Raw genomic sequence first — 57,671 nt, 5'->3', positions numbered from 1 at the left:
TATGATCGTCATATAGGAGACCTATGCTCCAGACACTTCTTGCATCATCCGGATAGGAAGAGTGTGCCAGCTCGATACGGAGTCCCTTCACGCCTTCAAGGCTGACATAAATCTGCTCATTCTCCCCGTTGTAAGGTTTATAGACCAGCATATTTCTATTGACCGTAAATCTGTGTGCTCTCTGTTCGTGATCAGGTAAATCGGCAAAATGGAAATAGCGGATGTTCTTGGTCTTTACAATCATCTGTATCTGCCGACCTACCAATTCTCCCTGCGTTAAAGGCCGCTGTGAGTCGATGTCTCCAAAATTGACGCAGCCGGCAGCAAGTGTAGCCAACAGGAGAAACACAAAAGATGTTAGTAATTTTTTCATGATCATTTATTCTTTAAAGGTTTATAACGTGTTCACACTGTGTGTCTTCCTCTCAAAGGTAAAGCATTTCTTCTAAAAATCAAAATTCACAAAGGCTTCAAGCCCGGCTTCCTCCCCCTTCCTTTATTTCAGAGTATAAACAAAAGAAAAAATTATCTCCGGACAAAACGACAAATACCTTTAGTGCTTTTACCCAAAACCTTTAGTGCTTCTCCAAAAAAGATTAGGTACTTTTTCCAAAAAGATTAGGTACTTTTTTCCGAAACTCTTCTAACGATAATTGACAATGCAAGAAACGGCAATCAACCTCTCAAGAGAAGAGAAATAGAAATGAGACTAACTGATCTGCCCCCAGTCTCTGTTTTTCTCCATGTATTCGGAGAGTGTTTTATGCAACGGTGCATTGAGAGGATCAGCCGTCAGCGTCGGATCTTTACTCAAGATTTCATCTATCAGATTGGAGACGAACTGTACAATCCGTCCATCCTTTGCCAGATTTGCCATTTTGAGCACTCCACCCACACCACTCTGCTGCGTCCCTTCCAAATCTCCTTGCCCCCGAAGCTTGAGATCCTGCTCTGCGATAAAGAATCCATCGGTACTCTCCGTCATGATTTCCATACGCCTTTTTCCATTATCGGAAAGCTTGTAGTCCGTCATCAATATACAGTAGCTCTTTGCAGCTCCTCTGCCCACTCGTCCTCGTAGCTGATGAAGCTGGGAAAGTCCGAAGCGATTGGCATCTTCTATCAACATGATTGTGGCATTCGGGACATTCACTCCCACTTCTATTACCGTTGTGGAGACCAATATTTTGTCTTGGGCAGAAACAAATCTTTTCATCGCTTCCTCTTTATCTTTGGACTTCATCTTGCCGTGCACGAAACCAATGGGGATATTCGGGAAGCGACTCTTGAGCTCTTCATAACCGGTCTGAAGATTCTTCATATCTGTCTTCTCGCTCTCCTCAATAAGTGGAAAAACCACGTATGCCTGCCTTCCATTGGCAATCTCTTGCTCCATGAAGCGATACACTTCCGATTTGTGAGCAGGATAGCGATGGATTGTTTCTATGGGAGTCCGTCCGGGAGGAAGCTCATCAATGACCGAAACGTCAAGATCTCCATAAAGAGTCATTGCCAGAGTTCGAGGTATGGGCGTGGCACTCATGATGAGAACATGCGGAGGAATAATACGATTCTTGTCCCACAACTTGGAACGATGCTCCACGCCAAAACGGTGTTGCTCATCAATGACAGCCAAACCGAGCCGGTTTATCTGCACGTTCTCCTCTATGAGTGCGTGGGTTCCTATGATAATATGTACACTCCCATCTCGAAGACCTTGATGGATCTTTTCTCGCTCTTTCTTTCGAGTAGAGCCGGTAAGCAAAGCCACATTGATAGAAAGATCTCCCAAGAGAGAACGTATCGTTGCGGTGTGTTGGATTGCCAAAATCTCTGTCGGCGCCATCAGGCAAGATTGGTAACCATTATCTGCTACAATGAGCATGGAAAGAAGAGCCACCATAGTCTTTCCGCTCCCGACATCTCCTTGCAAAAGCCGGTTCATCTGACTTCCGCTCCTCATGTCGTCATATATCTCCCGAACAACCCTTTCTTGTGCTTTGGTCAAAGGAAAAGGAAGCTTTTCATTGAAAAATTGATTAAAAAAGTGTCCCACTCCATGTATCGGAAGACCTGCCTCTTCGGTATGACGTTTCTCTGCAATGTAACGCATTCTAAGCCGTATCCAAAAGATCTCTTCTGCTTTGAGTCGCATTATTGCGCGCCGAAGTCTGTCTTCATCAGTGGGAAAATGTACGGCTTCCAATGCTTCCCAACGAGAAAGCATATTATAACCTTTCGTGATATAATCCGGCAAAGTATCAGGTAAATGATTGGTACGCACAATATCTATAAGCCTTGAGATCGCATCCCTAAGAACCTTAATGCTTATCCCGACTTTCTTCATCTTCTCCGTAACAGAGTAAACCGGAAAAAGAGTTCCTGCCTTGAAACGTTGAGAAGTAGCATCGTCCAGTTCCGGGTGGACGATACTCCAACCTAAGCCAAAACGGGATGGCTTACCAAATATAATATACTCAACATTCGGCTTTATCTGTTTCTGGATAAACTTTATGCTGTTGAACCAAATGAGTTCAACCTCTCCCGATGAGTCTAAAAATCTTGCAACAAGCCTCTTCTTTCTTCCCTCTCCTTCTATGTGTGGGTCAATGATGCTTCCTTTGAGTTGGACATAAGGCATCTCTTCACGAATCTCTCCGGTAGAGTAAATGTGTGTCCTGTCTATATGACGGTAAGGATAGTACTCCAAAAGATCTCCAAACGTAGCAATTCCGAGCTCACTACGGAGAGTAGAAGCACGAACATCCCCCATTCCGGGAAGATACATAATAGAGGTTTGAAGTAGGTTTTCCATCTTGTACAAAGATAGTGAAAGTGGATATTTTATTATCTTTGTGCCTGTAACATAATACGTTTGTTTACCTCTTATGACTGCAGCTAATACCTCTGACCAGTACGATGAAATAGTGCGTCAGTGTCGTAGGATTTTTGAACTTAAACTATCTGACTACGGAGCTTCTTGGAGCATCATGCGTCCCACTGCTATTACGGACCAAATGTTCATCAAGCTCAATAGGATAAGAACAATAGAAGAAACGGGGACTAATCTTGTCAACGAAAGCTCTACCGGAGAGTTGATTGCTCTCGTAAACTATGGAGCCATTGGCCTCATTCTTTTAGAGCATGGCGTACGTGCCACTCCTGAAGAAGTCTCATCAGATCAGGCTCTCGAATGGTACGATGATTATCTGGGCAAAGCAAAGTCCTTGATGCAGAAAAAGAATCATGACTATGGTGAAGCATGGCGCAATATGCGCTTAAGCTCATTGACAGATTTGATGCTCACAAAAATTTTCAGAACCAAGCAGTTAGAAGATCATCCGGGGGTAGCCAAAATATCGGAAGGCATAGATGCCAACTATTATGACATTATCAACTATTCGATCTTTGCGCTCATCCGTATCATCTTAGAGGGAGAAGAACAGAAATGAGCCAACCCATAGATACCTTGGACAGGTATCGTAATCCTATACCTACTTTTGCTATACGAATCGCTCGCCTTGTGGTCGGAGTCTTGTTCCTTCTTTCAGGATTGATGAAAGGGATAGACCCACTGGGGACAGCATATAAAATAGAAGAGTATGGTAGTGCCTTTGGGATTCCGGTAGATGAAACGCTTTCTCTTATCGGCAGCATAGCTCTTTCCACGACAGAATTTACCATTGGAGCATGCCTGCTCACCGGGACATTTCTTTTTTTTACAGCATGGATAACGCTCATGCTGATGACTCTCTTTTCCCTCTTTGCCGCTTATATCAGCATAGCCAATCCGATAACCGATTGTGGATGCTTTGGAGACGTCATTCATGTACCCAACTCGGCAACTCTGGCAAAGAATCTTATCCTTCTCTTCCTTTCTGTCCTTATCTTTCTCGGAAGAGATCGCCCTCGTGTGCTAAGAGTAAAAAATTCAGATGTCATCAATCTTTTCTTATTTATTCTATTCTTTCTCTCCTTTGCTGACACTAACTATCGCAAACTTCCGGCATTGGACTTCAGACCCTACAAGGTAGGCAAGTCGCTCGCAAAACTGAAAGGATACGAAGTAGATTCTACCCTCAAGCAAGCGGAATACGACTACAAGTTTGTGTACAAAAAAGGAGAGGTTGAGATGACTTTTAACATTGATGAAATAGAACATCTCGATTCTACGTGGACCTATGTTCGAGATGCATCGAAACTAATATCTGCGGGAGACATTGCCCCGGCAACAGATTTTATGGTCATCAATAGAGATGGAGTAGAAATCACTCCCGATGTTCTCTCTCCGGATAATAAGGTGATACTTCTGATAACACCCGATATCAGAAAGATGCAGTTGAAAGAGACCTCTCTGCTAAACTCTCTTAACCGTATAGCTAGAGATCAGGGAGGAAGCCTGATGCTCCTTATGAGTAACGATATAGAGTCTGATGAGATAAAAAATATCATTGACAACCTAAATCCGGAATACTCTCTTGCCTACCTTGATGAGACCACAGCCAAGACAGTAATACGATCCAATCCCGGATTGGTTGTTTTGGATGGCAGCATCATTCGTCGCAAGGTAAGCTTTTCAGACCTCTATGATCTTATAGAAGATAAGGAGTTTTCAGAACATCCATTCGATCCTCTCCCAAAGAGTTACGCATGGAAAGAGTTCTTATTAACGTGGTGGAGAAGCATCATTACCTTTGTGATATTTCTCATTCTTCTCTTTGTGGATATAAAGAAAAGAGATAAAGAGAAGAAAGCCATATTACAACAAAAACAATAATTTAGATATGAGAAAAAACATTGTGGCAGGAAACTGGAAAATGAATACCAGCCTGCAAGAAGGTGTTAAGTTGGCAGAAGATGTAAAAAAGGCAATAGAAGGAAAAGACCTCAAGTGTGAGGTAATTCTTGGCGTTCCCTTTACACATTTGGCTTCTGTGGTTGAGGTGGTAAAAGGATCTGCAATAAAGGTCGCAGCAGAAAATTGTGCCGACCATACCTCCGGAGCTTACACTGGAGAAGTTTCTGTAGAAATGATTGCAAGTACCGGAGCAAGCCATGTTATCATTGGACACTCCGAGCGTCGCAGCTATTACCATGAAACAGAAGAGATCCTGAAGACAAAGGTCGATTTGGCACTTGCACAAGGTCTTACTCCAATCTTCTGCATTGGCGAAGTATTGGAAGAAAGAGAAGCCAACCGCCATTTTGAAGTCGTAGAAAAGCAAATTGTAGAAAGCCTTTTCCACCTTTGTGAAAAAGAGTTCGGTAAGATCGTTCTTGCTTACGAACCGGTTTGGGCTATCGGTACAGGTAAGACGGCTACAAGTGATCAGGCACAAGAGATACATGCCCATATTCGCAGCATTGTTGCTAAGAAGTATGGAGAAAGTGTAGCCAACGATCTCACCATTCTTTATGGCGGTAGCTGCAATGGAGGCAATGCTCCGGAGCTGTTTGCCAAGCCGGATGTTGACGGAGGTCTTATCGGAGGAGCTTCTCTCTCTGCCGAAAAGTTCCTTCCTATTATATTGGCATTCTAACACACTACAAATAGGAGTTCTGATAAGAGAGGTTTTCTCAGGCAGAACTCCTATTTTATATAATATCACACAATCCAACTTTTAATCCATTATGAAAAAAAGCAGAACTCGCTACGCACTCTATCGCGCTATACAGTATCCCTTAACTGTCTTGGGAGCGATTCTATTCACATTCATCTTTTCCGGAAGATTTATAGAACAGCTTAAAGAATCCTATATTTCTATTATCATCTGGACATTCGCTCTTTATCTGCTCAGCTTTATCTTCTTTTGGGTCGAGTACGGTATGTCTAAAAACAAATAAATGGAGTTGCCCCGATTTCTTCCCAAAGAGCATCAAAAAGTTTGCCCAAACATTAAAAAAATATTGCTACATTTGACACAAGGTGCAAGAAGGGCATCCGGAAGACTTTAAACATAAATACATACAAGAATGGATCAGCAAAGATTAGACTACTACATTTTAAGCATCTCTAAGTACATTGAGCCTTATGCTTTGAATGAACTTCGTGAACACCTATCATCAAGAGACGACTCTGTCCTATCTCGCCTGCAAGGAATTGAGCTCAGAGACCCGATGATTATGCTTGTAATCTCCATTTTGGGAGGTACTTTAGGTATCGACCGTTTTATGTTGGGACAAGTTGGTCTTGGAGTCCTCAAGCTCTTAACAGGTGGAGGTTGCGGCATCTGGACTATTATCGACTGGTTCCTTGTCTCTCAAAACACCAAGGAATATAATATGGCAAAAATTAGAGAAGCTCTTATGTATGCTTAGTCTTTTGGAGAGAAAAAGAAAAACCTCGGTTTGCTGTTGCGAACCGAGGTTTTTTCTTTGTGGGAATCTTCTATTATAATCTTAGAGAAACTCCAATGTTACCATAGCTTACACCATATCCAAGCTCCAAGAATGCACCAAACATCGGTGTAAAGAAGTACCTCGTACCGACATTGAAGCCGTAGTCAAAGGCATTTCTGTGTTTTGTTTCATTGGCTTCTGTTTTTATACTTTGGAATCTTACTCCGGCATATCCTGCAACATAGGTATCCAACTTCGGGATGAAGCTGTAATGAAGAGAGATACGAGGAGCAGCAAGAATACTTGTTGTGTAGGAGTTTCCGGCAATAGCAACTATACCTCCCATACCAAGGGCACTTCTACTGTCCCAGACATAGTCCGATATACTATATGCAAATGATGCGGAAAGAGGAGGAAGTGTAGAATAGGCATTATTTAATCCCACCCCCAAGTTCCAAATACCTGTTCCTTTCTTGAATGAAGTCTCTTGTGCATTAGACTCAAGAGCAAAAGGTAGCAACAAAAAACAAGCTGCAATGGTTAAGAATAATCTTTTCATGATACTGATTTTGTGTTATACGTTATTTCTCTACTGAATGAAAAAGAGCCTGTGAGCCCTTGCATTCTGCACAAAAGTAACTAAAAAGCTTGACTTGTCAGACAACTCCCCCTGTTTTGGAGGAGAAAAGAAGAGACCTACATCAAATCAGCCAAGCCGACAAGAGCGCCTATCAACCCACAGCAAAGCAGAATCAACCCAATACTTCTGTTGATCCCTCGTATGCTTTTGATGTTAAACCACTGCTTGGCTTTAGTGATTGTTCCGGTTATGAGCGTCCACCATAAAACAGCTCCTACGGCAATCCCTGCCACTCCGATCAACAAGGGCCAAAGATTTTCTGTATCTACATCTGTAAGAAAAGAAAACTGAGCAAACAGACCCACGTAGAGCAACACTATAAGGATATTCGGTAAAGTAAGAAAGAAGCCGGAAGTAAAATCTCTCCAGTAAGGATGCTCCGTCGGGACATCCTCTTCTTCAGATGTTCCCTCTTCTTCTATGGAAGAGCCCGAATTCATCACGTAGAAAGCAAATGCCACGATGAAGATAGAGCCGAAGAATCGAAGCTCTTGAGAGTACTGCTTAATAAAGAAAATAAAGCTACTTACCCCTATAAGCGTTACAACAGCATAAAAGATATCGCTTGCTGTGGCACCAAGACCTGTAAGCAGACCGCTTTGGCGACCTTTGGTAAGCGTACGACGAATACACTCCACTCCAACGGGACCCATGGGAGCAGAGACGATAACACCTATAATTAAGCCTTTTACAAATGTTGCAAGCATAACAAACAAGAGAGCAGAGCCTCACTTGTTTCTGTCTCTGTTCTCTTAAAAACGTTTTTACATCTGCAAAGATAGCTAAAAAGAAAAGTTTGGACAAAGCGACCCTCTCCAACAGAAACGACATAGCCACCGGGAAATCTTATCTCCCGATGGCTATGTTTGCTATTTTCACCTTCTCTCTATGCTTAGAAGAGAAGTCTGTCTGTTCTTCTTAAATCTCTGTCGGACCTGCTTCGTATTCAAAGTTTCCGTTACCGAGACCTTTGAACTGATAAGTAAAGTCTGCATTAGCTCTATTCACACGGATGTTTACCTTAATAATGTAACGTTGCTCTATACCATTTGTCAGAGCCGGCATTTCCGGATATTTATGAGCCAATACGAGTTTAAGACCATCCTTGATACGCTCATACTTCGCCTTTAGAAGAGCTGCCGGATCGAGACCTTTCTCTTCCGGTCTATCTCCTTGTGTCTCTCCGCCATCGAGGTTGAAGTTGTTATAATAGCTGCTTCCTCCGAACCAGAACTCTTCATTCGTCGGATACTTTTTGCTGATATAAGATGGCTTATTTGCTTTCACCCATTCAAAAAGATATTGGAAGTCTGCTTTTTCAAATGCAAACTTAATGGTTGGATCATATACCCATCCCTTACCATTTTGAATGAACTGGGATGTAACCGGAGTTGCTCTTTCTGTTACAGTCCACTTTGTTCCATTGAAGGTATAGTCTTCGTAGTGAACAGAAGTCTTCTTGTCCTTGTAGAACAACCATACCACCACCTTACTGTCGCCTGCTTGAGCATAAGGATACTTCACGGCCAATAGAGCAGGGATATAGTTTTCAGCCGGCATGGAAGAAGAGAAGTTACCATAGTTTGCTCCCATGCTCTTGTACTCTTCCATCGTGATTGCATGATACTTCTTTGCATCTGCAAGCTTGCCATTGATCACGAACCATGTAACATTATCGGAGTTGAGAGATCCTCTGATCACCAAAGAGCGAGGGTTGTTCTGTGCTTTGCTTTTAGCAAGCTCTATCACCTTGTTCAGCTCGTCTGCCTTAAGCTTTACGATAGAGGTTATACCCAATCCTTCAAAGTCTGCCTTCTTAAGTTCCACAAAAGCAGCAAAACCTATTGCTTTAAGATTTGAAGAAGCGGGAAGAAGTTCTTTATGTTCAATGGTGAGCCTGGAGTCCTTACCCCATTCCGGATTTGCCTTTGCGGCAAAAGGAGTAAGATGCTCTGCAGCTGTAAACTTATCACTGAAAGCAGAGTAAGTTCTCTCGTCTCTAAGATTTTTTTCGAGTTGAGCCTTGTAGGCTTTCTTCTCTTCGGGAGTTCCTTGGAATTTTGCAACCATAGAAGAGATATGTCCATCTATGATGCTCTTAAACTCTGCATCCGAAAGGACAATGCTCTTTGTCTTAGTCACATGCTTCTCTTCCTTGTCCAACTCTTCGTATATTCCCTTTGTAGGATTACACGCAACAAGCCCCAGAAGAGCCACGAATGCTAATATATATTGTACTCTTTTCATTGTTGTAATGACGTATTTATGTAAGACCTGTTTTTAGAAGTTGATGCGCAAACCTGTTGCCCAAGTACGACCGAAACCGAAGTAAACAAGCGATGTCTTCATGTCGTGCTTCTTTCCGTCGCGTGCATCTGCTATATACTCTACGTTTGTAGCGTTATCCACATTCATGTAGAGAGTAGCATTTAGAGAGCCGATGTTGAATTTGTAGTTTGCTCCGAGATCCAATGTGTAGTAGTTTGGAAGCTGCCAAGCATCTACCTTGTCGCTCTCCTTTGTTCTGTTTGTCGGATCAAAGTCTGCAAAGTTCTTTCCGGCATAGTTCAAGTTACCATATATACGGAAGTTCTTGAACACTTCATAAGAAGAGCTTAGAGAAGCCGTAACCTGTGCAGAGTTTCCTACGTGTACACCTGCGATGAAGGCTTGTATCTCAGCTATCTTTTGTTGGCTTTCATTAAAGATGGCTGCATTTACGTCATCTGTCCAGATCCAGTCTCCCACAGAAACCATACCTTTAAGTTCAAATCTCTTTGTCGGTTTGTAGGTAGCTTCAAGCTCTACCCCCATGTGTCTTGCATTAAGACCTGTAATGTTGGCAAGCTCATTGTTTCCGATTCTGCGAGTAATACCTTTATCCATCCACTTGGTGTAGTAAGCATTGACATCCACCTTCAATACTTCGCTGATGAAGCCGTAACCGACCTCGCCGGTAAGTACTCTTTCATACTTCGCTCCGGTGTTGATTTCTGTATTGTAGTTGAAGAATACACTGCGGAAATAAGGTGCACGGGTAAAGTAACCGGCATTCACGAAGAAGTTGTTTTGGTTGTTCAGCTTATAGCTCAAACCACTCTTCACGCTCCATGGAAGATAGCTTGCCCATTCGGAAACATATCTGCTCTGACCTTCAGCCAAAGGAGCTTTTTCGTTTGTACCGCCAAGGTTCACATATCTGTAGGCCTGGTTGGAAAGAGAAGCAGAGACAAAACCATTGAGTTTCTCGCTCTTTGCTTCTGCTTGAGCAAATATACCGTTCCAAAGAACCTCACCAATGTTATCGTACTCTATTCTATCGCCCACCTTCAAAGGTTGATTAGGCTTGTGATACATCAGCTTCTTCGCACTTGTTTGAGGCTCTACATAGTAGTCTCCACCAAGAAGATTTTCTATCTGTTCGTAGTGCAAACCTTGATAGAATCTGGCATCATATCCGGCTGTAAGAGATAGAGCATCCGAAAGTTTATGGTTAAAAGAAGATAGGATACCGTACCAGTTGTGAGAGTTCATTGCATTGGAGAAGATCGCTTTGGAACCATTGTCCGAAGCTCTGTTTTCTCTCATCACGGCATCGAAGTCCAATAGGCCTTCAGGTGTTTGCTTTATCGTAAGCGGATTGCTGGGCTTTCCTGTCGTATTATTTATACCCAACCAGTTTGTACCCTCTGCTCCACGAACACGGCGTCCGCCTCCACGAGCAAGAGAAGCATAGAGAGAAGTAGAGAGCTTGCTCTTAGGACTGATCTCCCAATAGTGGTTGAGCGACATTTGAGGCTTGTGGTAGAAGTTGCGACCATAAGCTCCGCCCACTTCTTGTCCGTTGATGTAGCCGTAACCGATGTTATGACGTGCGCCGAAGCCGCTTTCTCTTATATCTTCTATCGTGTACATCGTTCCTCTTTGGTTGTGCCACTGAGGAGCTCCGAATGCAGTAAACGAAAGACGGTGATCTTCGTTGATGATCTTCGAGATATTAACGAAGTAAGACCATCCTTGGAAAGCAGTACCTCTTACATATCCGTCGCCCGAAGTGCGAGCACCGGCAAGCGATACAGCCCAGCCGTTATCCATAAGACCTGTGGATACATTGAACGCCATCTTGTTGTATCCGTCGTTACCGATACCGGTATAGAAAGATCCGCCCTTCTTGGCATCCGTGCTCTTGGTAACCATGTTCATGGTACCTCCGACAGAGGAGAGACCGAGCTTGGAAGCACCAAGTCCGCGTTGAATCTGAATGAAGCTTGACACATCGGACAGACCTGCCCAGTTGGACCAGTACACTTTTCCGCTCTCCATATCGTTGATGGGCACACCATTGATAAGGATACCGAGGTTGTTACTATCGAAACCGCGCATATTGATACGAGAGTCTCCGAAACCGCCACCGCCTTTGGTTACATAAACAGAAGGAGTCTGCTTAAGAAGTTCAGGGAACTCGATGTTAGGAGCTTTCGTCTCAATCATATCAATACTAACGTTAGAAACCGGAACGGGAGTGATACGATCTTTAGGAATGATGGATGCGATAACCACAACATCCTCGATACCTCTAACGTCTTCTTCCATATAGACGGCACCAAGATCCACTGAAGGACCTCTGCCAATCTTTACTTTTTTGTCCAGGTAACCCATATATCTGAACAGAAGCGTACTGTTTTCAGGCACGCTTAGCGTAAACTCGCCTTGGCGATTGGAAATACTTCCTGTCGAACCGACAGATACTCTTACTCCTCCAAGAGGATTATCTGTCCCTTTCTCCAATACTTTCCCCTTCACGTTCACCTGCGCAGTGGCTGCCATAGTGCTCAAAGTGAAAAGAATAAGAGCAAATAGAAATGAGATTCTCAATTTCATAGGATTCAATGTTGTTTATAAAGTGATACTTATTTCTTCTTTTATGTACAGTTTAGCCTGATTTCAAACACATTCTCACCACAAATTTACAAAAACTTTACGAGGAAAAGATTAAGAACCGGTTAAGAAATAGACTTAAAACAAGGGAATTAACAGATGTAATGGTCTCGTTTGTATAGCTTTTATTCGGATTTCTCTTCCGGGTTCAATACCTGTTGCAGCTCTCGCCAAAAGAGAGGATAGCTTTTGTTTACCACCGAAGGATCGTCCACGGCAATCTCATAACCCATTGCGGAAGCCACTGTAAACGACATCGCTATGCGATGATCGTTGTGGCTGTTAAGGTTTAGAGTCTCTTGAGGAAGAGTAGGTTCTCCTCCTCGGAAAAGTATGGAAGAGGCTGTCAGTTCGACATCCAATCCAAAGAGACAAAGCCCCTCTTTCACTGCAACAAGCCGGTTGCTCTCCTTGAGAGGCAGGGTCTCCAGCCCGACCATTCTGTAAGGGATGCCTCTCAGAGCCAGAATAACAGCCATGGTAGGTGCGGCATCCGGCATGATGTGCATATTGAGTCCGTCAAAAGCGGTATGAAAATCCTCCACACAAGGCACTCGGACAATGGTTGTAGAGCCTGACACCTCATCCCTTTCGGCTTTGACGCCGATCAGGCGAAACAGAGCAGCTGCCGAAGCATCCCCTTGCAGAGATGGCAGTGTAAGGTCTTGCAGTTTGAGGTGCGCACCTAAAGGGGAGAGCGCAATGAAAGCAAACCAATAGAGTGCCGAGGACCAGTCCGCCTCTATATCCCTTATACTCACGGGAAGATACCTGCCGGGCAGCACCTTTATCTCTCTGTCCGTATAGCTGCACTCTATCCCGTAGCGTCGCATAAGGGACAAAGTCATGTAAACATAAGTCTTACTCACACTCGAAGCATTCCACTCCACTTCGAGCCCATCGGGCAGATAAGGAGAGATGAGCAGTAGTGCGGAGATAAACTGAGAGCTTCTGCTCTGCGTCAGATCTATCTTTCCGCTCTTGAGCGATGAGGGTCGTACTACGATCCGGTCTCTCTTGTCCTCGCCCTTTTCCCAGGCGACCTCTCCACCCAGCCGGTTCAGTGCCACCAGCAGTTCGTCCATAGGTCTCTGCATCAACCTCTCCGTGCCGGATATTACCACGCAACGCTTCGTTGCAAGAGCAGCATAAGCGACAACAAAACGGAGAGCAGAGCCACAGTCTTCCACATCCACATGGATCGTCTCTTCGGTCGATGGAGATGAAACGAGCGCAACAACTGCCCTGCTCAGCACCAGAATATCGTTCGGATAGTAGCTCCCTCTCTCCTGCAAAGCCTTGACAGAAAGAGGCAAGAGAGCGTCTTGCCTACTTCCCAATGCCTCTATGATCAGAAGACGATTGTAGATGCTTTTGGAAAGCGGAAGCTGTATGCTCTGTCCCGAAGCGGAAGAGAATGGAGGTGAGAGGATTATAGGTTGCATGCTATTACTTTTGTACTCAAAGATACGAGATAAATACGTATCTTTGTGATGTTTTATAAGATATTCCCAATATTTATGCAGAAACAATTCGGACTGCTTATACTCAACACCGGGACACCGGACAGCCATTCCACAAAAGATGTATCAAGGTTTCTGTACGAATTTCTTACCGATCCTCGCATCATCACTCTTGCTTCTCCCTGGCGAGAGATCATCGTTCGCTGTCTGATTGTCCCATTTCGAGGATACCGCTCCGCTCGCAAGTATCGTGCCATCTGGAGAGAAGAGGGATCGCCTCTTTTGGTGAACGCCAAGGCTTTGGCTCACTCCTTGGAAGCCTCTTTGGCTATTCCGGCAGAGGTCGGAATGCGGTATGGCAATCCGTCCATCCGCTCCGGCATAAAGACTCTGCTTGACAGAGGAGTGAATCACATCGTGGCTCTACCGCTTTTCCCTCACTATGCGATGAGCAGCTACGAGACAGCGGTAGAGTGTTTCAAACAGAATGCAAAGGATCTCGGCGTGGAGTGTTCGGTAATACCGCCCTACTACAACCATCCGGCATATCTTTCTGCCATGAGTGATCAGATCCATGCGCACCTTCCGAAAGATGCCCATCTGCTCATCTCATACCACGGCATACCGCTTGCCCATGTCGATATGTACAGAGGCATAAAGGAGAAAGACTATGAGTACCAGTGCAAAGAGCAGCACAGACTTCTGCTCGAACACACTTCGCTCCCGGCTTCTCAGGTAGAAGTGAGCTTCCAAAGCAGGCTCGGACACACACGCTGGCTCTCTCCTTACACGGCAGAAAGGCTGAAGCAGCTTCCTGCGGAAGGCATAAAGAAGGTTGCCGTAATCTGTCCGTCTTTCGTGCAAGACTGCCTGGAAACGCTCGAAGAGATCGAAGTGGAGGGCAGAGAGCTCTTTTTGAACTCCGGAGGAGAAGAGTTTTGCTTCATCCCCTGCCTTAACAGGCGCACAGACTATCTGCATGAAATAATTTGTCCATACATCACAACCCATCATGAAAATAGGAATACTCACCTCCGGAGGAGACTGTCCGGGTATCAATGCAACCATAAGAGGAGTAGGGCGTACAGCGATACTCCACTACAATATGGAGGTCGTCGGAATCCGGAAAGGCTTTTCGGGGCTTCTTGAAAACGACTACACCATAATGGATGAAGTGGCTCTGAGCGGCCTCTTGTACAAAGGAGGCACCATCTTGGGCACATCCAGAGAGAAGCCGTTCAGAAAAAGGCTCTTTTCCGATGAGGATCTTCCGCGCAAACTGAAGCAACACTACGACGACCTGGGTCTCGACTGCCTTGTGGCCATAGGCGGAAACGGCACCATGAAAACGGCTGCAAAGATGCGGGCGCTGGGGATCAATGTCGTGGGGATACCCAAAACGATAGACAACGATATATGGGGCACGGAGGTTACTTTCGGCTTCGATACCGCCGTGGCAACCGCAACAGAGTGCATAGACAGGCTGCATACCACGGCAGAGAGCCACAGACGGGTGATGGTGGTAGAGGTGATGGGGCACAAAGCCGGATGGATTGCCCTGCACTCCGGAATGGCAGGAGGCGCCCACGTGATACTGATCCCGGAGCTGGGTTATAACCCCGACAAAGTGATAGAAGCCATAAACAGACGGATGAACAAAGGCAAGCTCCACTCCATCGTTGTGGTGGCAGAAGGCGTGAAGAGCCTCGGCGGAGAGAAAGAGCGTCCGGCATTCTACCTCTCAAAATATATAGAAGAGCATTCGGACTTGGTCTGTCGGGAGACCGTCTTGGGACACATACAGCGAGGAGGATCGCCTACCGCTGCAGACCGTAACCTCGCCACGCTTCTGGGCGGATACGCCACAGAGCTGATCTCCAACAGGATTTTCGGAGTGATGGTGGCTGTTGTAAACGGACAGATGACCCACCTGCCTCTCGAAGAGGTTGCGGGCAAACTGAAGATGGTACGTGAAGACAATCCTTTGGTCATACAGGGGAAAAAACTGGGGATCTCTTTCGGGACGGAAGATTGACCTTTTTGCCCTCCGATCGGGAGTTCATTTTTATATATTCCATCCCAAAAAAAAGCTCTCTTTTTTCTCGCTCTCTATTTTGATCGGAGGGGGCGTTTTCAGAGTACGGCGGAACTGTTAAATTCGCTTCATTTTATTAACACAATTTTCGATACCCGTTTACCCAAAACGCTAAACGAGCATATTTTGTCGGCTTAACGTGTTTAATTTTTCAATGAACACATTTACCGATTTCATTAAACACGTTTACCGGATTCGATTAACGTGTTTAGAAATTTTGCTTATAGCGCTGACAATTAACACTTTGCGCATTTTGCCCCCTTTTTTGCTGTTTTTGGGCACAAAATTGCATTAGGATTTGTTTACAGACGACAGTGTTAAAATTCACACCTATTAACGCGAAAACGGGCCCTGAAACCGACCGGGAGATAAAAATTTCCGAAATCAAAGAAATCCATAACAGACTATCAGACAGAAAATTGAGAGAATCTCTCATTTTTGTCATCCGATTTAGATTGGAGAAATAATTCTTCTTATGCCTTTTCTCCAACTCCATTTTTATATAAAAAGACACGCCGGTAACAGCCTCCGAAAGCGACCATTTTGCCCTCTCAGGCAACAAAAAAAGCACTCCCAAAAGGAGTGCTTCTATCTTTTCAAGTGGTCCCACCTGGGCTTGAACCAGGGACCTCCAGATTATGAGTCTGTTGCTCTAACCAACTGAGCTATAGGACCGCAACCTCTTCCCGGTGTATATCCGAGAGTCAATCACTGTGCAAAGGTACTACTTTTTTCGATTTCTGCAATAGATGATCCTATATTTAGAGAAAAAGGGAAAGCAAAACGGAGCGAATCATATCGCTCCGTTTTCTATCATCAGTACTATCGTCTCTATCGCTCTATCTTCTCCATCGGGTTGGTAATCCGCCTTGAGAGAAGCTCCGAACATCTTCGCGAACAGATTCCAGAACGATGCGGCAAAAGAGCCCAAGTATGCTTCCACCAACTCATAGCTGGTGGAGTCTGTCTCTCTTTTGATTAGCTTTATAAGGATTTTGCCTTGACGCAGTGTGAGCTTCTTCATTTGAGGCTCGAACTGCTTGTACAACTCCTTCTCCATTCGCTTGAGATGCTTCTCACGAGAGCCGTCATCCGGAAGTGTTTCTATGTATTCGTACGTCTCCATTAAAGTGTTGGCGACAATCTTTGCAAAAGGATAAGCCTTTTTGACGTCCCGAACCAGCCTGCTGAATGCTTTCTTTTCTCGCTCGCTCATTCTGGACTTCTGCCCGAAAACATAAACATTGGGAAGGGTATAGCTTGGTAGTCGTTCTCCGCTCGGCATGGTATAGAGTGGAACCAAAGAGCCTTTGAGGGTAGAACTCGCACTGTCCGTTGCTCTGTCTTTAGAGGATGGAGGTTCCGTATTGCAAGCAAGAGCAGAACCAACCGCTCCTGTAAGAGTAAACAGGAACGCAAGGGAGAGCCTTAATGTGGTCTTGAAAACCTTATGTATTGATTCTTTTACTAACATGACAAAAACGCAATATCTTTCTCCATCACAAAGATATGCTTTCTCTTCTCATCTGATGCCGTTTTAACGCAGATTATCTTTAATCTCTACTTATTGATGGTCTTGAAAAAGTGTTGTAACACAACCGGAAAGAGTCTCTTTCGCCAACAGCGTGTCGTCTCTATCGCTCTGCTTCTTCCCACTCCTGCGGCTGCTTTCCCTGAAGAGAAAGGAAAGGGGACAACAATCTCGGAATGAGCAAGAAGCAAGACGGGATCAAGGCAGAAGGGCGATCCTCTTTCGGAAAATACGAGAACAGCAACTCTAAGAAAGCCATCCGAGAACAAAACATTTCTCTGTCATCCTATATACTTATCATCATCTAAAAAAAGCATAGAGCATGGCTCATAAAGAGAAATGACCATGCTCTATGCCTTAGTGACAAGGCTGTTCCAGCCTCCTTTCTATTAACAGCTATTTGCTTTTAGACCCCTTCCGAAGAGGCTTGAGAGCGCATCATCTTCTTCCACCTTGACAGTCCGATAATAGCCATAACGGTATAAACAAGGAAGAAAAGCCCCATAATGGTGTAGCTGAGAGAGAGGAAAATGTAGGTGTACAAGAGATTTGAAAGAATCCATGCGTACCAGTTTTCCAAATATTTATGAGCAAGAAGCCACATACCTACCATGCTTGCAGATGTGGCAATAGCGTCAAGAAGAGGACTGGAATTAAATGTAACATACTCGAATATGGGGTACAATGCTCCGGCAATCACTATCGTTATGCCCAGTACAGCCATAAGAGTCTTGCGAGAAAGTCGTCTCACCTGTGTCTCGACCGGCCCTTCCTCCCGATGTTTGAACCACTGAATCCAGCCGTAAATACAAGCCAAAAGATAGTAAATGTTTACAGCCATATTCCCATACACTCCTCCTGTATAAGAGATGTAGATAAAAAGAAGCGGAGTAATGATACCAACGGGCCACAACCAGATGGATGCACGAATCTCAAGAAAGACATAAATGAGCCCGAAAACAGCAGCCAGCAATTCGAGAGATGCCTGAGAGAAAGGGAAGTCCATATTCTATCTGTTTACATTTATATAATATACTCGTGTGCTTAAAAAGTTACTTTAAGGGTAGACATAATGTGTCTGCCGGCTTGTGGAAAGTAACGAAGATCGGCATAATAGCTCTCATTGCCATCTTTGCCTATGATCTTTCCTGCATCATACACATATCCGGTCGGAGAGTATGAAGCATTGAGCAGATTGTTGGCTTGCAAAGAGATGGTCGCTTCTGCAGATGAGAGCAGAGGGAAAGTGTATGAAAGCTGTGCGGAAAGTGTCGTAAATCCGGCAATGTAGCGATCCCTCGACCCGGTATTATCGAGATACTGCCCTCCCTGTCCGTGAGCAGAAAATGCTCCATACCAGCCCTTATTGTGAAGGGCAAGGGTCTGATTCCAGATGTGTCCGGGACTGTTGGCTATCGGAGTATTGGCAAACTTCTCCACAACAGTCTTCGAAAAGTTCCAATCAGCATCGTAAACGGCATGTGTATGCTCGTAAGACTTGAGGATGTTACGGCTCAACATGAGGTTCCCACTATATGTCAGCCATGAAACCGGACGATATTCCAATGCCATCTCGACACCCATGCGGTAGCTTTCGGGGATGTTGATCAGAAGTACATCACCCACATCGCTCAGTCTGCCATCGGGTACAAGCTGATCGGTATAGTCCATGAAGTAACCGTTGATCTCTGCTGTCAGCTTTTGAGAACGGAAGGTGTAACCCAGCTCATAGTCGATCATCTTTTCCCTCTTAGGATAGATCACTTTGCCTTGAGAGTCTCTCCTTGGGCTCTCGATGTATGCCTTTCTGTTCGGTTCACGTGCAGCCGTCGAGATAGATGCGTAGAGACGATGACCCGAAGCCGGCGTCCATGTAACACCATACTTAGGCAAGAAGAATGTATGTCTCGGATGCACATCAAGGATATCCATTGCTCCGGTTATACCGTTGTACTTGTCGGAAACACCATCCATGTTGTATCTGATGTGGCGAAGCATCAAGTCTCCATAAATAGTAAGGTTGCTCGATACATTCCACTCGTCTCTTATATAGACGGAGAGGTCTGTCTTTGTTGCCTTATTATTATAGTATGGATGATTTGGAGCAACCTCCACGGGATAATCTCTTACATAAGGAACAAATCCGAAGTGCTTTCCAACATAATGATTAGCAGCCATTCCAATAGATGTAGTATTGCTACTGCTCTTACTTTCCATGTTGAAGATAGCACCGTAAAAGTGATTGTCCAACCATTTCTCACGGATAAGATCTCTTCTTTTTACCTTTTCGCCGTTGGATTCAAAGGTCGGTAGTCCGAACTCTACGAGCTTCCTCTTGGTACGATACTCGTTGATATAACCTTTTCCTCTGGTATAGTGAAGAGTGAGCTGCGTTTTAAGAGTACGGCTCCAATGGTTGGTTGCAATGAAATGAGTGTGGTGCTGCTTGTAGTTGTCCGCACTTGGATAGAAGTTTGATGCATCTTTGCTTGCACCTTCAAAAGGAGGCATTATGCCGGCGTTATTGTATCTCGGTCCGAGCTTATCCCATTGTTCCTTTGAGATACCATTCCATGCGATACCCGTTTTTTCACTTCCGCCAAAATGGATGAGGCGATAGACAGAGTTGTCCCCATAGTAGGCAGCTTGGAGCTGATAGCTGTCGAGATTGACAAATGCCCGGTCTACAAAACCATCGCTCTTGGCTTTGGAAAGACGTATGGAAGCGGCAACCCGGTTGTTCAAAATGCGTCCGGTGCGTGCTCCGAAGTGAGTCATGAAGGTGTTGAACGCACCATACGTAAGCTGTGCATCCCCTCCCGGAGCGAGTGTAAGGTCTTCGCTCTGCATGTTGATCGCTCCTCCGAATGCTCCTGCACTGTGAGTGGAAACACCTGCTCCACGTATAATCTGTACATTTTTAAGAGACGAGACAAAGTTGGGCATATTGACCCAAAAGACCGAATGGCTCTCGCTGTCGTTCACAGGCACACCATTGGCGTTGATATTGATGCGAGAAGCATCTATTCCTCTAAGTGAAAGAGAGGTGTAACCCAATCCGCTACCGGCATCCGATGTGAATGTAAGAGAAGTAGCACCGGACAAAAGAGCCGGCATATCTTGTGAGAAGTTTTTGGATTTAAGTTTGGAGCCTGCTATTTCTTGAACAGTCATTGGTGTTTTTGCCGTAGCTCGTACCCCTATTACCATAACCGAATCTAATAAAGAATAGGTACGGACATTTTTCTGAGCCATTGTGGCTACAGAAAATATCGGAGCAGAGGCAACAGCTAAAGACAAGATGAATTTTTTCATGGCTTGCTATAATAATGAATATAAATAATGTTGATATGAAACGATTAGGAGAGTTCCCAAAGTAGAGCAAGCCAAAGAAATAGATCTACGTGCTTTTCCTGCAATGGCATTACCCATACAGGTCAACTTGTGAGGGTCTGATCTCAGCCACAACTCTTCTATTGTAAGCACCCCTAAGCATCTTTCGGTTGGCTTTTAGATTATTAAATCTATTTTACACCTTCCAAGCTGCGAAGTTAAGCAATGTTCACGATATGCGCAAGAAGCTATAAAACGAGAATTTCAATGCAAAAACAGTCCGAATTGCAATGTTCAATGCACAATTTGAACATAAAATGTATCGTGGTAAGAAATAAATACCTAACTTTGGGGATGACTATCGGAAGTAAGAGAAGACAGTGGAAATATTTTTTAGGATACATAAGACTCTTGTAGGTCAATATGGACCAACAAGGACTCGTCGAGGACTATTGGATGAGATAGATCTCTCCGCCAGATTGGTAGGCATACGTGGAGCAAGAGGTGTAGGCAAAACCACCCTGCTGCTTCAGATTGCAGAACTATACCATAGCGAGGAAAGCCGAGAGTGTCTGTATGTAAACCTGAACCACCTCTACTTCGCAGATAGAACGATATTGGACTTCGGCAGGGAGTTCTATGCAGCCGGGGGAAAGAGATTGCTCTTAGATCAGGTGTTCAAATACCCGACATGGGCAGAGGAGATACGGATGCTTCTGGATCAATGTCCTGAACTTTCTATCGTCTTTACCACTTCAGCGGTAACTCCATCCCTGACAGAGATCGAACCCATAAGCAGTCTGGTTCAAGAGTATCAGCTGCAGGGATTTTCGTTCCGGGAGTTCATCAATGCACGAACAGGCAAAGCGTTGCCTCGTATCACGTTGGAGGATCTGTTTCTTCACCATGAAGATATAGCTCCGAAGATTTTGGAAGGAGTCAATGTTCCGGAATTTTATAACGATTATTTGAAGAGAGGCTATTACCCTTCCACAAAAGATGGACAACAGTATTACGAACAGATCGTAAAAGCGTTGAATATGAGCCTGGAGGTAGATGTGATATATTTGGCTCAGGTAGACCCTTCGTACTTGGGGAAACTACGTAAACTGGCTTATATTCTCACAACCCAAGGAGGACAGGTGCCTAATATCTCTCTGTTGAGTAATGAGATCGGGACTTCTCGTGCAACACTGCTCAACTATATCCTTGACCTTTCTCGCGCAGGCATCATTCACCTCGTTCGGAAGCAGGGAGAGGAAAACAGCAGTAAGAAAATGGGGCAGGTATTTGCTTATAACACTAATCTGTTACAAGTGTTATATCCTCACATTCCATCCAGAGAGATGGAACGTCTTGTCTTTTTGCTATCTCATCTTACTCCTCACTATAAAGTGGCAACTCCCATAAGGAAGATGTCTGCCGATATTATAGTGGAAGACAAAATACAGGTGAGCGTCAAAGAGACGGGAAAGATACGAAAGAAGCAAAACATCACCTATGCCGTAGATCACCTTAGTGTAGGAAGAGGGAATGAGATTCCTACATGGCTGTTCGGATTTCTCTATTGAGAATTTTGGCTGAGGAGATGCGGAGATAACATTGTATTACTATACACATCAAACAAAGAGTAGAAGGCGACAACTTCTACCGAAACAACAACATTTTCGGACGGGGCTGCAAGAAGACTCTGTCCGGAAAAAAGGTAAAGCGGAATATTATCAACTCCACAAAACGGAGATTAGTTAGAAACTTATTTTATGGAAAGAAAAAAAACTTATCTCACTTGTGATGGGAACCAAGCAGCTGCGCACATCTCTTATATGTTTAGCGAGGTTGCTGCCATCTATCCTATCACTCCATCCTCTACTATGGCAGAGTATGTAGATGAGTGGGCGGCAATGGGCCGTAAGAACATGTTTGGCGAAGTTGTAAGAGTACAGGAAATGCAGAGCGAGGCAGGAGCGGCAGGTGCCCTTCATGGTTCACTCCAGGCAGGCGCTCTTACCACTACATATACAGCATCGCAAGGTCTTCTATTGATGCTTCCCAATATGTACAAGATAGCAGGGCAGTTGCTTCCTACGGTATTTCACGTATCGGCAAGAGCATTGGCAGCACAGGCACTCTCTATCTTTGGGGACCATCAAGACGTCATGTCTGCACGTCAGACCGGTTTTGCAATGCTTTCGACAGGTAGCGTACAAGAGGTTATGGACCTTGCCGGAGTAGCACACTTGGCAACACTCAAGACACGCATACCATTCATCCACTTCTTCGACGGCTTCCGCACCTCTCACGAGATACAGAAGATAGAAGCTCTGAATACCGAAGACTTGGCTCCTCTTGTAGATCAAGACGCGTTGGCTGCATTCCGTCGCAATGCTCTCGATCCGCATCATCCGGTAGCCCGTGGTACGGCTCAAAACCCGGACATCTACTTCCAAACGAGAGAAGCATCAAATCGTTTCTATGAAGTTGTTCCTGAAGTGGTGCAAGAGTACATGGATAAGATTGCAGAAATCACAGGTCGCCACTACAAGCTGTTCGACTATTACGGAGATCCCGAAGCCGAGCATGTGATCATCGCCATGGGTTCTGTAACGGAAGCGATCCGTGAAACAATAGATTATCTTGCCACTCAAGGTCGCAAGGTAGGTCTCATAAGCGTACACTTGTACAGACCATTCTCTGCAAAGCACTTCCTTGCGGCTCTTCCTGCAAACGTTAAGCGCATTGCAGTATTGGATCGCACAAAAGAGCATGGAGCAACAGGCGAACCGCTTTATCTGGACGTAAAAGATTGTCTTTATGGTAAAGAAAACGCTCCTCTTGTTGTGGGCGGTCGTTATGGTCTTTCTTCCAAAGATACCACTCCGAATCAGATCCTTGCCGTGTATGACAACCTTGCGATGAATGAGCCTAAGAATCATTTCACCGTAGGTATCGTGGACGATGTTACATTTACTTCTCTTCGAGTGGAAGACGATTTGGACTTCTCCACAGGTCTGTTTGAAGCCAAGTTCTACGGACTTGGAGCCGATGGTACGGTAGGCGCAAACAAAAACTCCGTGAAGATCATCGGAGACAATACAGATAAATATTGTCAGGCTTACTTCTCTTACGACTCCAAGAAGAGTGGTGGTTTCACCTGTTCTCACCTCCGTTTCGGAGACACGCCTATCCGCTCTACCTATTTGGTTAATACGCCGGACTTCCTGGCTTGTCACGTACCCGCATACCTTCGTCTATATGATATAACAAAGGGTCTTAAGAGAAATGGAACATTCCTTCTCAACTCTATCTGGGGATTGGATGAGGTAGAAGAGCATCTTCCTAACCGTGTCAAGAGATGTCTTGCCAAGAACAACGTGGCATTCTATATGATCAACGCGACCAAGATTGCACAGGAAATCGGATTGGGCAACCGCACCAACACCATTCTTCAAAGTGCATTCTTCAAGATTGCCAACGTTATTCCTTACGACCTTGCAGTAGAGCAGATGAAGAAGTTCATTGTAAAGAGTTACGGCAAGAAAGGTGAAGACGTCGTGAACAAAAACTTTGCCGCAGTGGATCGTGGAGCCGAAGTGATCAAAGTTCCGGTGAAGCAAGAGTGGGCAAATCTACCGGACGACACAGCAGACAGACACGAAGACGATACAGACTTTGTACACAACATCGTTCGTGTGATCAATGCACAAGAGGGCGACAGCCTGCCTGTATCTGCTTTCCTTGGCCGTGAAGACGGTGTATGGGAACAGGGAACGGCTGCATCCGAAAAGCGTGGAGTAGCTTCTCACGTACCGGAATGGACGGCAGAGAACTGTATCCAGTGTAACCAGTGTGCTTATGTCTGTCCTCACGCAACCATACGTCCGTTCCTTCTTAATGAAGAAGAAGCTGCCAAAGCACCGGCAGGATATAAGACCCTCAAGCCTATCGGCAAGCAGTTCGACGGCTTACAGTTCCGCATTCAAGTGAATGCACTCGACTGTCTTGGCTGTAGCAACTGTGTGGACGTATGTCCGGGCAACAAGAACGGAAAGGCTCTTGCCATGAAGCCTATCGAGAGTCAGCTTGTGGAAGTTCCTCGTTGGGACTTCTCGGTGAAAGAGGTTGCCACCAAGCAGCATCTTGTAGACACTAAAGCGAATGTAAAGAACAGCCAGTTTGCTACACCTCTATTCGAGTTCTCAGGAGCGTGTGCAGGTTGTGGTGAGACCCCGTATGTGAAGTTGCTTACACAGCTATTCGGCGACAGACAGATGATAGCCAACGCTACCGGTTGCTCTTCTATCTACTCCGGCTCGGCACCTTCCACTCCATATACAACCAACGAACAGGGACACGGTCCGGCATGGGCAAACTCTCTGTTTGAAGACAATGCCGAGTTCGGTCTCGGTATGCACATCGCAACCGAAACCATTCGCAAGAGACTTGTAGAGCTGGCTCAAGAAGCACAAGAGTGCAGCTGCTGCTCTGCCGAGCTCAAATCTCTTCTTAACGAATGGGTAGAAAAACGCAACAATGCTGCGGATGCAAAAGAGTTGGGAGACAAGATCCTGCCTTTGGCAAAAGCGTGCGACTGCCACGTTTGTACCGAAATAGTGAAGAACTCATCTCACCTCTACAAACGTTCTCAATGGATCATCGGTGGAGACGGATGGGCTTATGACATCGGCTTCGGCGGTCTCGACCACGTGATAGCAAGTGGAGAGAATGTAAACATCCTTATCCTCGACACAGAGGTGTACTCCAACACCGGAGGTCAGAGCTCTAAATCCACACCGGTAGGAGCTATTGCGAAGTTTGCCGCAGCAGGAAAGCGTGTCCGCAAAAAAGATCTCGGACTCATGGCTACCACTTACGGCTATGTTTATGTAGCTCAAATCTCCATGGGAGCAAACCAGGCACAAACCTTGAAAGCCCTACGCGAAGCGGAAGCTTATAATGGTCCTTCCATCGTGATAGCGTATAGCCCATGTATCTCTCACGGGTTGAAAGCAGGTATGGGTAAGACTCAAGACGAAGGCAAGAGAGCGGTAGAGTGCGGATACTGGCACTTGTGGAGATTCAATCCGGAGCTGGAAGCAGAAGGCAAGAACCCATTCACGCTCGACTCCAAAGAGCCAAACTGGGATCTCTTCCAAGACTTCCTCAAAGGCGAGGTGCGTTATCTCTCTCTTCAAAAGCAGTATCCTGCAGAAGCGGCAGAGCTGTTTGCCGCAGCACAAGAGAATGCTTTGTGGAGATACAACAACTACAAGAGACTTGCCAACACCGTTTGGGAAGCACCCGAAGCTTCTAAAGAGGCATAACCGATAAAGCGATCATTTATTACATACACTCTATGCGGTGCTGTGGGATGGTAAACCGATTCTCACAGCACCGCTTTCCTTTTTTCAAGCATAACGAGCGGCGGTTTTCTTCTCGCTTTTCAGCCCCCTTTAGGAATATCACAAAAGCTCTTTCCGAATATTCCGATGACGAAAATTATCTGCCAAAATCAAGGCTTAAAGAGGGAGTTTTTATATAAAAGTGAAATGGCAGTTTGAAGCTCAAATCGCCCAAGTCCGATTAGAGAATTTTGTCAAGAAAAAGAGCCAAAAACCATAACAACCTGTCCGATAAGCAACTACAAAAATCTCGATTCTCGGAAATTTTCTCCTCTCGGTCGGTTTCAAGCCCCGTTTTCGAGTTAATAAACTCAAAATTTGAGACACAAAGCCGCAAATATTTCTTAATGAGAAAAATCAGCAAAAAACCTGCTTTTTAGCCCCTAAAAAGATAAAACCCTCATGAACAACAGATTAAGAAAATTTCTAAACACGTTAATTGAATCCGGTAAACGTATTAAATGAAATCAGTAAACGTGTTCATTGAAAAATTAAACACGTTAAGCCGAAAGAATATGCTCGTTTAGCGTTTTCGATGAACAGACATCGAAAATCATGTTAATAAACCGGGGCTGATTTAACAGTTCGGTCGTGCTCTGAAAAGAGGGTGTCCGAGCGAAATAGAAGAGCCATTTCGACGAGATATTTTGGCGGTATGGAATATATAAAAATAAGGTGAGCCGAAAGGGATAAAAAAGTCTTTGAAATTTTTAGACAAAAGGACGCTCTTTTTTTATGAGAGAACAGAGTGCTATCCGCTTCTTTTGCAATATCTTTCAAAAACAAGATCCCGGTACACAAATTCTCTTAAAAAAGCCCACTATGACCAAACGATAAATGGTTATACGGCAAAAAGTTCCTACATTTGTACATTCTGAGGTAGACTATATTCTATCCGTCGGAAAGTTTTACAGAGAAAACATAGAAACAGACATACAGATAGCAGATGAAATATATCCATAAAACTTCGTGGTTGTTTTTGGTACTCCTGATACTCAGCGGCGTCTCGGCATGCAACGAGAAGACTCCCGGTGTCCGCAAACCGGATCCGAATCCCGGACTGCAAGTACCTCACTATGTGAATATTCAGATTAAAGAGAACGACGTATTCTCTCAAACGAAGTTTACGATAGACCATTTCAACAGAAAGATATACAACTCAGTCCGTTTGCCATACAAGACCGAGCTGGACACTGTATTCCTAAGGATGATGATCAGTAGCGAGACTAAAGTGGAGATCAAAAACCTTACGACAAACGAGACATTCCCTTGGACCGTGGAGAAGATGAACTCTAAGTCCGTCAAAGTAAAGGGAGGAAAGCTGGAGCTGCTCCTGTCTGCCAATATCAACGGCGTCAATAAGACAGAGAAGTATCTCATGAACATCAATGTTTACAGCTACGATCCCAATGTGATCACATGGGAGAAAAAAGAGAACGTACTCCCGGTTGCGGCGGCAGACTCTAAGTTCATCACGCTCAACAAAACACTCTACTGGGTTGCTCTGGACAAGCACGCCAAGTTTCATCTGTACGAAGTGCTCAGCGTGGAGAGCTACAACTTCCGAAAAGTGGAAGGAACAGGAGATATGCCTGCCATGCTTCCGCACACATTGACACAAGATACTCACGGCAGAGTATGGGGTATGGCAAAAGATGGAGAGATATACAGCTCTTCGGATCTGAAGATTTGGGAAAAGATCCAAAAGCCGGATGCCGCCCTTGCATGGACATCCATCTTATACGATGCCAACCTAAAAGGCAGTACCGGAGAGGTAAAGATGCTTTTAATCGGAGAGATGGGCGGAGCTTACAAGATATGGACAGCCGCTCCGGCAGGCATGCCTGCCATTCTCACAGACATCACCAACGAACACTTCCCTGTGCGTAACGCACTCGTAAGAACAGTGGTGGAAGCAGGTATCAAGCGTGCCAACCTCATAGGCGGAACGGATCGTCTCGGTCGTCCGGTAGAGAATCTCTTCTTCACCGCAGATGGTAAAGGATGGGGCGAGATCAAGTTCAGAGGAAAAGGGTTCAACGCTCCGGTTCGCGGTGCAACCTTGATAGAAAAAGGCGGAAGGATCTATATCGCCGGCGGCGAGTATGCCATAATATCGGACGATAAGAGTCGCCTCAATCTTTTCCACAGCGACGACAACGGAGCGTCTTGGACCAAGATGACCCAGGAAAAGACTCAGGCAACAGGCTTTAATGTTACGTCAGGGATGTCAGGCATTATCTCCACAGATGGCGAAGATGATGTTTTCTTCTTCCTTGGCGGTATAGCCGGAGGCAAACCCACGGCAGATGCGTGGCGAGGTTATATCAAGAAAAACTAACAACCCTATTTCTCCCTCTACACATAGCAGAATGACACAGATACCGGCACATATAGCCATTATCATGGACGGCAATGGAAGATGGGCGCAAGCTCAGGGACAAGAGCGCGTCTATGGTCATGTTCATGGCGTGGAGAGTGTTCGTCGCATCCTTAAAAGAGCAGCGGAACGAGGCGTAAAGGTATTGTCTCTTTACACTTTCTCGGAAGAGAACTGGAGCAGACCACAGCAAGAGGTCGATGCTTTAATGGAGCTCATCGTGGTCTCACTGCGCAAAGAGATAGACTCTCTCATGGAAAACGGAGTGCGTCTAAGGACTATCGGAAACACGGACAAGCTACCGGCAGATGTGCAGGCGCTGTTGAAAGAAGCCATTGCCCTTACTGCCGACAACAGTGTTATCACTCTCCAGCTGGCTCTCTCCTACTCTTCAAGACAGGAGATTACGCATGCGGTGAAAGAGTTGGTAGCCGATAAGATCTCCGCCGAAGCCATTACGGAGGAAGATATAACCGACAGACTTTACACATCAGGCATACCCGATCCGGATCTTATCATAAGAACAGGCGGAGAGCAGAGGCTTAGCAACTTCCTGCTCTGGCAAGGTGCTTATGCCGAACTATACTTTTGCCCCGATGCCTGGCCTGCTTTCGACGAAAAGGCTTTTGATAAAGCGTTGGAAGATTTTGCACAAAGAGAGCGTCGGTATGGCAAGACCAGCGCACAACTATTATCGAATGAATGATAAAGACAATCTCAATGAAAAATAGATGTAACACCAATCCTCTATCCCCTGCTCTGCATAAACTGCTGCTCTCGGCAGTTATCTGCTGTATGGTAGGTGTATTATCAATCCCCGTTAAGGCTTTTGCTCGCAACTCGATAGCCATACAGGACACCATTCAGGCTCCTGTGGTATCTTATATGTACCCGGTAACCAAAACCATAGCAGACATTAAGCTGGAAGGGGTTAAGACTTACGATAAAGATGTAGTACTTGGAATATCGGGGCTGTTCGTGGGTCTCTCTTTGGAAGTACCGGGCGAAATCCTCAGCAAAGCCATAGAAAACTACATGAAGAACGGACTCTTCTCCGACTGTAAGATCTATGCGGATAAGATAGAGGGCGATTCGGTTTGGCTTACGATAGAGTTGGTCGAGCGTCCCAGACTCTCCAAGCTCGTCATCAATGGCGTAAAAAAGGGAGAGAGAGACGAGCTGGTGAAAGGTCCTTTGGCCTCTTTTTATGACGGTTCACAGCTTACACCGAATACCATCGACGTGGCAAAAGAGGTGGTTCGTAAGCATTTCGATGCAAAAGGATACAGCAACGTTGCCGTTACAGCCGAGGAGATAAAAGATACCACACGGGATAACTATGTGGAGTTGCACATCAATGTCGATAAGAGTAATAAGACTAAAGTAAACCGGATATACTTTGAGGGAAACAAAGAACTCTCCGATGCCGCTCTTTTCAAAGCGATGAAGAAAACCAATGAGGGCTTCTCTCTCCGTCGCAATCCATGGACAAGTATTCTCGAAATATTCTCACAGAAGAAGTTTGTCAAGAAAGACTATACGGAAGACTTGGATCTGCTCCTTGCCGCATACCATGAAAAAGGGTATCGTGATGCCGAAATCCTCAAAGACTCGGTAGCTAAAGCAAGCGATAAGAAAGTGGATATTCACATCAAGGTAGCGGAAGGAAGGAAGTACTATATAAAGGATATCAACTTCGTTGGTAACACCAAGTACAACTCCGAAGACCTTCTACGCCTTTTGGGAATGAGTCCGGGCGATGTGTACAACCAAAAAAAGCTCGAAAGCAGACTTCGTACCGATGAAGATGCAGTGGCTAACGTCTATGCGAACAACGGGTATCTCTTCTCTTATATCTACCCTGTGGAGACAGAGATAAAGGGAGACTCCGTTACGCTTGATATACGTATCGTGGAAAACAGACCCGCAACGGTCAATCGCGTAATAATAGATGGCAACGACAGACTATATGAAGATGTCATCCGTCGAGAGCTGTACACCAAACCGGGACAACTCTACAACAGAGACTATATATTCCGTTCAATGCGTCTGATTGCCGCTACCGGACACTTCGATCCGGAGAAGATAATACCTGAGCCGATACCTAACGAAGAGAACGGTACGGTGGATATTCGATGGAATCTGACACCTAAATCTAACGACCAGGTAGAGCTATCCGCAGGATATGGACAGACCGGTCTTATAGGACGTGTATCTTTGAAGTTCACCAACTTCTCTATAAAAAATCTCCTCAATCCGAAATCTTACAAAGGTTTTCTGCCTACCGGAGACGGACAGACACTTACACTGAGCGGACAGACCAACGGTCGTTACTATCAAAGTTACAGCATACAGTTTACGGATCCCTGGTTCGGCGGAAAGCGTCCTAACTATTTCAGTGCCTCTCTTTGGTATTCACGCCAAACAGGTATCAACGAACAGTATTACAGCAATCAGGTCAGAGGACTTCAGTCTGCCTATTACAACCAGCTTTACAACCCCTACTATGGCGGAGGTTATGGTGGCTACGGCGGATACGGAGGCTATGGCGGTTATGGCGGATACGGGGGTTACGGCTACGATATGGGTTCTCTCTATGAAAGCGCATACGACCCGGACAAGCTGCTCGATATGATCGGCGGTAGCATCATGTATGGTAAAAGATTGACCTGGCCCGATGATAACTTCCAAATTCAAGGAGGATTAAACTATACGCTATACCGGCTTCGCAACTGGTCTTCACCTTACTACGACTTCGGTATGACCGATGGTGTTGCAAACGATGTACACCTTTCAGCAACCATCTCACGTATCTCCATAGACAACCCGACCTATACTCGTAGAGGTTCCAAACACTCATTGGAGCTGTCTGCAACGCCTCCTTACTCTCTATGGGACGGTATAGACTATACCAATCCTAAGCTCTCTCGCGGAGAGAAAAACAAGTTCATCGAATATTATAAGGTGAAATACAAAGGAGAGAGCTTCCTTCCGCTGTTGGATGAACGCAGATACAAGAGGACTCCGGTACTTATGGCAAGAGCCGAAGCCGGTTTCATTGGAGCTTACAACCCCTACAAGCGTTCACCTTTTGGTACTTTCTACATGGGTGGAGACGGGATGAGCGGAGCTTATAGTGCATTCCTCAACGAGACCATCGGACTTCGCGGATACAAGAACGGCTCCATCGCAGGCGCCAACGGTAAGAATGCTTACTCTTATGCCCGCATGACCTTGGAGCTGCGCTATCCTATCATCTTCGAACAGCAGACCAGCATTTGGGTTATAGGCTTCTTGGAAGCCGGTAATGCCTGGTCGAACGCATCCTCTTTCAATCCTTTCCAGCTCAAACGTTCAGCCGGAGTGGGAGCAAGAATCATGATCCCGATGATCGGTCTTATGGGATTGGATTGGGGTTATGGCTTTGATGCACCGGACGGATCCACAATGAAGGGAGGAAGCAATATCCACTTCGTTATAGGACAAGAGTTTTAAGTCTAAACCAGATAAAAATTTGAATATTATGAAAACAAGATTATTGGCACTCGTAGTAGCTTTGCTCAGCATCTGCGCAGTGAACGCACAAGAAAAGTACGCCTTGATAGACTCAGAGTACATCCTTTCCAAGATGCCCCAATACAAGGCTGCCACAGAAAACATGCAGAAGCAGGCAGAAAAGTTTCAGAAAGAAATCTCCGGCATACAGGAGAAAGCGGCAGCCATGTACAAGGAATACCTCAAAGAGAGACCTAAGCTGTCCGAACAGCTACGCACTTCCAGAGAAGAAGCCATCGTAGCTTTGGAGGAGAAAGTACAAGAGCTCCAACAAAAATATTTCGGCCCTAAGGGGGAGATGGCGACCCTTCAAGAAAAAGAGGTGAAGCCCATCCAAGACGGCATCTATGAGGCTGTGAAACATATCTCACTGCGAAGAGGCTACGTTTTGGTGCTCGACAGAGCCACCACACAAGGCGTCATCTTTGCCACTCCGGAGATAGACATCAGCAACGATGTACTAAAAGTGCTCGGAATCTCCGTCTCTCGCTAATCTGAAAAGAGGTTTTGCGTTCTGTGTGTGGAAGTTATCGGCTTGCCATTTACATTTTTCTTCCTATCTTTGTTCGCAATACCCTACCATGAAAGATAAATAGAGATTCACTCAAGAAAACAAATTACATTACAGATAAGAAAGAAGAAATGAAACGTTATTTATTAGCATTTGTGCTACTTATGATGCCTGCTCTACTTGTTGCTCAGGCTCCTCAAAAAATTGCAACAATCAACTCTCAGGAGATTATGATGGCAATGCCTGACACCAAAAAGGCACAAGCTGAAGTAGAGAAGCTACAAAAGGAGTTTGAAGATGCGCTCCTCATCAAGCGTGAAGAGCTAAAGAAGAAGTACGAAGACTATATCTCTAAAGAGAAGACTCTTCCGGAATCTATCAAGCTTCGCCAACAACAAGAGATAGAAGATATCCAAAAGAGAATAGATGACCTTACTCAGGCTGCTATTCAGGATATCCAAAAGAAGCAACAAGAGCTCATGGCTCCGATCCAAGCGAAAGTGTTGGACGCTATAAAGAAAGTAGGCAACGAAAATGGCTTTGCATACATTCTTGAAGCAGGAGTAACACTCTACACCGGCTCTACTGCCATCGACGCCACTCCACTTGTAAAAGCGAAGTTGGGCATCAAGTAAAAAGATATTCATTAGGGAAGCCCGTTTCCCGATAGAGAAAAGCTCGGTAAAGATCACTTTACCGAGCTTTTTTTGTGCGCGCTTTTATATAAAAACAGAGCTCCTCATGCGGACGAGAAGAAGAGCTTCTTTCCCGGCTCAATCCGGAAAGAAAGAGACAATACACCTATAACCTCCTATCAATCAATCCGATAAAAACCAGCCTGAATTTGAGAAAAAATTTTTCTTCGTCCGTTTGACGAGGCTTTTTCGCGTTAATAGGAGTGAATTTTAACATTCATGTTTGCAAATAAATCTTAATGTGATTTCGTGGGCAAAAACAGCAAAAAAGGGGAGAAAACAGCTAAAACACTAATAACCAACCAAGTGACTTAAAATTCTAAACACGTTAATTGAATCCGGTAAACGTATTAAATGAAATCAGTAAACGTGTTCATTGAAAAATTAAACACGTTAAGCCGAANTAATTGAATCCGGTAAACGTATTAAATGAAATCAGTAAACGTGTTCATTGAAAAATTAAACACGTTAAGCCGAAACAATATGCTCGTTTACCGTTTTTGCTTAACAGATATCGGAATTTGTGTTAATAAAATGAGATCAATTTAACAGTTCGGTCATGCTCTGAAAACAACCCCTCCGATCAAAATAGAGAGCAAGAAAAAAGTGGGCATTTTGCGGTATGGAATATATAAAAATCAGTCTTCCAAAATCGACCTGAAACAGGATTTCGGAATGCAAAAAAAGGTAATGGGAAAATAGAGAAAGAGAGCAGGTCGGCAACTCTTCCCCTTCACGCTCTTAGAGACCCCATTTGTGAAGTATCTGAAAGCGGTCTCTACCTCTGCTTAGACTAATGGGGAAAAGGCATTGAAGGCGTGAAGTAAGCCAACTAACATTGTTGAGAAAGAGGGGTGATAGGAAAGAGGACTCGTCTTGCAGGCAACTCTCTTTCATCTTGACAGCAAAGAGCAAAAAGGAAAATCCCGGAAAACCTGTCGGTAGTCCGGGAGATTCGGCACGGGAAGCAACTCACCATTCGGTGAGAACGAATCCCGTGATGCAAATGTAGTACTATTTTGTTTATAATACAAACAGAGAGCCTCTCATGTAAGAGCTATCTGAGAAAGAGATAGCTGTTTCGTCTCTGCGGAAAAGTCTCTGATACTGCCTCAATCGTATGTCTTAGAGGGAGACTCCCAGTAGATTTCTACGCCATTGCCATCGGCATGGATCAGCTTCCGAGACAGCGCAAAGAAGTAGTCGGAAAGCCTATTAACATACTTCAACACCGCATCCTCCACTTCGCTTCCCTCCTCTACTACCGTAAGGATTCTACGTTCAGCCCTTCTGGAAACCGTGCGACAGACGTGAGCTTGCGAGGTTGCGAGTCCGCCCGATGGCAGGATAAAGCGTTCAAGTGGCGGGCAGTGCGAGTCGAGCCTATCTATCTCTTTCTCTATCTGCTTGATCACTTCGGGTGTAACATAGCTGGGCAACCGGAACGATGTATCGGTAGGATCGGTGGCAAGATAAGCCCCGACGTTAAAGAGCATTATCTGTATCCCTTTCAAGGTATCCAGATCCTGCGCATCCGAAATCTGACTCATAAGGACGCCGATATGGGCATTAAGTTCATCTATCGTGCCATAGCTTTCGAGTCTTGAACAGCATTTGGAGACGCGTTGTCCTCCTACGAGAGATGTTTTTCCCTTGTCTCCGGTCTTTGTATATAGTTTGCTTTTCTTCATGTTACCTTCTATGATGATGTTATTTAATACTTGGCTAAGATACGAATATCGTTCAACTTATGGAAAATGCCCCTTCCCCCTTGCTGCGAAAAGGCTTAACATCGGCATGGAGAGTTGATATTTTTCTTAATTTTGCAGCGAATAATCATCTTAAACACCAACTTTATGAAAATACTATCCCTATTCGGAGCTGTAACGTTCTCTTTTATCCTTAGTTTGATCTCCTTTCACGCGCAAGCCCAATCGGATGTAAAAGTGTATCGCGTCGCGGATGAAGAAAGCTTCATCAAAGCTCTTCACAGCAACAGCCATATCTATATCGCAAAGAATACGGACATAATGCTCAGCGATATTTTGGAAAAAGAAGGAGATGGACGCATTTTTGCGATGTCTCCTCTTCGTGCAGGAGAGTATCTTACCCTTGATTCTTCCCCCGGAATATTTCGTTCTGAAGTTTTTGACGGTATAGAACTCATCTTGAACGGGCTTGAAAACATCACGATAGAGGGAGAGGGGGAGAGCCGTTCCCGCATTTTGGTATCGCCCAGATATGCCAACGTGCTGAACTTTAAGGACTGTGCCAATATCAAGTTGGTAAATCTTGAAATAGGACATACCGAAGAAGGATATTGCGAAGGAGGTGTTCTCAACCTTATCAGCTGCGACAACATAGAGGTGAAAAACTGTGAGCTTTTCGGCTGTGGGACAATAGGTGTGTTGGCAGAGAACAGCAGAAACTTCAGATGTCTCTCTTCCGTCATCTGTCATTGTACATACGGCATTATCTCTCTACTGCCCGGAAACAAGAATTTTCTCTTTCAAGATTGCCATATGCACCATAATGAAGAGTTCGATTTAATAGAGCTGCGTGAAGGGAATAAAGGTATCGTATTCGACCGCTGTCGCATAGAGCAGAACAGAGGTACATTATTCGGTCTGCGCTCTATCCTGACACTGAAGGACTGCTATATAAATCATGAAGGGGAGGTAGGCAACATAGATCTGATTAAACGGATTCGCGGACGCTTTGTCTTCCATCCGGGACAGGACATGGAAGAGGAATAGAAGTCGTTTGTATCTCCAATCCCAATCTTTTACATCGTATAACCATCGGAGAGCATCCGATTTTAGCATTGTTTAGCTCACAGAAAAAGACTATATTTGTGAGCTAAACGTATATATAGCAGTATAATTTCACAGATATGACATCAGAGAAAAAAGATATCGTGGTAAGTGGCATTCGTCCCACAGGTAATCTACACTTGGGAAACTACTTCGGTGCCATCAAAAGCTTTCTTACTATGCAGGAAGAGTGCAAGTGCTACTTCTTCATAGCAGACTGGCACTCCCTTACCACACATCCACATCCGGACAACATCCTTAAGAATACTCGCACCATATTGGCAGAGTATCTGGCTTGCGGAATAGATCCATCCAAGGCAGTAATATATGCTCAGAGCGATGTGAAAGAGGTGTTGGAACTCTATCTTTATCTCAATATGAACGCCTATCTGGGAGAGTTGGAACGTACCACATCCTTTAAGGAGAAAGCCCGCAAACAGCCTAACAACGTCAATGCAGGGCTACTCACCTATCCTACACTTATGGCTGCGGATATTCTTATGCACCGTGCCGTCAAAGTACCGGTAGGAAAAGATCAGGAGCAGAATATGGAGATGGCAAGGAAGTTTGCTCGTCGTTTCAATACGATCTATGGCGTGGACTTCTTCCCGGAACCTGCATCTTTTTCTCTCAGTAGCAAGGCAGTGAAAGTTCCCGGACTGGATGGCAGCGGAAAGATGGGCAAAAGCGAAGGCAATGCGATATACCTGATGGATGACGAAAAGGCCATAAGGCAAAAAGTGATGAAGGCTGTTACAGACTCCGGACCCACCGAGCCAAACAGCGAAAAGCCCGAAGCCATTCAGAATCTGTTTACGCTCTTGGAGATTGTCTCTTCTCCCGATACTTACAACTATTTCAATGATAAGTACAACGACTGCTCCGTCCGCTATGGAGACCTGAAGAAGCAGTTGGCGGAAGACATCATCCTTTTCACTGCTCCTATCAGAGAAAGAATCTTAGAGATAGCTGCGGATACGGATTACCTTGAGCGTGTAGCTCGTGAAGGGGCAGAGCAAGCAAGAGAAAGTGCTCGCCTCACAGTGGATAGAGTGAGAGAGATCATCGGATTTCCTGCTTTGCGATAAGTAGGAAGCTATTCCATTTACAAAGAACTAAACACAAAAACAGAGATAAAGATGAACAATTACTTGACAGGAAAGATCACCCACGTATTGGAACCGATATCGGGAGAGAGCAAACGTAATCCCGGCACAACGTGGAAGAAGCAAGACTACGTAATGGAGACGAACGATATCTATCCAAGAACGGTAGCCTTTAACATCTTCGGCGAAGATCGTATCAATATGGCGAACATAAAGCTTGGGGAGATCATCACCATAGAGTTTGAAGTGAATAGTCGCGAGTTTAACGGACGCTGGTACACCGATGTACAATGCAGAAACGTTATTCGCGGCGAACAGGCTCAAGCCATCAGCCAGATGGGTGTACAACCCCAGCCGGCACCGGCTCCTCAAACTCAGACACAGGTTAATTTCGGTCCCGCCACACCTCAACAGGGAATAGTGAACGATCCTACGGACGATCTTCCATTCTGATCTTTCCGTCCGGAATATCCGATAACATAAAAGGAATAGACATCAAACATTAGAACCACACTATAATCATTATTTGACTTTATGAATCAACACGATCCAATCTTCGATCTCATTCAAGAGGAAGACAGAAGACAGAGACACGGCTTGGAGCTTATCGCTTCCGAAAACTTCGTGTCCGAGAATGTAATGAAAGCTATGGGAAGCTGCTTCACAAACAAATATGCAGAAGGCTATCCCGGCAAGAGATATTACGGTGGATGCCAAGTAGTGGACAAAGCAGAACAGATGGCAATAGACCGTCTTAAGCAACTTTATGGCGCGGAATGGGCTAACGTTCAGCCTCACTCGGGAGCACAAGCCAATATGGCAGTATTCCTCGCAGTGCTCAAACCGGGCGACACTTTCCTTGGACTCAATCTCGCTCATGGGGGACACCTTTCTCACGGAGCGGCTGTAAACAGCTCAGGTCTTCTTTACAACCCTGTAGCTTACAGCTTGCGTCAGAGCGATGAAACCGTAGATTACGAAGAGATGGAACGTTTGGCTAAAGAACACAAACCAAAGTTGATTGTTGCCGGAGGTTCTGCTTATTCTCGCGAATGGGATTATGCTCGTATGCGTGCCATCGCCGACAGTGTAGGTGCTCTTCTTATGGTAGATATGGCTCACCCTGCAGGGCTTATCGCAGCCGGTCTTTTGGATAACCCGGTAAAGTATGCACACATTGTTACTTCCACAACCCATAAGACTTTGCGCGGTCCTCGTGGCGGTATCATCCTTCTTGGTAAAGACTTTGAAAATCCATGGGGACTTACCACTCCTAAAGGTGAGATCAAGCGTATGTCTCAACTTCTCGACTCTGCGGTTTTCCCTGGAGTACAAGGCGGTCCGTTGGAGCATGTTATTGCTGCTAAGGCTGTTGCTTTCGGTGAAGCATTGCAACCGGAGTTCCGCACATATCAGGAACAAGTAAAGAAGAACGCTTCTGTCCTTGCCGACACACTGGTTGAGATGGGATACAAGATCGTATCCGGCGGAACATCCAACCACAGTATGTTGGTAGATCTTCGTCCTAAGTTCCCTGAACTGACCGGTAAAGTAGCCGAAAATGCTCTTGTTCTGGCAGACATCACAGTGAATAAAAATATGGTACCATTCGATACACGTTCTGCATTCCAAACTTCCGGAATCCGTCTCGGAACGCCTGCACTTACCACTCGTGGTGTGAAGGAAGGAGAGATCAAACGCATTGCCGGACTTATCGACCGTGTGCTAACATCTCCGACAGACGAACAAGTGATTGCCTCTGTTCGTGGGGAGGTCAATGAAATGATGGAATCTTATCCGATCTTCGCTTGGTAAGAGGGATAAGATACATTTAAGAACAGTTACATAAGAGTTTAGAAAAAACCATTTATCAGGCTAAGAGTCTTAGTTTGATCCGTTTTTTCTAAACTCTTCTTTATTGTCCGAAAACTTTCTACACACTTTTAGATATGAGAAAATACTTTCATGCTTTAGCTGCCGCGCTGTTGGCAACGCTTTTTATTACTGCATGCACTCCGAAAGAGTATGTGGTAAAGCCTTATAACGAAGGCATCAACATCATTCCTCAGCCGGTAGAGCTTACCGAGACAACCTCAGGAGCATTCACGCTAAACCGCAATACTGTCTTTGTGGCAGAGGGAGACACACTTGCCGGGATAGCCAAGCTTTTTGCCGATAAGCTTATGGCATCCACCGGCTACAAGTTTGGGTTGGTTTCTGCTCCGGTTAGCAGCAACTACATTCGTATCTCTGTGGATCCTTCTATTTCGGAGAACCACGAAGCGTACACTTTCAACTCATCCGAAGCAGGTATCGACATCGTGGGTGCCACTCCTCAAGGTGCATTCTATGGACTTCAAACTCTTTTGCAACTCCTTCCGGCAGAAGTAGAAAGCAGCAAAAGAGTGGAAGATGTGGCTTGGACCATCCCTGCCGTATCCATCAAGGACTATCCGAGATACCACTATCGCGGACTTCTTTTGGATGCTTGTCGCCACTTCATCACTGTGGAAGACATGAAGAAGCACATAGATATTCTCTCCATGCTAAAGGTCAATAAGCTACACTGGCACTTGACAGAAGATCAGGCATGGCGTATCGAAATCAAGAAATATCCTCGTCTTGTGGAGGTAGGCTCTGTGAGGACAGAAGGAGAAGGATTTGAATATGGTCCTTTCTACTACACTCAAGAAGAGATCAAAGATATTGTTGCTTATGCTGCCGAACGCTATGTAGAGATCATTCCGGAGATAGAGCTTCCGGGGCACGCCATGGCTGCACTTGTTGCGTATCCGGAGTTGGCTTGCTTCCCGCGCGACTTTAAGGTGCGCAATATATGGGGAGTGGAAGATGACGTATTCTGTGCAGGAAAAGAAGAAGTTTTCAAGTTCTTGGAAGATGTCATCTCCGAAGTGATACCGCTATTTCCCTCAAAATATTTCCACATCGGAGGCGACGAATGCCCCAAGACAAGATGGAAAGAGTGTCCGCTGTGCCAAGCGAGAATCAAAGCGGAGAATCTGAAAGACGAGCATGAGCTTCAAAGCTACTTCATCACCAGAATAGGACGCTTTCTTGCCGAGAACAACAAAGCCCTCATAGGTTGGGATGAGATTCTCGAAGGCGGATTGGCACCATCTGCCATCGTTATGTCATGGAGAGGAGAAGAGGGAGGTATTGCGGCGACAGAGCTTAATCATGAAGTGATCATGTCGCCATGGACTACCGGTCTTTATATTGATGCTTACCAGGGCGATCATAATGTAGAGCCGGTCGCCATCGGAGGTTACTCTACACTTGAAAGGGTCTATTCTTACAACCCCGCATCGGATAAGATTCCGGCGGAAAAGCAGCATCTCATACTCGGACCACAAGCCAATCTTTGGGGAGAGTATCTATATGACGAAAGCATCCGTCAATACTACGCCTATCCACGTATGTTTGCTCTTGCCGAGATAGGATGGACACCTGTAGACAGAAAAGATTTCCACGACTTCTCTCGCCGTGTGAACAACACTTATGTGCGTCTCGACATGCACGATGTCAACTACCATATTCCGCTTCCGGAGCAAGAAAACGGCTCTCTTGACCGCATCCAGTTCATCGACAGCCTTACCATTCCGTTCAAGACAACCCGCCCTGTGAAGATGGTGTACACCACCGACGGATCGGAGCCTAATGAAAAGAGTACGGAATATACGGCTCCTCTCACATTCAACGAGACTACAACGCTCAAGATCGCCAGCGTACTGCCTTCGGGAGTATTAAGCAAAGTCCGCACACTGACCCTTACCAAGTTGGACAACTATACCGCTCCTGTGGAAGCGATAGACAGTGTGGCTCTTGCTTCAAGCGGGGTTTATGCTCAGGGGCTCAAGTTTATCACCCACAAAGAGGATGTCAGAAAAGTAGAAGATTTGGCTTCCCATCAGTCTGCCAACATGGAGAGCGGCATCCTCACCGCATTGAAAGATGCCAACAAGAGCTATCTTGTTCCCGGTACGTTCGACTTCAACATCTTCGGAACCATCATAGAAGGATACTTCCTCATACCGGAGCCGGGCGTTTACGTCTTCCAGTCAGACGTGAACAGAGTATGGATCAATGGCGAACTCGTCATAGACAACAGCAAAGAAGTACCTCGCTACTCTCGTCAGGATGTTGCTCTTGCACTCGGAGCAGGGCTGCACTCGATCAAATACGAAATACAAGCCAAAGTGCAAGGCGGCTGGCCGACGCTTTGGAACGACAACCGCGTGGCTTACAAGCCATATAACACTCCGAAATCCGCACCGATAGAAGATTACAGAGTGTTCCACAAGAAGTAAATAGTCGATAAGGAGCTGCCTTTGCCTTGTCGAAGCAGAGAATTGTTCCGAAATCGCAGATTTTTCAACACACATAATCGCCTGCCGAGAGCTTTCTTCTTGGCAGGCGATTGTTATTTTCTCTCCTAAAGTCAAGAGCCTATACAGGGACATGCAAAAAGCTCCAAAGGTTTCAGAGAAAAGTTCCTAATCTTTTTGGAGAAAGCTCTAAAGGTTTATGGAAAAGGATTTGCTACTTTCCAGAAAATGATAATCACCAATCCTAAAAACAGTAATTACTAATCCACGAAACAGTAATTACTAATCCACGAAATGGTAATTACTAATCCATGAAACGGTAATTACTAATCCATGAAACGGTAATTACTAATCCACGAAATGGTAATTACTAATCCAAGAAACGGTAATTACTAATCCAAGAAACGGTAATTACTAATCCAAGAAACGGTAATTACTAATCCAAGAAATGGTAATTACTAATCCGAGAAACAGTAATTACTAATCCGAGAAACAGTAATTACTAATCCGAGAAACGGTAATTACTAATCCACGAAACGGTAATTACTAATCCACGAAACGGTAATTACTAATCCACGAAATGGTAATTACTAATCCATGAAATGGTAATTACTAATCCATGAAATGGTAATTACTAATCCATGAAATGGTAATTACTAATCCGTGAAATGGTAATTACTAATCCGTGAAATGGTAATTACTAATCCGAGAAACGATAATTACTATTCTGAGAAACGATAATTATCAATCCGTCCGTTCCAAAAAATCAAGAAAAGAAACGGAAAGCGATACGGATACAGGAGTAGGGATGTGAGAAGAGAGATGATCAGACCGAGAGCGGCGTAAAGACCTCCACTACCATGGCTTTATCGCATCGGTCGGAGGCGAGGGTTGATATGGCGAGAGCGAGCCGGTCCTCGGTTTTGACGGCGATGTAGGTCAGCCCCAAACCTTCTACCCATCCTTGAGCCGAGCATTGGTGCTGTCCGGTAACGAACGGACGTAGCGATGAGCAGTCTCGAAGTCCCGGAATGGTCTCGAAGATTCTGCCTTCTCCATTGTTCAAGATGATGATCCGAAGATTGGATGGTACGTGAGAGTTCCACAACGCATTGGCGTCATAGAAGAAGCTGAGATCGCCCAGCAGGACGAAATGAAGCGTATCCGATGCCATCGCGGCACCTACTGCGGCGGAGAGAGAACCGTCGATACCGCTCACCCCACGGTTGCAGTGCACCCGGACATCTGCGGGAAGAGGATAGTGCTGAGCAAGGCGGACACTCAAACTATTGCCCAGATGGAGAACGCTTCGGGGCGGTATCTGCTTCAAGACCTCTGCCACTACTCTGCTCTCCGGCTCTTTCGGAGCACTCGCAACGGGGTCAATGGCGTTCTTCTTCCACAACTGTCTGTAAGCAAGATCGCTCTCTCGTGCCGTTTCGTTTGCTATAATCGCGGTGAAATCTTTGGGACAAAGCGGGATCAGATGCGTAAGAGACATGAAAACATCGGCAACCTCACCACTTGGAGAGACGTGCCAGTGCATCTTCGGAGGATATTTCCGCATATCCTGCTTCAGCTTCTTCGACAAAATACTGCCTCCTATCGTAACGACAATATCAGGTTGCAGCTCTTCGCAATAGCTGTAGAAGCGACTCTCAAGAGCTTCTTGCGGTCGGTTCGAGAGATGGTCTGCCAAGACAACAGCAGAGGTCGGGAATATAAGAGAGAAAGCTTCACGCTGAGAGTCCATCTGCCCCACAATGATCAGCTTTCGGGACGCCTTGCTCCAAAGCGCCCTTATGTCGTCCGCATCGAAAAGCCACTCTATCTTTCTTTCTACCGGCAATGCCGGAATATTGAAAGCAAAAAGAGGTTCGCTCAAGGGGATATTGATATGCACCGGACCTTGTATGTCCTTTCTCTGCAAAGCAAGCAGAGCCTCGTTTACAAGCCTGTTGCAGTACCAATGATCCGCAGAAGTGTGCACTTCCGGCAGAGTAACACTCTTGCGAGAAAGCATCCCGAACAGATAAGGTTGCGGTAGGGTCTGCCCATCCATCTGCCCTATCCATTCTTGTGGACGGTCTGCAGAAAGGACAAGAAGAGGCAGGTTGCGATAAAATGCTTCCGATACGGCAGAGTGCAGATTGAGTAACGCAGATCCGCTCGTGCAGCATACAGCAACCGGCTGCTCCGTTTCCAAAATCAACCCCAATGCCACAAAACCCGCACTGCGCTCATCTGTAATAGAGTAACATTCAAAGAAAGAGTCTCCTGAGATGCTCTCTATTATCGGAGCATTACGGCTTCCGGGGCAGAGGATGAGCCGTTTAATGCCGTGAACTTTAAGTAGAGAGCAAAGAATCTGAACGTTGAGTTGATCTGAATACATAAGTTCGGTATTATATAAGCGCCCCTATCGTGTGCATCTTGAAACAGCTCTCCTCCCACTCGGATGCAAGCTCGGACTCCGGCATGATCCCTCCTCCGGCATAGAGCGTATAGCTGTCTCTCACACAGCGTACACAACGCAGATTAACGTAGATGCGGCTCTCCTCCCCTTCCGGAGCAATAAAGCCCAAGAAGCCGGAGTAGAATCTTCGGGAGTGATGCTCCGTCTGCTCTATGAAAGAGCGTGCTTCCGATCGAGGGAAACCACAAACAGCCGGTGTGGGATGGAGCTCGGACAAGAGAGTCTTAACCGATATGTTACGGGGAGATGTGAATATTATCTCTGTCTTCAGATGTTCTATCTGCCCTGCTTTATGTCCTTCCGTCTCTTGCTGCAATACATTGCAGCCCAAACGGCTAAGTGTATCGGAGATAAAGTCGGTAACCATCATCTGTTCGTTTCTGTTCTTTCGGCTCCAGCTTTCGCTGCTCTCTATCGGTCTTGTTCCTGCGAGAGAAACGGTCTTCCACCCCTTTTCGGATCCGGCAAGCAGGAGTTCGGGCGTGGCAGTGAGCCAATATCCCTCCTGCGGAAGGTAGACAAGAGAGACAAAAGCATCGGGATAGCCCTCCAACATCCTCATAAAAAGAGATGACAAGGAGTAGTCCTGCTCAAACTTTCCGGTATGGCTGCGTGTCAGGACAAGTTTATCAAAAGTGCCCTCCGATACAGCTTGGTGAAACTTTCCAAATATCTCCGAATATCTCTCATATTCGGCAATATCTCCATATCTGTTCGGATCGAAAGGATGTTTTGAGGAGATTGATTGGTTCGAGGGACAAGAGATTTCAAGCTGCTCTTCCGGAGGTAAAAGAAAGAGGGGCTCTCTTTCGGAAGATGCGTAAGGAGCAAAGAGAAAAGCTCCTCCATTCGGTATCTCCACATCTGAAATATCTGCAAAAGATAGGATGCTCGCCTCTCTGCACCGAACGATATGCAAAACAGCCTCGTTCGGATAGCGGAAAAGAGCCACGGCATCACCATTTCTCTCAACTTCCTGAAGTAGCGACTCTATATATTGTATCTCCAAAGGTTGCATCCTCTTGCCGTCTTCTAATCTGCTTTGGGAAGGTACTTGTCCAGTCCGTCAGTGGCACGTATCTTTTTATTCTTGATGACGTCCGAGGCTTTCTCACCATTCAGAATATCCAAACTCTTATCCTCCTCTTTATGATAGAGGTGAAACACAACACCTCCCACCTTTAGAAATCTTCGGCGGATACCCATATTGGTCAGTCTGTACACCAAATCAATATCTTCATGCCCCCAACCGATATAGCTGTCATCGTATCCGTTTATGGCTATGATATCTTTTCGCCAAAAAGCAAGATTGCATCCTTTTACGGCTGAAATCCTCTTCTGCTTATAATAAGGAGCAAACAGATTTTGAAGGAAAGGAATACGCCAAGCATTTGCGGAGCTTGTATATCTTCTCGGAGGTGCTTTCTTCAATCCTTTTTCCTGAATGATGGTAGAGGCTTCCTGCGATAGCTTGACCCTGCTTCCGGCTACATAAGCTCCTTCACGAGCAACATTCAGATGATCTGACACAAAGTGTCTTTCAGGAATGCAGTCTCCGTCCAGCTCTATAATATAATCGGACTTCATAACTGCTATTGCTTTATTCAATATCATAGCCTTACGGAAGCCGAGATCTTCGTGCCAAACGTGCTTGATCTCCACTTCTTTGGGTGCTTTTTCTACCATTTTATTTATAGTTTGCAGGGTCTCCTCGCCGGAGCCATCATCTGCAATTATAATCTCATCCGGCAGACGTGTCTGTCGGAAAAGAGCTTCCAAAACCAGCTCCAAGGCTCTATGCCAGTTATAAGTAGAGAGTAGAATAGCGACACTTCGGGGCTGCATACCTCACTTAATCTTTTTAAGAGTTAATGTATTTGTCCACACCATTTTCAGTACGTATCTTTCCGGAAGCGATAACATCCAGAGCTTTCTGTTTGTTCAGTGAGTCTCTGCTTCTGTCTTCTTCCTTATGATACAGATGATATATCACTCCGCCGGCTTTCAGAAAGCGTCTTCGCACACCCATGTTTTTTAGTCGGCTGACCAAGTCTATATCTTCATGTCCCCAACCAACGTAGCTGTCGTCATAGCCATTCACTGCCAGAAGATCCTCTCTCCAAAATGCAAGATTACATCCTCTTACTGCAAAAATTTTATTCTGCTTGTAATAGGGAGCAAGAATATTCTGTGCAAAAGGAATGCGCCAAGCATTCGCAGCATTGGTAAACTTTTTGGGATTGACATTTTGCAGCCCTTTCTCTTGGATGATTCGGGATGCTTCGGGATCCATTTTCACTCTGCTTCCGGCGACATACGCTTTCTTTCTTGCAACATTAAGGTGATCCGCCACAAAATGTTTCTCAGGAATACAATCGCCATCCAGCTCTATAATGTAGTCGGACTCTGCTATCGCAATCCCTCTGTTCAGTATCATAGATCTCCGGAAACCGAGATCCTCATGCCAGACATGCTTTAGATCGACTCCCTTTGGGACCTGTTCTTTCATCCGTTTGATAACCTTTTGAGTCTCCTCTCCGGAGCCATCATCCGCGATGATAATCTCATCCGGCAAACGGGTTTGCTTGAATAGCCCTTCCAGTGCCAGTTCTAATGCTCTTGGCCAATTGTATGTAGAGATCAGTACAGCTACGCTTTTAGGTCTCATGTTGTATATACTCTTGTTTTAAGTTGTTTCTATAATCCATCTCGTAGTAGTAGGGTTTCATCAGCTTTTTCTCAATAGAAAATAGCTTTTCCCATATACCACCACGCCTGAAGTCTCGGATCTTTCGAGAGAAAAGAATGGCTAGCACTCGAAAAAGTCCGGAGCAAAAGTTTCCTCGTCTCTTCTCTTCACGAAAAATGGCTTTGAAACACTTTCCCGCGAAGAACCTGTCACCGGCTTGGAGAAGGTAGCAAGCCACTTCGCTTTCGTCTTCTCCCATCTCTTTTGCATAGGCAGACGCCAGCCTCCGGCTCATATCTATCGGATAGCAGAGTTTGCCCAGATTCTCCCATCGTTCCTTAGGAGAGAGAGGGCGAAAAGCCATCCTGTTTACATCTACCAGAGCAAAGCATATCTCTCCACTCTCTTCTACCCTGTACAGAATATTACCGGGAGATAAATCTCTATTATAAACACCTTTCTTGTGAAGTGAAGAGACAAACGCCACCAAAGCAGAAAAGAACTTTTCATCACCTTTTACCTCTCCGGCTGTCAGTGCACGAACAGTATCGTATCCGGATAACATCTCGCAGGCATACAGGCTTCTATAAAGAGTGCCACACTTGTACTCTTCAATATATCCGTAGGGAGTGGGAGCGTATATGCCCAATCTGTTAAGATGCAGAGTATTCAAGAAAGATCTTTTTGCCTTAGAACTACCAAGCAAGACATAAAAAAGTCCCCGAACAAAGCCTGTCTTCTTGAAATATTTGACCAGGACCTTATCGGAGAGAATATTGGAGAAAGAGTATTCCACCAGCTTATTGCGCTCGTCATAAATTGTATATCCATGCCAGAGAGGCTCCATCCCTTCCAACAGCTTCCCCATATCGGGATACTCCGGAAAGAAGACTCTCTTCGATCGGCAAGTATGTCTTTGCTCTTTCATCCTCGTACAAATTTAGAGATTATTATCGACACTTTATCTCGTTATCCGAAGAGAGCCAAGAGGTATTCGGGCACACAGCCCGATCTCATTATTATGTTTAAGGGAGGAGCTACGACACTATATCCATTTATCCTGTATGGCAATTCTGACCAAATCCATTGAGTTGCGTGCTCCAAGCTTCTGTATCAGATTCTTGCGATAGGTCTTTATGGTCTCTACACTAAGATACATCTGCTCCGCAATCTCTTGATTGGTCAGTCCGTTTACGATATGACAGAGGAGTTCCTGTTCACGAACCGTAAGCCAAACTGTATCACCGGTGCATTTCTTAACCAAAAGATCTATCTGATGACTTAAAAAGATCTCGCCCGAAAGCACTGTCTCTATGCCTTTTATCACTTCCTCCGAGAGCGCATTCTTTAGTATATATCCGGATGCTCCTGCCGACATTGCCCTGTTAACCATTGTATATTCATCATGAGAGGTAAGTATCAAGATCTTCACTCCGGGATAGCTCTCATGGATTTCACTGCAAAACTCTATTCCGTTACCGTCCGGCATGGATATATCAAGGAGTAAGACATCCGGAAGAGCCTGCGTGAGCATTTTTCTACATTCGTTCAGGGAAAAAGAGACATCGCTTACTTCTGCGACTTCAGACTCGTTTATAGCCAAACGCAACCCCTCCACCAACATTTTGTGATCATCTGCAATGTGTACTTTTATCATGGCATAAGCTCTATTTCTATCGTTACTTCTGTTCCTCTGTTGGCGGATGTGTACAGATTGATCCTGCCGTTATAAGCAGATATTCGGTTCTGCATATTGGTCAATCCTGCTCCATAACGAATGGTATTAGGGTCAAATCCGACGCCGTCATCCTGTACGGAGAGTGAGACCAAGTGGTTATCTACCGTCAGTTGGACATTTATATGAGATGCTTTTGCATGCTTTATGGCATTGTTTACCAGTTCGTAAGCACACCTGTATATCAATACTTCAAGACGACTGTCCAATCGAGGGTTTTCTCCTAAAAACTGAAAACGGACGGTCGGAACAGATCGACAAAAATCCTCCAATGCTGTCTTTATCCCCTCTCTGGCAAGACATTCCGGCATCATATTGTGTGCAACCCTGCGAAGTTCCTCCATAAATTCGTCAAGCATCTGCTTTACTTTGGAGAAGTGTTCAATATCCGACTTCGTCATGGAAGCATCGCTCTTGATGCTGTGGAGGTGCAAGCGAACAACCGAAATCATACTACCCAATCCGTCATGCAGGTCTTGCGACAATCTGGAACGCTCTGCATTTTCTCCGTCAAGGAGAGCCAAAGAAGCCACTAACTGCTTTTCCTGCTTGAGTTGTTTCACTTGTTGCTCTGCCAACTTCCGCTTCTGACGGGAGAGAAGATGCCGATAGAAGAGAACACCCAATATCAATGACAATACAAGCAGTCCCGAAATCCCAAGTACGACATAAAGCTCTCTTTCTTTCTCTAAAGCCGCAATCTGTTGCTGCTTCTTCTCTGTTTCATAAAGAGTTTCCAAGCGAGAAAGAGCCTCCTGATAGTTTCTTTCGGAACACTCTTCCATCATCTGTTCATACTTCCGAAAGAAGTAAGCTGCCTCATTTTCCCTGCCAAGCATAGCAGAGGCATACGCTATATTAAACGCCGTTATGGGAGCAGTATCGGGAGAGAGCGAGTCTATCTGCCATGCGTTCAGTGCTGCGTCATAACACTCTGTATAACGCTTTTGCTCCCGAAAGATATTCGCGTAAGAGTTCCAAGCCAATGTATAGATATAAGGATCTCCCAAACAGTTTGCGGCATTAAGGCACTCATCGGCACATTTCAGTGCTTTGTCATACTCTTTCTTGAGTAGATATACTTTGATGAGTGCTTCATTCATATCTGCTTCAAATACCGGAGCAGCACACGTATCTCCATACTTTACTTTCTGCATATATTCCAGAGCCTTATCTGCATCGCCCAGAGCAAGATGTACATATCCCAACTCCCGATACGACTGTTTCATTCCGGATATATTGTTATACTGCTCTGCCAGCCTGCCCTCCTTTTCCAGATACCCCAAAGCCTGTTTGTAGTTTCCCAATCTGCGGTAACACTCTCCTATATTGCCGTGAGCTATGATGTAGTCTCTGCTACTCTCATCTCCGTCAAAATGCTTCAAAACATTCAGATAGCCCTCTATTGCAGGGATGAACAGCCCTTGACGGGCGTAAAAATTGCCTACTGCCTGATAGCTCTTCTGTATAAGTTTTAAGTTGTCTGAGGCTTTTGCTGCTTCGAGCTGTAAATCGAGATAGATTTTGGCTGTATCGTACAGACAACGATAAGTATAAGTAGACCCTATATAATTGTAGAAACGAAACAGCAGCTCTTTATCCCCACACTTCTTAGCCTGCTTCAGACCTTTTGTTCCATACTTATAGGTGTTGTGCATATCATGTCCGGAAAAAGATTCGGTAATATCAGCATAAAGACTTGCCTCTTCTTTGGCAGACAACCCTCCCTTTTCGATAATATTCAATAGAGAATCCGCATACCGGCTTTGCCCGGACAGAGATACGGGAGAAAAGATAAGCGATACAAAAATCAGGATAAAGACTCTTTTCATACAGGCAGGAACATTCCATTGATTCTACTGCGAAAGTAGCGAAATCTGCTCATGAAACATACTACAAAGGCAAGAGAATTAAAATATTACAGCAAAAAGTCCTACAAATGGGGTATAAAAACAGAAGACAAAGAGATACTTTCGTGAATACTAACAAAGCAACATCCCACTATGAAAACAACTTACCTTCTACCTCTTTGCGGGCTGATATTACTACTAACGGCACTCTCCTCCTGTAAAAGCAAAAACAATCCGGGAGGAGATGTGAAGACCTACTACACCGTAACCTTTGATGCAGATGGCGGTACACCTGTTCCTCCTGCACAGAAAGTGGAAAAAGGAAAAACAGCAACCATGCCTTCTCCTGCTCCGACCAAGCAAAACTTTCTGTTTATCGAATGGTCTTTGGACGGCACTAATGCTTACGACTTCCAAACTCCCGTTACCAAAGACATTACTCTAAAGGCTAAATGGCAGGAAGAAAGCATTGTGGAGTATTGGCAGGTGGCTTGGGAACTCAATGGAGGTACATGGACAGCAGACGATAATCACCCTACACAAGTCCCCAAAGGAGGGACACTTGCAGAGCCGAATCCTCCGACCAAAGAAGGTCATACCTTTGAGGGTTGGTACAGAGAGGCTTCACTCATCAATAAAATCACCTTCCCGTACAACGTCAGTGGTGTTACAAGCGACTTCACGCTCTATGCAAAATGGAAAGAAAATGAAGGCGGAGATGAAGATCCATCCGGCTACAAAATGTTTACCTCCATTTCTGCAATGAAGGCTTGGCTTGACAAGCAGACAGCAAATACAATCCAAAATCCATATAAAGTAGGATTGAAAACTATTAACCTTGATAATGGGAACAACTGGGGAGACTTGGGACTCTCCATCACAAAGCAAAATAAATATGTAGATCTGAGCTTGGCTCCCTGCTTAGGAGAGATAATTCCCGATGGTTATCAAGAAAAGAAGGAGAAAGGAGCTACCGGCAGACCTGTTATCATAACGTACGGTGTATTCATTGACTGTAAAACCCTTGTTTCGATAAAGCTTCCCAATACTCTCAAAAACATTGGCAAGTATGCTTTTACCAAGTGTACTTCTCTAAAAAATGTCCTAGTCCCAAATAGTTTAAAAGAGATTCATAGCTATGCTTTTGAGGAGTGTGTCGAACTCGAAGAGGTCTCACTTCCGGAAGGATTAAGAGTCATTGGAGCACGAGCCTTCTCATATTGTAAAAGCATTTCGTCTATCACTATTCCGAGTACTATATCGGTCTGGGAGGATAGTAGTTTTGAACGTTGCCAATCTTTGACTTCGATTATCATAAAAGAGGGAGTTAATAAAGTGAGCAGGTACGCCTTTTGGGACTGTCCTTGCCTCCAACACGTCACACTGCCTCAAAGTATAAAACAAATAGACAAAGGAGCCTTCAGAGGTTGCGAGATATTGCAGACGCTACAATTCCCTGATGGGATCACAATTATCGGAGAAGAAGCCTTCCTCGATTGCGAATCTCTTAGTGAAATAAAGCTCCCATCGGAATTGGAAAGAATAGGCAAAATGGCTTTTAGAGGCTGTTATATGATAAAAAACAAAGGAAAAGAAGTAGAGATCCCTTCTAAAGTAAAGTATATCGAAGACTATGCATTTAACAACACAAAGGTGGAAATCCTCATCATGAGACCTACCACACCTCCATCTTTAGGATACTCGGCACTGGACTCTTATCCTGTATCTCTAAAGAGTATCAAGGTTCCTGCATCCAGCGTGGAGACTTATAAGAAAGCAGAAGGGTGGAAAAAGTACGCCAATAAAATAGTTGCAAATACGGACTAATACATAAAAATGTAGATACAGACATGAAACAAATTCACATCATAGCCCTGTTGGGCATTGTACTGATATGCTTTACCTCCTGCAAGAACAAGAACAATTCGGGAGGGGATGTAAAGAACTACTACACTGTAACCTTTGATGCGGATGGCGGTACGCCTGTTCCTCCTGCCCAGAGAGTGGAAAAAGGAAAAACGGCAACAGTGCCTTCTCCTGTCCCAACCAAGCAAAACTTTCTGTTTATCGCATGGTCTTTGGACGGCACTAATGCTTACGACTTCCAAACTCCCGTTACCAAAGACATCACTCTAAAGGCTAAATGGCAAGAGGAGAGTATTGCAGAGTATTGGCAGGTGGCTTGGGAACTCAATGGAGGCACATGGACAGCAAACGATAATCACCCTACGCAAGTCCTCAAAGGAGGAACACTAACAGAGCCAAACCCTCCGACAAAAGATGGTCATACCTTTGAGGGTTGGTATAGAGAGGCTTCACTCATCAATAAAATCACCTTTCCGTACAATGTCAGTGGTGTTACAAGCGATTTGACACTCCATGCAAAATGGAAAGCGAAAGCACCTCAGCCCAATCCGACAGCACCTGGAGTTTATGTTGCAGGCACAGATCGTACAGAGGCGAACGGGCTTGTTGCAACCATTTGGAAAGACGGAAACGTATTCAAATGCTTCCCGGAAGATAATGTTACGCGTGGTACTTCCGTTTTTGTAGGAGCGCAGAAAGTTTACTCGGTAGGGATACGTTCCGGAAAGTATTACTCTGCCATGTTTTACGAAGATGATCAGAGCAAAAGCTATCCGCTATACTCCCGTGCTTACTCCGTATTCGTTTCGGGAGAAGATATTTATGTAGCAGGAGATGCCAATGATGATCCTTGTCTGTGGAAAAATCATAAACAGATAAAGTTACCAAGCAAGAGCAATTATAATGGAAGGGCAAGATCGGTCTTTGTTTCGGGAAACGATGTTTACGCAGCTGGTTATTTATTATCGAGTAGTGGCAAAAAAGATATAGCCGTGCTTTGGAAAAATGACCAACTCGTAGAATTGTCGGACGGCAAGACCGCTGCAAGAGCCCACTCTGTTTACGTTGCGGGGAAAGATGTCTATGTTGTAGGAGAAGAAACCTCCGGTTCTCCTCAAGCAATTTTATGGAAAAACAGTGTGCCCGTTCAGCTTCCGAAGGGAGAGTTTGACGACCTCGTCGCAAGGTCTGTATCTGTCTCCGGCAGTGATGTCTATATTGTGGGAGAAGCGAGAAAAGGCGTCAGTGAATTTTATGCTATCCTTTGGGAAAACAATAAGATAACCAAGCTGGGATACAAGGCAAAGGCATCTTCTGTTGCTGTATCGGGAAAAGATATTTACGTGGCAGGATATGAATCCGATATAAGAGAGGATCAGACTCGTGCCGTAATGTGGAAAAATGGAACAAAGACCATATTAGGTAACTCCTCTTCAGTTGCTCGTCACATTTTCATAAAGGAATAAAAGGCAGAAGAAATACTAAAACAACCATCACCGAGAGAGTTTATCTCTTCGAGAGAGTAAAATCTTTTTGGGGCGGTTTATAGCAATTCTAAAAATGAAACTTCTCACAAGTTTAGGTGCTGAAACGATAAACATGAAAACAAAGATGAAAAAGATACACTTCATAGCCCTGTTGGGCATTGTACTGATATGCTTTACCTCCTGCAAGAGCAAAAACGATCCGGGAGAAGATGTGAAGACCTACTACACCGTAACCTTTAATGCGGATGGCGGTACGCCTGTTCCTCCTGCTCAGAGAGTGGAAAAAGGGAAGACGGCAACCGTGCCTTCTCCTGCGCCGACCAAGCAAAACTTTCTGTTTGTTGCTTGGTCTTTGGACGGCACTAATGCTTACGACTTCCAAACTCCCGTTACCAAAGACATTACTCTAAAGGCTAAATGGCAAGAGGAGTCTCCGGATGAAGATCTCGTCATAGACAAGACAACGCTGACGCTACGTACAACAGACCGAGAGCGTCTATCCGTAAGCGGGAATAAGGGAGCGGTGTCCTGGAGCAGCTCCAATAAGGAGGTTGCCAAGGTAGATGCGGATGGCGTGGTTACGGCAACAGGAGAAGGTTCGGCGGTAATCACTGCAACCTCAGGCAACAAAAGCGCAACGTGCAGTGTGAGTGTTGCCTATTCCGTACTGGCTGTGGGAAAAGATTATGACGGCAGACTGGTCTTGCTCAAAAACGGGAAGGATTTCAACCTTGGAAGTTACGCTCCGGATGCGACCATCAAATCCTCTGTTTTCGTTTACGATGGGGATATATACGTTACAGGGAACAGAGGTGAGAATTATGGCGGAACGAGATACAAGGATCTCTATGTCATGAAAATAAAATCTCCTCTACCCGGTGGAACATTCGAGACAGACTCTAAAAAGATGGAGCGCAAAGGCATCATGGCTTTTTCTGAAGGGCTCTTCATCACCAATGGAGACGTATATGTCGCAGGGTACGAAGTGGCAAAGCGTCCCAACTATCAGAGCACTTACCAGCGTGCAGTGCTGTGGAAGAACGGGAAGATGCAGACCCTTGAGGACAACCCTTCGGCAGAACCCGAAGCCCGATCCGTATTCGTCTCCGGAACGGATGTCTATGTCGTGGGAGACTATGGCGGTGGCGTGCTTTGGAAAAACGGTACAAGGGTGGATCTTGCATCTCCCGATGGAAGCAAAAAGACGGATGCTTACTCCGTGTTTGTATCGGGAAACGACATCTATATAGGTGGAGCGGCTATCTATCAGGATAAACCGATAGATACAGGAAAGCCTCTGATATGGAAAAATAATGTACCTTTCGTCTGGGGCAAGCAGGGAGGCATCTACTCCATATTTGTTTCCGGGAACGACCTCTATGCTTCCGGCTATGGACCTAAAGGGATGGTGTGGAAGAACGGAACGGCAATAAGCACCTTGGGAAGTGCGTTGGTGCGCTCCGTATATGTGTATGCCGGGAAAGTATATGCAGTAAGCAATGACGGTATCTGGATAGATGGAGAAAAACAGCCTTGGCCCGCAGCTTATCTCCACAGTGTATTTGTGAAGTGATTATTGTTTAACCTCTCCCACAGACGGGATAAAAACAGAACATAATTATGAAAAAAGGAAAAACATCATTGCCTGCGGCTCTCACACGCAGAGTACTTACGGCAGTGGTATGCGTGATGATCGGACTCGGTGGTATCTATGCACAGTCCGGTGGATGGAGCTCTACCAAACGGATTCAATGGGGCGTGAAAGGGGGCATAAACTTTTCACAGCTCAGCTTTGAGAAGTCCGAAGGAGGGAGCTTGGAGAGTAAAAGTGTAGTGGGAGCATTGGCAGGGGTCTCCGTTGCCTATGCCTTCAATCCCAAGTGGCGTCTTCACTCCGGACTGGAGATGAGCTTGAAAGGATTTTCCGCAGGCATTACGGGCAGCAGCAGTGTGCTTACGGTTCGGGCTGGCTACCTGCAACTCCCGTTGGAAGCAGGGTACTCTTTCACTTTGGGAGGGTGGAACCTGGAGCCTCGACTCGGACTCTATTTAGCTTATGGCGTGGCAGGCAAATACTCCGTATCGGAAACACCTGTCAATAAAAACACTTTCGGAGATCAATTCCTGAACAGATTCGATGCCGGACTAAGGGTTGGATTCTATACGAATAACGATAAGATCATTGTCGGACTGGGAGGAGAGATCGGGACGACAGAGGTTAATGGGAAAAAGTTTATCGTTTCGGGAGGAACAGTGAGCCTGCAAAATTTCTCCATCAGTGTAGGCTATCTCTTTTGATATGCTCAGAGCATACTCAAAGAGGGTGGGGTAAAATTTTCATTTGCCCCACCCTCTCTTTTTATAAAAGGAGAAATAACTCTCTCTTAGATTGGAAATATTATATACCTTCCTTCTACTGTTTTAAGATAGACCGTTCCTTCAATGACGGCATACACCGTTGCTTGAAAGTTTTGCTGTGTGTGCTGAGGATTTTTATACAGAACATCAACCCTATCACCGCTTCTCCAAGAAGGTTTAAGAGTTACCTTCAAGAAATGGGCTTTACGCTCGAAGCCTGAGGGAGAGAGATGCAACGTCTTAGGTGTCTTGAAGCGGTATTTCGCCTCAAAAGCCATTTCCATATTTGCATTTACCATCCCAAAGACTACCGGAGTTACTGTTACTTTCAGTTCCACAGGAGAAGTATCCCCTTGGTTGGCAATTTTGAAAGTCGCCGTTCCTGTTGCTTTTGTCTCGATCTTCAGTTTTTTTGTAGCCTCATCGTAGTGAAGTTTTGCAACATCAGGGTTATTCGACTCGATAGTGAGTTTAGTCACATTGCTGATGCCCACTTCTCCGGGCAGTCCGAGCATGACTGAGATCTCAGACCTTGAGAGTTCTATTTTTGGTTTAGGTCGTTCCGGAACTCTGGAGTCATCTTTACAGCTCGTTGCCCCAAAACCGACAACCATTGCGAGAATAAGCATTTTCAGCTTTAGCACTGTCTTCATCTTTATTTTGATTATGATAGCCTGCTCCTCAAAAGTAGAGGTGTTTGCTATTGAGTTACTTTTTTAGTTCTCAACTGTGAGGTCATAGCTGAGATAGAAATTCTTTCCATTAACTTCAAACTCTATTACGAGGGTAAACTTCCCTTCTTCAACAAACTGGAGTTCTACCTCATTTGCATTGAGTTTGTTTACTTTTATCCCGGTAGATGCGCTGTTGTCCTCTGTGGTAAAGAGTTTGAAGTTGAAGTTTGCGACATCCTCATGGAGATCTTCCCAAAGGTATGTTTTTATTTCCCCTCTTTTAATGGGAGTTGAGCCAAGTCCTATCAAATGCGGAAGGAGTTGTTCAGGATCAATAGGAATCTTCTCGAATACCGCTACGAGATTGAGATTGCTCGTAATTCGGAACGAGTAAGAGACAGAAGTGGAAACTTCGGTGCCGGACTCTGTCCATCTTACAAATCGCCAACCCTCTTTTGGAGTAGCTACAACGGTTACTTGTGTGTTCTCTTCAAACTTCCCTGCACCCGATACCGTACCGCCTTCGCTCGGATTGGCTGAAAGGGTTACGGTGTATTGCTTGGGTGGTATCTTCTCGAACTGCGCTACGAGAGTGCGGTTATTCGTAATCGGGAACGAGTAAGAGGAAGAAGTGGAAACTTCGGTACCGGATTCTGTCCATCTTATAAACTTCCAACCCTCTTTTGGAGTGGCAACAACGGTTACTTGCGTATTCTCTTCAAACTTCCCTGCGCCCGATACCGTACCGCCGTCGTTTGGTTGAGCCGAAAGGGTTACGGTGTATTGCTTAGGCGGTATCTTCTCGAAATGTGCTACGAGAGTGCGGTTATTCGTAATCGGGAATGCGTAAGAGGCAGAAGTGGAAACTTCGGTACCGGATTCTGTCCATCTTATAAACTTCCAACCTTCTTTTGGAGTAGCTACAACGGTTACTTGTGTATTCTCTTCAAACTTCCCTGCACCCGATACCGTACCGCCGTCGTTTGGTTGAGCCGAAAGGGTTACGGTGTATTGCTTGGGCGGTATNCGAGTAAGAGGAAGAAGTGGAAACTTCCATGCCGGATTCTGTCCATCTTACAAATCGCCAACCCTCTTTTGGAGTAGCTACAACGGTTACTTGTGTGTTCTCTTCAAATCTGCCTTCTCCCGATACCGTACCGCCTTCGCTCGGATTGGCTGAAAGGGTTACGGTGTATTGCTTGGGCGGTATCTTCTCGAAATGCGCTACGAGAGTGCGGTTCTTCGTAATCGGGAATGCGTAAGAGGCGGAAGTGGAAACTTCGGTACCGGACTCTGTCCATCTTATAAACTTCCAACCTTCTTTTGGAGTAGCAACAACGGTTACTTGTGTATTCTCTTCAAATCTGCCTTCTCCCGATACCGTACCGCCGT

Annotated in this window: 47 protein-coding genes, 1 tRNA gene and 1 pseudogene (1 of these 49 running past the window's edge); 26 read left to right on the top strand and 23 right to left on the bottom strand. The window is 45.2% G+C overall.

The annotated features are described in order from the left end of the window. Together HQ29_RS03240 and recG are read right to left on the bottom strand one after the other, a co-directional pair. Positions 1 to 373: the 5' portion of a hypothetical protein gene (locus HQ29_RS03240; protein WP_152566478.1), read on the bottom strand. 5 nt of this gene lie to the left of the window's left edge; only the first 373 of its 378 coding nucleotides appear in the window; the start codon lies at positions 371 to 373; the stop codon falls past the left edge of the window. Between the two features lie 336 nt (positions 374 to 709). Further along, positions 710 to 2,815 carry an ATP-dependent DNA helicase RecG gene (recG, locus tag HQ29_RS03235; protein ID WP_036867862.1) on the bottom strand — a complete coding sequence of 702 codons (2,106 nt, stop codon included), beginning with the start codon at positions 2,813 to 2,815 and terminating at the stop codon, positions 710 to 712. 73 nt (positions 2,816 to 2,888) lie between these two features. On the opposite strand from recG, the gene HQ29_RS03230 reads away from it, so the two are divergent. From HQ29_RS03230 to HQ29_RS03210, 5 genes are all read left to right on the top strand, one after another. Next, positions 2,889 to 3,452 (top strand): DUF1599 domain-containing protein, encoded by a 564-nt coding sequence (locus tag HQ29_RS03230; RefSeq protein WP_036791045.1) that lies wholly within the window; start codon positions 2,889 to 2,891, stop codon positions 3,450 to 3,452. Further along, complete coding sequence (locus HQ29_RS03225) at positions 3,449 to 4,777, top strand: BT_3928 family protein (protein WP_036867515.1); 1,329 nt, start codon at positions 3,449 to 3,451, stop codon at positions 4,775 to 4,777. The genes HQ29_RS03230 and HQ29_RS03225 overlap by 4 nt, the downstream gene beginning before the upstream one ends. A gap of 7 nt (positions 4,778 to 4,784) precedes the next feature. Then, positions 4,785 to 5,540 carry a triose-phosphate isomerase gene (tpiA, locus tag HQ29_RS03220; RefSeq protein WP_036791039.1) on the top strand — a complete coding sequence of 252 codons (756 nt, stop codon included), beginning with the start codon at positions 4,785 to 4,787 and terminating at the stop codon, positions 5,538 to 5,540. Between the two features lie 91 nt (positions 5,541 to 5,631). After that, positions 5,632 to 5,844 (top strand): hypothetical protein, encoded by a 213-nt coding sequence (locus HQ29_RS03215; protein ID WP_036791036.1) that lies wholly within the window; start codon positions 5,632 to 5,634, stop codon positions 5,842 to 5,844. Positions 5,845 to 5,973: 129 nt separating this feature from the next. Further along, positions 5,974 to 6,318 (top strand): TM2 domain-containing protein, encoded by a 345-nt coding sequence (locus HQ29_RS03210; protein ID WP_036791033.1) that lies wholly within the window; start codon positions 5,974 to 5,976, stop codon positions 6,316 to 6,318. Positions 6,319 to 6,391: 73 nt separating this feature from the next. On the opposite strand, the gene HQ29_RS03205 is transcribed toward HQ29_RS03210, so the two are convergent. Continuing rightward, positions 6,392 to 6,898 (bottom strand): hypothetical protein, encoded by a 507-nt coding sequence (locus HQ29_RS03205; protein WP_036791030.1) that lies wholly within the window; start codon positions 6,896 to 6,898, stop codon positions 6,392 to 6,394. 137 nt (positions 6,899 to 7,035) lie between these two features. Beyond that, positions 7,036 to 7,686, bottom strand: a complete 651-nt coding sequence (locus tag HQ29_RS03200) for a LysE family translocator (protein WP_036791027.1) — start codon at positions 7,684 to 7,686, stop codon at positions 7,036 to 7,038. Between the two features lie 89 nt (positions 7,687 to 7,775). Here HQ29_RS03200 and HQ29_RS10580 point away from each other — a divergent pair, with 89 nt between their 5' ends. Next, positions 7,776 to 7,901: a hypothetical protein gene (locus HQ29_RS10580; RefSeq protein ID WP_262501420.1), complete on the top strand. Its 126-nt coding sequence runs from the start codon at positions 7,776 to 7,778 to the stop codon at positions 7,899 to 7,901. On the opposite strand, the gene HQ29_RS03195 is transcribed toward HQ29_RS10580, so the two are convergent. The 3 genes from HQ29_RS03195 to HQ29_RS03185 form a co-directional block, all read right to left on the bottom strand. Further along, on the bottom strand, positions 7,898 to 9,226 hold the full coding sequence (locus HQ29_RS03195) for a hypothetical protein (protein WP_036867514.1): 1,329 nt from the start codon (positions 9,224 to 9,226) through the stop codon (positions 7,898 to 7,900). The two genes, HQ29_RS10580 and HQ29_RS03195, sit on opposite strands and share 4 nt — an antisense overlap. Before the next feature lie 33 nt (positions 9,227 to 9,259). Next, complete coding sequence (locus HQ29_RS03190; protein ID WP_036867512.1) at positions 9,260 to 11,860, bottom strand: TonB-dependent receptor; 2,601 nt, start codon at positions 11,858 to 11,860, stop codon at positions 9,260 to 9,262. Positions 11,861 to 12,042: 182 nt separating this feature from the next. Continuing rightward, entirely contained in the window at positions 12,043 to 13,362 is a 1,320-nt protein-coding gene (locus HQ29_RS03185) for a 3-phosphoshikimate 1-carboxyvinyltransferase (protein WP_036867510.1), read from the bottom strand. Positions 13,363 to 13,437: 75 nt separating this feature from the next. Here HQ29_RS03185 and hemH point away from each other — a divergent pair, with 75 nt between their 5' ends. Further along, entirely contained in the window at positions 13,438 to 14,529 is a 1,092-nt protein-coding gene (gene hemH / locus HQ29_RS10495; RefSeq protein ID WP_161781554.1) for a ferrochelatase, read from the top strand. Beyond that, the gene (locus tag HQ29_RS03175; protein ID WP_235318022.1) at positions 14,435 to 15,415 is read left to right on the top strand and encodes an ATP-dependent 6-phosphofructokinase; all 981 of its coding nucleotides are present in this window, start codon (positions 14,435 to 14,437) and stop codon (positions 15,413 to 15,415) included. The genes hemH and HQ29_RS03175 overlap by 95 nt, the downstream gene beginning before the upstream one ends. Positions 15,416 to 16,076: 661 nt before the next feature. Here the strand turns inward: HQ29_RS03175 and HQ29_RS03165 are convergent. Continuing rightward, positions 16,077 to 16,150: transfer RNA gene (locus HQ29_RS03165), tRNA-Ile, on the bottom strand. A 118-nt stretch (positions 16,151 to 16,268) separates the two neighbouring features. Next, complete coding sequence (locus tag HQ29_RS03160) at positions 16,269 to 16,949, bottom strand: DUF4294 domain-containing protein (protein WP_235300044.1); 681 nt, start codon at positions 16,947 to 16,949, stop codon at positions 16,269 to 16,271. Between the two features lie 96 nt (positions 16,950 to 17,045). Here HQ29_RS03160 and HQ29_RS10395 point away from each other — a divergent pair, with 96 nt between their 5' ends. Together HQ29_RS10395 and HQ29_RS10575 are read left to right on the top strand one after the other, a co-directional pair. Then, the gene (locus HQ29_RS10395; protein ID WP_161781553.1) at positions 17,046 to 17,186 is read left to right on the top strand and encodes a hypothetical protein; all 141 of its coding nucleotides are present in this window, start codon (positions 17,046 to 17,048) and stop codon (positions 17,184 to 17,186) included. Continuing rightward, positions 17,183 to 17,314, top strand: a complete 132-nt coding sequence (locus tag HQ29_RS10575; protein WP_262501419.1) for a hypothetical protein — start codon at positions 17,183 to 17,185, stop codon at positions 17,312 to 17,314. The genes HQ29_RS10395 and HQ29_RS10575 overlap by 4 nt, the downstream gene beginning before the upstream one ends. 98 nt (positions 17,315 to 17,412) lie before the next feature. On the opposite strand, the gene pnuC is transcribed toward HQ29_RS10575, so the two are convergent. Beyond that, positions 17,413 to 18,012, bottom strand: coding sequence for a nicotinamide riboside transporter PnuC (gene pnuC / locus HQ29_RS03155; RefSeq protein WP_036867505.1), 600 nt, complete (start codon positions 18,010 to 18,012; stop codon positions 17,413 to 17,415). 38 nt (positions 18,013 to 18,050) lie between these two features. Next, a complete protein-coding gene (locus HQ29_RS03150) occupies positions 18,051 to 20,321 on the bottom strand; it encodes a TonB-dependent receptor (protein ID WP_036867503.1) in 2,271 nt (756 codons plus the stop codon). A 398-nt stretch (positions 20,322 to 20,719) separates the two neighbouring features. Between HQ29_RS03150 and HQ29_RS03145 the strand changes: the two genes are divergently transcribed. From HQ29_RS03145 to HQ29_RS03115, 7 genes are all read left to right on the top strand, one after another. Next, a complete protein-coding gene (locus HQ29_RS03145) occupies positions 20,720 to 21,910 on the top strand; it encodes an AAA family ATPase (RefSeq protein WP_036867501.1) in 1,191 nt (396 codons plus the stop codon). Positions 21,911 to 22,099: 189 nt separating this feature from the next. Continuing rightward, entirely contained in the window at positions 22,100 to 25,660 is a 3,561-nt protein-coding gene (gene nifJ / locus HQ29_RS03140; RefSeq protein ID WP_036867499.1) for a pyruvate:ferredoxin (flavodoxin) oxidoreductase, read from the top strand. A 1,024-nt stretch (positions 25,661 to 26,684) separates the two neighbouring features. Further along, the gene (locus tag HQ29_RS03135; RefSeq protein ID WP_036867497.1) at positions 26,685 to 28,079 is read left to right on the top strand and encodes a DUF6242 domain-containing protein; all 1,395 of its coding nucleotides are present in this window, start codon (positions 26,685 to 26,687) and stop codon (positions 28,077 to 28,079) included. Continuing rightward, positions 28,048 to 28,824 carry an isoprenyl transferase gene (locus tag HQ29_RS03130; protein ID WP_082226824.1) on the top strand — a complete coding sequence of 259 codons (777 nt, stop codon included), beginning with the start codon at positions 28,048 to 28,050 and terminating at the stop codon, positions 28,822 to 28,824. Before HQ29_RS03135 ends, HQ29_RS03130 begins: the two co-directional genes overlap by 32 nt. An 89-nt stretch (positions 28,825 to 28,913) precedes the next feature. Then, complete coding sequence (bamA, locus tag HQ29_RS03125; RefSeq protein WP_036867856.1) at positions 28,914 to 31,613, top strand: outer membrane protein assembly factor BamA; 2,700 nt, start codon at positions 28,914 to 28,916, stop codon at positions 31,611 to 31,613. 28 nt (positions 31,614 to 31,641) lie between these two features. After that, positions 31,642 to 32,166 carry an OmpH family outer membrane protein gene (locus HQ29_RS03120; RefSeq protein WP_036867495.1) on the top strand — a complete coding sequence of 175 codons (525 nt, stop codon included), beginning with the start codon at positions 31,642 to 31,644 and terminating at the stop codon, positions 32,164 to 32,166. 149 nt (positions 32,167 to 32,315) lie between these two features. After that, positions 32,316 to 32,819 carry an OmpH family outer membrane protein gene (locus HQ29_RS03115; RefSeq protein WP_036790986.1) on the top strand — a complete coding sequence of 168 codons (504 nt, stop codon included), beginning with the start codon at positions 32,316 to 32,318 and terminating at the stop codon, positions 32,817 to 32,819. A gap of 1,172 nt (positions 32,820 to 33,991) precedes the next feature. Here HQ29_RS03115 and HQ29_RS03110 read toward each other — a convergent pair. Further along, a complete protein-coding gene (locus HQ29_RS03110) occupies positions 33,992 to 34,570 on the bottom strand; it encodes a cob(I)yrinic acid a,c-diamide adenosyltransferase (protein ID WP_036790983.1) in 579 nt (192 codons plus the stop codon). Between the two features lie 165 nt (positions 34,571 to 34,735). Between HQ29_RS03110 and HQ29_RS09840 the strand changes: the two genes are divergently transcribed. From HQ29_RS09840 to HQ29_RS03085, 5 genes are all read left to right on the top strand, one after another. Further along, complete coding sequence (locus tag HQ29_RS09840; protein WP_052089751.1) at positions 34,736 to 35,635, top strand: right-handed parallel beta-helix repeat-containing protein; 900 nt, start codon at positions 34,736 to 34,738, stop codon at positions 35,633 to 35,635. Positions 35,636 to 35,772: 137 nt separating this feature from the next. Then, the gene (gene trpS, locus HQ29_RS03100) at positions 35,773 to 36,780 is read left to right on the top strand and encodes a tryptophan--tRNA ligase (protein WP_036867493.1); all 1,008 of its coding nucleotides are present in this window, start codon (positions 35,773 to 35,775) and stop codon (positions 36,778 to 36,780) included. 51 nt (positions 36,781 to 36,831) lie between these two features. Further along, the gene (locus HQ29_RS03095; RefSeq protein WP_036790979.1) at positions 36,832 to 37,251 is read left to right on the top strand and encodes a DUF3127 domain-containing protein; all 420 of its coding nucleotides are present in this window, start codon (positions 36,832 to 36,834) and stop codon (positions 37,249 to 37,251) included. Between the two features lie 81 nt (positions 37,252 to 37,332). After that, on the top strand, positions 37,333 to 38,613 hold the full coding sequence (glyA, locus tag HQ29_RS03090) for a serine hydroxymethyltransferase (RefSeq protein ID WP_036867491.1): 1,281 nt from the start codon (positions 37,333 to 37,335) through the stop codon (positions 38,611 to 38,613). 134 nt (positions 38,614 to 38,747) lie between these two features. Beyond that, on the top strand, positions 38,748 to 41,126 hold the full coding sequence (locus HQ29_RS03085; protein ID WP_036867489.1) for a family 20 glycosylhydrolase: 2,379 nt from the start codon (positions 38,748 to 38,750) through the stop codon (positions 41,124 to 41,126). Positions 41,127 to 41,970: 844 nt separating this feature from the next. On the opposite strand, the gene menD is transcribed toward HQ29_RS03085, so the two are convergent. The 7 genes from menD to HQ29_RS03050 form a co-directional block, all read right to left on the bottom strand. Beyond that, the gene (gene menD, locus HQ29_RS03080; protein ID WP_052089750.1) at positions 41,971 to 43,539 is read right to left on the bottom strand and encodes a 2-succinyl-5-enolpyruvyl-6-hydroxy-3-cyclohexene-1-carboxylic-acid synthase; all 1,569 of its coding nucleotides are present in this window, start codon (positions 43,537 to 43,539) and stop codon (positions 41,971 to 41,973) included. Between the two features lie 10 nt (positions 43,540 to 43,549). Beyond that, a complete protein-coding gene (locus HQ29_RS03075) occupies positions 43,550 to 44,638 on the bottom strand; it encodes a chorismate-binding protein (RefSeq protein ID WP_036848347.1) in 1,089 nt (362 codons plus the stop codon). A gap of 14 nt (positions 44,639 to 44,652) precedes the next feature. Next, entirely contained in the window at positions 44,653 to 45,465 is an 813-nt protein-coding gene (locus tag HQ29_RS03070) for a glycosyltransferase family 2 protein (protein ID WP_036848350.1), read from the bottom strand. A gap of 16 nt (positions 45,466 to 45,481) precedes the next feature. Next, positions 45,482 to 46,288, bottom strand: a complete 807-nt coding sequence (locus HQ29_RS03065; RefSeq protein ID WP_036848353.1) for a glycosyltransferase family 2 protein — start codon at positions 46,286 to 46,288, stop codon at positions 45,482 to 45,484. Then, the gene (locus tag HQ29_RS09835) at positions 46,278 to 47,237 is read right to left on the bottom strand and encodes a lipopolysaccharide kinase InaA family protein (protein WP_052089747.1); all 960 of its coding nucleotides are present in this window, start codon (positions 47,235 to 47,237) and stop codon (positions 46,278 to 46,280) included. The genes HQ29_RS03065 and HQ29_RS09835 overlap by 11 nt, the downstream gene beginning before the upstream one ends. 117 nt (positions 47,238 to 47,354) lie before the next feature. Further along, positions 47,355 to 47,966 carry a response regulator gene (locus HQ29_RS03055; protein WP_036848356.1) on the bottom strand — a complete coding sequence of 204 codons (612 nt, stop codon included), beginning with the start codon at positions 47,964 to 47,966 and terminating at the stop codon, positions 47,355 to 47,357. Beyond that, complete coding sequence (locus HQ29_RS03050; RefSeq protein ID WP_036867487.1) at positions 47,963 to 49,876, bottom strand: ATP-binding protein; 1,914 nt, start codon at positions 49,874 to 49,876, stop codon at positions 47,963 to 47,965. Before HQ29_RS03050 ends, HQ29_RS03055 begins: the two co-directional genes overlap by 4 nt. Before the next feature lie 171 nt (positions 49,877 to 50,047). Between HQ29_RS03050 and HQ29_RS03045 the strand changes: the two genes are divergently transcribed. The 4 genes from HQ29_RS03045 to HQ29_RS09830 all read left to right on the top strand — a co-directional run bounded on the left by HQ29_RS03045 (position 50,048) and on the right by HQ29_RS09830 (position 55,545). Further along, positions 50,048 to 51,721 (top strand): leucine-rich repeat protein, encoded by a 1,674-nt coding sequence (locus tag HQ29_RS03045; protein WP_036867486.1) that lies wholly within the window; start codon positions 50,048 to 50,050, stop codon positions 51,719 to 51,721. Positions 51,722 to 51,744: 23 nt separating this feature from the next. Next, complete coding sequence (locus HQ29_RS03040; RefSeq protein ID WP_036867484.1) at positions 51,745 to 53,226, top strand: InlB B-repeat-containing protein; 1,482 nt, start codon at positions 51,745 to 51,747, stop codon at positions 53,224 to 53,226. Positions 53,227 to 53,371: 145 nt separating this feature from the next. Next, positions 53,372 to 54,820, top strand: coding sequence for an InlB B-repeat-containing protein (locus tag HQ29_RS03035; RefSeq protein ID WP_235318019.1), 1,449 nt, complete (start codon positions 53,372 to 53,374; stop codon positions 54,818 to 54,820). 47 nt (positions 54,821 to 54,867) lie between these two features. Further along, positions 54,868 to 55,545 carry a porin family protein gene (locus HQ29_RS09830; RefSeq protein WP_052089745.1) on the top strand — a complete coding sequence of 226 codons (678 nt, stop codon included), beginning with the start codon at positions 54,868 to 54,870 and terminating at the stop codon, positions 55,543 to 55,545. Between the two features lie 86 nt (positions 55,546 to 55,631). Here HQ29_RS09830 and HQ29_RS03025 read toward each other — a convergent pair whose 3' ends face one another. The 4 genes and pseudogenes from HQ29_RS03025 to HQ29_RS03015 form a co-directional block, all read right to left on the bottom strand. Continuing rightward, the gene (locus HQ29_RS03025; RefSeq protein ID WP_036867481.1) at positions 55,632 to 56,258 is read right to left on the bottom strand and encodes a hypothetical protein; all 627 of its coding nucleotides are present in this window, start codon (positions 56,256 to 56,258) and stop codon (positions 55,632 to 55,634) included. 63 nt (positions 56,259 to 56,321) lie between these two features. Continuing rightward, on the bottom strand, positions 56,322 to 56,588 hold the full coding sequence (locus tag HQ29_RS10390) for a hypothetical protein (RefSeq protein ID WP_036867480.1): 267 nt from the start codon (positions 56,586 to 56,588) through the stop codon (positions 56,322 to 56,324). A gap of 90 nt (positions 56,589 to 56,678) precedes the next feature. After that, positions 56,679 to 57,305 (bottom strand): annotated as a pseudogene (locus HQ29_RS10655) (InlB B-repeat-containing protein); the annotation flags it as partial. Beyond that, positions 57,226 to 57,671 (bottom strand): InlB B-repeat-containing protein (locus tag HQ29_RS03015; RefSeq protein WP_036867479.1); only part of this gene is annotated, 446 nt, incomplete at its 5' end. The pseudogene HQ29_RS10655 and the gene HQ29_RS03015, both read right to left, overlap by 80 nt.

The organism is Porphyromonas canoris (genome assembly GCF_000765975.1).
In the GTDB taxonomy this organism is placed as follows: domain Bacteria; phylum Bacteroidota; class Bacteroidia; order Bacteroidales; family Porphyromonadaceae; genus Porphyromonas_A; species Porphyromonas_A canoris.
The sequence above is the reverse complement of the archived record's forward strand: the minus strand, read 5'-3'. Positions and strand labels throughout refer to the sequence as shown.

What these genes read in the sequence shown, in the direction of transcription:
- recG (WP_036867862.1), bottom strand. Translation starts at nt 2,815, where the DNA reads ATGGAAAACCTACTTCAAACCTCTATTATGTATCTTCCCGGAATGGGG.
- HQ29_RS03230 (WP_036791045.1), top strand. Translation starts at nt 2,889, where the DNA reads ATGACTGCAGCTAATACCTCTGACCAGTACGATGAAATAGTGCGTCAG.
- HQ29_RS03225 (WP_036867515.1), top strand. Translation starts at nt 3,449, where the DNA reads ATGAGCCAACCCATAGATACCTTGGACAGGTATCGTAATCCTATACCT.
- tpiA (WP_036791039.1), top strand. Translation starts at nt 4,785, where the DNA reads ATGAGAAAAAACATTGTGGCAGGAAACTGGAAAATGAATACCAGCCTG.
- HQ29_RS03215 (WP_036791036.1), top strand. Translation starts at nt 5,632, where the DNA reads ATGAAAAAAAGCAGAACTCGCTACGCACTCTATCGCGCTATACAGTAT.
- HQ29_RS03210 (WP_036791033.1), top strand. Translation starts at nt 5,974, where the DNA reads ATGGATCAGCAAAGATTAGACTACTACATTTTAAGCATCTCTAAGTAC.
- HQ29_RS03205 (WP_036791030.1), bottom strand. Translation starts at nt 6,898, where the DNA reads ATGAAAAGATTATTCTTAACCATTGCAGCTTGTTTTTTGTTGCTACCT.
- HQ29_RS03200 (WP_036791027.1), bottom strand. Translation starts at nt 7,686, where the DNA reads ATGCTTGCAACATTTGTAAAAGGCTTAATTATAGGTGTTATCGTCTCT.
- HQ29_RS03195 (WP_036867514.1), bottom strand. Translation starts at nt 9,226, where the DNA reads ATGAAAAGAGTACAATATATATTAGCATTCGTGGCTCTTCTGGGGCTT.
- HQ29_RS03190 (WP_036867512.1), bottom strand. Translation starts at nt 11,860, where the DNA reads ATGAAATTGAGAATCTCATTTCTATTTGCTCTTATTCTTTTCACTTTG.
- HQ29_RS03185 (WP_036867510.1), bottom strand. Translation starts at nt 13,362, where the DNA reads ATGCAACCTATAATCCTCTCACCTCCATTCTCTTCCGCTTCGGGACAG.
- hemH (WP_161781554.1), top strand. Translation starts at nt 13,438, where the DNA reads ATGCAGAAACAATTCGGACTGCTTATACTCAACACCGGGACACCGGAC.
- HQ29_RS03160 (WP_235300044.1), bottom strand. Translation starts at nt 16,949, where the DNA reads ATGTTAGTAAAAGAATCAATACATAAGGTTTTCAAGACCACATTAAGG.
- HQ29_RS10395 (WP_161781553.1), top strand. Translation starts at nt 17,046, where the DNA reads ATGGTCTTGAAAAAGTGTTGTAACACAACCGGAAAGAGTCTCTTTCGC.
- HQ29_RS10575 (WP_262501419.1), top strand. Translation starts at nt 17,183, where the DNA reads ATGAGCAAGAAGCAAGACGGGATCAAGGCAGAAGGGCGATCCTCTTTC.
- pnuC (WP_036867505.1), bottom strand. Translation starts at nt 18,012, where the DNA reads ATGGACTTCCCTTTCTCTCAGGCATCTCTCGAATTGCTGGCTGCTGTT.
- HQ29_RS03150 (WP_036867503.1), bottom strand. Translation starts at nt 20,321, where the DNA reads ATGAAAAAATTCATCTTGTCTTTAGCTGTTGCCTCTGCTCCGATATTT.
- nifJ (WP_036867499.1), top strand. Translation starts at nt 22,100, where the DNA reads ATGGAAAGAAAAAAAACTTATCTCACTTGTGATGGGAACCAAGCAGCT.
- HQ29_RS03135 (WP_036867497.1), top strand. Translation starts at nt 26,685, where the DNA reads ATGAAATATATCCATAAAACTTCGTGGTTGTTTTTGGTACTCCTGATA.
- HQ29_RS03130 (WP_082226824.1), top strand. Translation starts at nt 28,048, where the DNA reads ATGCGTGGCGAGGTTATATCAAGAAAAACTAACAACCCTATTTCTCCC.
- bamA (WP_036867856.1), top strand. Translation starts at nt 28,914, where the DNA reads ATGGTAGGTGTATTATCAATCCCCGTTAAGGCTTTTGCTCGCAACTCG.
- HQ29_RS03120 (WP_036867495.1), top strand. Translation starts at nt 31,642, where the DNA reads ATGAAAACAAGATTATTGGCACTCGTAGTAGCTTTGCTCAGCATCTGC.
- HQ29_RS03115 (WP_036790986.1), top strand. Translation starts at nt 32,316, where the DNA reads ATGAAACGTTATTTATTAGCATTTGTGCTACTTATGATGCCTGCTCTA.
- HQ29_RS03110 (WP_036790983.1), bottom strand. Translation starts at nt 34,570, where the DNA reads ATGAAGAAAAGCAAACTATATACAAAGACCGGAGACAAGGGAAAAACA.
- HQ29_RS09840 (WP_052089751.1), top strand. Translation starts at nt 34,736, where the DNA reads ATGAAAATACTATCCCTATTCGGAGCTGTAACGTTCTCTTTTATCCTT.
- trpS (WP_036867493.1), top strand. Translation starts at nt 35,773, where the DNA reads ATGACATCAGAGAAAAAAGATATCGTGGTAAGTGGCATTCGTCCCACA.
- HQ29_RS03095 (WP_036790979.1), top strand. Translation starts at nt 36,832, where the DNA reads ATGAACAATTACTTGACAGGAAAGATCACCCACGTATTGGAACCGATA.
- glyA (WP_036867491.1), top strand. Translation starts at nt 37,333, where the DNA reads ATGAATCAACACGATCCAATCTTCGATCTCATTCAAGAGGAAGACAGA.
- HQ29_RS03085 (WP_036867489.1), top strand. Translation starts at nt 38,748, where the DNA reads ATGAGAAAATACTTTCATGCTTTAGCTGCCGCGCTGTTGGCAACGCTT.
- menD (WP_052089750.1), bottom strand. Translation starts at nt 43,539, where the DNA reads ATGTATTCAGATCAACTCAACGTTCAGATTCTTTGCTCTCTACTTAAA.
- HQ29_RS03075 (WP_036848347.1), bottom strand. Translation starts at nt 44,638, where the DNA reads ATGCAACCTTTGGAGATACAATATATAGAGTCGCTACTTCAGGAAGTT.
- HQ29_RS03070 (WP_036848350.1), bottom strand. Translation starts at nt 45,465, where the DNA reads ATGCAGCCCCGAAGTGTCGCTATTCTACTCTCTACTTATAACTGGCAT.
- HQ29_RS03065 (WP_036848353.1), bottom strand. Translation starts at nt 46,288, where the DNA reads ATGAGACCTAAAAGCGTAGCTGTACTGATCTCTACATACAATTGGCCA.
- HQ29_RS09835 (WP_052089747.1), bottom strand. Translation starts at nt 47,237, where the DNA reads ATGAAAGAGCAAAGACATACTTGCCGATCGAAGAGAGTCTTCTTTCCG.
- HQ29_RS03055 (WP_036848356.1), bottom strand. Translation starts at nt 47,966, where the DNA reads ATGATAAAAGTACACATTGCAGATGATCACAAAATGTTGGTGGAGGGG.
- HQ29_RS03050 (WP_036867487.1), bottom strand. Translation starts at nt 49,876, where the DNA reads ATGAAAAGAGTCTTTATCCTGATTTTTGTATCGCTTATCTTTTCTCCC.
- HQ29_RS03045 (WP_036867486.1), top strand. Translation starts at nt 50,048, where the DNA reads ATGAAAACAACTTACCTTCTACCTCTTTGCGGGCTGATATTACTACTA.
- HQ29_RS03040 (WP_036867484.1), top strand. Translation starts at nt 51,745, where the DNA reads ATGAAACAAATTCACATCATAGCCCTGTTGGGCATTGTACTGATATGC.
- HQ29_RS03035 (WP_235318019.1), top strand. Translation starts at nt 53,372, where the DNA reads ATGAAAAAGATACACTTCATAGCCCTGTTGGGCATTGTACTGATATGC.
- HQ29_RS09830 (WP_052089745.1), top strand. Translation starts at nt 54,868, where the DNA reads ATGAAAAAAGGAAAAACATCATTGCCTGCGGCTCTCACACGCAGAGTA.
- HQ29_RS03025 (WP_036867481.1), bottom strand. Translation starts at nt 56,258, where the DNA reads ATGAAGACAGTGCTAAAGCTGAAAATGCTTATTCTCGCAATGGTTGTC.